Annotated in this window: 52 protein-coding genes and 1 tRNA gene (1 of these 53 running past the window's edge); 6 read left to right on the top strand and 47 right to left on the bottom strand. The window is 69.4% G+C overall.

Translation table 11 applies throughout. The features are described 5' to 3' along the window. The 6 genes from IT184_03095 to IT184_03070 form a co-directional block, all read right to left on the bottom strand. On the bottom strand, positions 1 to 330 hold the beginning of the coding sequence (locus IT184_03095) for a PQQ-binding-like beta-propeller repeat protein (GenBank protein MCC7007779.1). 2,049 nt of this gene lie to the left of the window's left edge; the window shows 330 of its 2,379 coding nt (coding positions 1-330); the start codon lies at positions 328 to 330; its stop codon lies off the left edge, out of view. Positions 331 to 502: 172 nt separating this feature from the next. Then, positions 503 to 1,732 (bottom strand): MFS transporter, encoded by a 1,230-nt coding sequence (locus IT184_03090; protein ID MCC7007778.1) that lies wholly within the window; start codon positions 1,730 to 1,732, stop codon positions 503 to 505. Positions 1,733 to 1,817: 85 nt separating this feature from the next. Then, entirely contained in the window at positions 1,818 to 2,921 is a 1,104-nt protein-coding gene (locus IT184_03085; GenBank protein ID MCC7007777.1) for a transaldolase family protein, read from the bottom strand. 110 nt (positions 2,922 to 3,031) lie between these two features. Next, on the bottom strand, positions 3,032 to 3,751 hold the full coding sequence (locus IT184_03080) for a cyclase family protein (protein MCC7007776.1): 720 nt from the start codon (positions 3,749 to 3,751) through the stop codon (positions 3,032 to 3,034). Positions 3,752 to 4,018: 267 nt separating this feature from the next. Then, positions 4,019 to 4,801 (bottom strand): SDR family oxidoreductase, encoded by a 783-nt coding sequence (locus IT184_03075; protein MCC7007775.1) that lies wholly within the window; start codon positions 4,799 to 4,801, stop codon positions 4,019 to 4,021. Positions 4,802 to 4,934: 133 nt separating this feature from the next. Continuing rightward, a complete protein-coding gene (locus IT184_03070) occupies positions 4,935 to 6,053 on the bottom strand; it encodes a fructose 1,6-bisphosphatase (GenBank protein ID MCC7007774.1) in 1,119 nt (372 codons plus the stop codon). A gap of 185 nt (positions 6,054 to 6,238) precedes the next feature. On the opposite strand from IT184_03070, the gene IT184_03065 reads away from it, so the two are divergent. After that, the gene (locus tag IT184_03065) at positions 6,239 to 7,639 is read left to right on the top strand and encodes an Nramp family divalent metal transporter (protein MCC7007773.1); all 1,401 of its coding nucleotides are present in this window, start codon (positions 6,239 to 6,241) and stop codon (positions 7,637 to 7,639) included. A 16-nt stretch (positions 7,640 to 7,655) separates the two neighbouring features. Here IT184_03065 and IT184_03060 read toward each other — a convergent pair whose 3' ends face one another. The 40 genes from IT184_03060 to IT184_02865 form a co-directional block, all read right to left on the bottom strand. Further along, entirely contained in the window at positions 7,656 to 8,426 is a 771-nt protein-coding gene (locus tag IT184_03060) for a hypothetical protein (GenBank protein MCC7007772.1), read from the bottom strand. A 214-nt stretch (positions 8,427 to 8,640) separates the two neighbouring features. After that, a tRNA-Pro gene (locus tag IT184_03055) sits at positions 8,641 to 8,717 on the bottom strand. Between the two features lie 14 nt (positions 8,718 to 8,731). Further along, positions 8,732 to 9,484: a 5'/3'-nucleotidase SurE gene (surE, locus tag IT184_03050; GenBank protein MCC7007771.1), complete on the bottom strand. Its 753-nt coding sequence runs from the start codon at positions 9,482 to 9,484 to the stop codon at positions 8,732 to 8,734. 157 nt (positions 9,485 to 9,641) lie between these two features. Next, complete coding sequence (locus tag IT184_03045) at positions 9,642 to 10,514, bottom strand: hypothetical protein (GenBank protein MCC7007770.1); 873 nt, start codon at positions 10,512 to 10,514, stop codon at positions 9,642 to 9,644. 15 nt (positions 10,515 to 10,529) lie between these two features. Next, positions 10,530 to 10,706, bottom strand: coding sequence for a hypothetical protein (locus tag IT184_03040; GenBank protein MCC7007769.1), 177 nt, complete (start codon positions 10,704 to 10,706; stop codon positions 10,530 to 10,532). Positions 10,707 to 10,832: 126 nt separating this feature from the next. Next, complete coding sequence (locus tag IT184_03035; GenBank protein MCC7007768.1) at positions 10,833 to 12,746, bottom strand: hypothetical protein; 1,914 nt, start codon at positions 12,744 to 12,746, stop codon at positions 10,833 to 10,835. Next, positions 12,722 to 13,012, bottom strand: coding sequence for a PqqD family protein (locus IT184_03030; protein MCC7007767.1), 291 nt, complete (start codon positions 13,010 to 13,012; stop codon positions 12,722 to 12,724). Before IT184_03030 ends, IT184_03035 begins: the two co-directional genes overlap by 25 nt. 5 nt (positions 13,013 to 13,017) lie before the next feature. Continuing rightward, a complete protein-coding gene (locus IT184_03025; GenBank protein MCC7007766.1) occupies positions 13,018 to 14,139 on the bottom strand; it encodes a class I SAM-dependent methyltransferase in 1,122 nt (373 codons plus the stop codon). After that, positions 14,136 to 14,618 (bottom strand): lasso peptide biosynthesis B2 protein, encoded by a 483-nt coding sequence (locus tag IT184_03020; protein ID MCC7007765.1) that lies wholly within the window; start codon positions 14,616 to 14,618, stop codon positions 14,136 to 14,138. Before IT184_03020 ends, IT184_03025 begins: the two co-directional genes overlap by 4 nt. After that, the gene (locus tag IT184_03015) at positions 14,611 to 14,901 is read right to left on the bottom strand and encodes a PqqD family protein (protein ID MCC7007764.1); all 291 of its coding nucleotides are present in this window, start codon (positions 14,899 to 14,901) and stop codon (positions 14,611 to 14,613) included. Before IT184_03015 ends, IT184_03020 begins: the two co-directional genes overlap by 8 nt. A gap of 88 nt (positions 14,902 to 14,989) precedes the next feature. After that, a complete protein-coding gene (locus IT184_03010; GenBank protein ID MCC7007763.1) occupies positions 14,990 to 15,712 on the bottom strand; it encodes a hypothetical protein in 723 nt (240 codons plus the stop codon). Positions 15,713 to 15,825: 113 nt separating this feature from the next. Then, entirely contained in the window at positions 15,826 to 16,281 is a 456-nt protein-coding gene (locus IT184_03005) for a hypothetical protein (protein ID MCC7007762.1), read from the bottom strand. A gap of 507 nt (positions 16,282 to 16,788) precedes the next feature. After that, positions 16,789 to 17,076, bottom strand: a complete 288-nt coding sequence (locus IT184_03000; GenBank protein ID MCC7007761.1) for a PilZ domain-containing protein — start codon at positions 17,074 to 17,076, stop codon at positions 16,789 to 16,791. 59 nt (positions 17,077 to 17,135) lie between these two features. Next, complete coding sequence (locus IT184_02995) at positions 17,136 to 17,819, bottom strand: sugar transferase (protein MCC7007760.1); 684 nt, start codon at positions 17,817 to 17,819, stop codon at positions 17,136 to 17,138. 2 nt (positions 17,820 to 17,821) lie between these two features. Continuing rightward, the gene (locus IT184_02990; GenBank protein MCC7007759.1) at positions 17,822 to 18,541 is read right to left on the bottom strand and encodes a hypothetical protein; all 720 of its coding nucleotides are present in this window, start codon (positions 18,539 to 18,541) and stop codon (positions 17,822 to 17,824) included. Further along, positions 18,525 to 19,922: an O-antigen ligase family protein gene (locus tag IT184_02985; GenBank protein ID MCC7007758.1), complete on the bottom strand. Its 1,398-nt coding sequence runs from the start codon at positions 19,920 to 19,922 to the stop codon at positions 18,525 to 18,527. The genes IT184_02990 and IT184_02985 overlap by 17 nt, the downstream gene beginning before the upstream one ends. A gap of 2 nt (positions 19,923 to 19,924) precedes the next feature. Further along, positions 19,925 to 21,028, bottom strand: a complete 1,104-nt coding sequence (locus IT184_02980) for a nucleotidyltransferase family protein (protein ID MCC7007757.1) — start codon at positions 21,026 to 21,028, stop codon at positions 19,925 to 19,927. 20 nt (positions 21,029 to 21,048) lie between these two features. Further along, a complete protein-coding gene (locus IT184_02975) occupies positions 21,049 to 22,224 on the bottom strand; it encodes an NAD(P)/FAD-dependent oxidoreductase (GenBank protein MCC7007756.1) in 1,176 nt (391 codons plus the stop codon). Between the two features lie 27 nt (positions 22,225 to 22,251). Beyond that, positions 22,252 to 23,514 (bottom strand): glycosyltransferase family 4 protein, encoded by a 1,263-nt coding sequence (locus IT184_02970; protein MCC7007755.1) that lies wholly within the window; start codon positions 23,512 to 23,514, stop codon positions 22,252 to 22,254. 3 nt (positions 23,515 to 23,517) lie between these two features. After that, the gene (locus IT184_02965) at positions 23,518 to 25,269 is read right to left on the bottom strand and encodes a carbamoyltransferase (GenBank protein ID MCC7007754.1); all 1,752 of its coding nucleotides are present in this window, start codon (positions 25,267 to 25,269) and stop codon (positions 23,518 to 23,520) included. Beyond that, positions 25,266 to 26,231, bottom strand: coding sequence for a glycosyltransferase family 2 protein (locus IT184_02960; protein ID MCC7007753.1), 966 nt, complete (start codon positions 26,229 to 26,231; stop codon positions 25,266 to 25,268). The genes IT184_02965 and IT184_02960 overlap by 4 nt, the downstream gene beginning before the upstream one ends. Then, the gene (locus tag IT184_02955) at positions 26,228 to 27,343 is read right to left on the bottom strand and encodes a glycosyltransferase family 4 protein (protein ID MCC7007752.1); all 1,116 of its coding nucleotides are present in this window, start codon (positions 27,341 to 27,343) and stop codon (positions 26,228 to 26,230) included. The genes IT184_02960 and IT184_02955 overlap by 4 nt, the downstream gene beginning before the upstream one ends. Before the next feature lie 16 nt (positions 27,344 to 27,359). After that, the gene (locus IT184_02950; protein MCC7007751.1) at positions 27,360 to 28,688 is read right to left on the bottom strand and encodes an ABC transporter ATP-binding protein; all 1,329 of its coding nucleotides are present in this window, start codon (positions 28,686 to 28,688) and stop codon (positions 27,360 to 27,362) included. Positions 28,689 to 28,703: 15 nt separating this feature from the next. Further along, positions 28,704 to 29,573 carry an ABC transporter permease gene (locus IT184_02945; protein MCC7007750.1) on the bottom strand — a complete coding sequence of 290 codons (870 nt, stop codon included), beginning with the start codon at positions 29,571 to 29,573 and terminating at the stop codon, positions 28,704 to 28,706. Beyond that, on the bottom strand, positions 29,570 to 30,382 hold the full coding sequence (locus tag IT184_02940; GenBank protein ID MCC7007749.1) for a glycosyltransferase family 2 protein: 813 nt from the start codon (positions 30,380 to 30,382) through the stop codon (positions 29,570 to 29,572). Before IT184_02940 ends, IT184_02945 begins: the two co-directional genes overlap by 4 nt. Before the next feature lie 7 nt (positions 30,383 to 30,389). After that, entirely contained in the window at positions 30,390 to 32,321 is a 1,932-nt protein-coding gene (gene asnB / locus IT184_02935) for an asparagine synthase (glutamine-hydrolyzing) (protein ID MCC7007748.1), read from the bottom strand. Continuing rightward, positions 32,321 to 33,541 carry a glycosyltransferase gene (locus IT184_02930; protein MCC7007747.1) on the bottom strand — a complete coding sequence of 407 codons (1,221 nt, stop codon included), beginning with the start codon at positions 33,539 to 33,541 and terminating at the stop codon, positions 32,321 to 32,323. Before IT184_02930 ends, asnB begins: the two co-directional genes overlap by 1 nt. Next, entirely contained in the window at positions 33,538 to 34,659 is a 1,122-nt protein-coding gene (locus IT184_02925) for a glycosyltransferase family 4 protein (protein ID MCC7007746.1), read from the bottom strand. The genes IT184_02930 and IT184_02925 overlap by 4 nt, the downstream gene beginning before the upstream one ends. Next, on the bottom strand, positions 34,656 to 36,011 hold the full coding sequence (locus tag IT184_02920) for a hypothetical protein (GenBank protein MCC7007745.1): 1,356 nt from the start codon (positions 36,009 to 36,011) through the stop codon (positions 34,656 to 34,658). The genes IT184_02925 and IT184_02920 overlap by 4 nt, the downstream gene beginning before the upstream one ends. After that, on the bottom strand, positions 36,008 to 37,276 hold the full coding sequence (locus IT184_02915; protein MCC7007744.1) for a glycosyltransferase family 4 protein: 1,269 nt from the start codon (positions 37,274 to 37,276) through the stop codon (positions 36,008 to 36,010). The genes IT184_02920 and IT184_02915 overlap by 4 nt, the downstream gene beginning before the upstream one ends. Continuing rightward, a complete protein-coding gene (locus tag IT184_02910; GenBank protein ID MCC7007743.1) occupies positions 37,273 to 38,601 on the bottom strand; it encodes a hypothetical protein in 1,329 nt (442 codons plus the stop codon). The genes IT184_02915 and IT184_02910 overlap by 4 nt, the downstream gene beginning before the upstream one ends. Then, positions 38,594 to 39,874 carry a glycosyltransferase gene (locus IT184_02905; GenBank protein MCC7007742.1) on the bottom strand — a complete coding sequence of 427 codons (1,281 nt, stop codon included), beginning with the start codon at positions 39,872 to 39,874 and terminating at the stop codon, positions 38,594 to 38,596. The genes IT184_02910 and IT184_02905 overlap by 8 nt, the downstream gene beginning before the upstream one ends. Positions 39,875 to 39,876: 2 nt before the next feature. Next, positions 39,877 to 41,181 carry a glycosyltransferase family 4 protein gene (locus tag IT184_02900; GenBank protein MCC7007741.1) on the bottom strand — a complete coding sequence of 435 codons (1,305 nt, stop codon included), beginning with the start codon at positions 41,179 to 41,181 and terminating at the stop codon, positions 39,877 to 39,879. 159 nt (positions 41,182 to 41,340) lie between these two features. Then, complete coding sequence (locus tag IT184_02895) at positions 41,341 to 43,542, bottom strand: polysaccharide biosynthesis tyrosine autokinase (protein MCC7007740.1); 2,202 nt, start codon at positions 43,540 to 43,542, stop codon at positions 41,341 to 41,343. Between the two features lie 3 nt (positions 43,543 to 43,545). Beyond that, a complete protein-coding gene (locus IT184_02890) occupies positions 43,546 to 44,364 on the bottom strand; it encodes a polysaccharide biosynthesis/export family protein (GenBank protein MCC7007739.1) in 819 nt (272 codons plus the stop codon). Beyond that, entirely contained in the window at positions 44,354 to 45,526 is a 1,173-nt protein-coding gene (locus tag IT184_02885) for an outer membrane beta-barrel protein (GenBank protein ID MCC7007738.1), read from the bottom strand. Before IT184_02885 ends, IT184_02890 begins: the two co-directional genes overlap by 11 nt. Positions 45,527 to 45,697: 171 nt before the next feature. Continuing rightward, the gene (locus IT184_02880; GenBank protein ID MCC7007737.1) at positions 45,698 to 46,138 is read right to left on the bottom strand and encodes a hypothetical protein; all 441 of its coding nucleotides are present in this window, start codon (positions 46,136 to 46,138) and stop codon (positions 45,698 to 45,700) included. A 136-nt stretch (positions 46,139 to 46,274) separates the two neighbouring features. After that, positions 46,275 to 47,711 (bottom strand): sigma-54-dependent Fis family transcriptional regulator, encoded by a 1,437-nt coding sequence (locus IT184_02875; GenBank protein ID MCC7007736.1) that lies wholly within the window; start codon positions 47,709 to 47,711, stop codon positions 46,275 to 46,277. Then, entirely contained in the window at positions 47,708 to 48,331 is a 624-nt protein-coding gene (locus IT184_02870) for a hypothetical protein (GenBank protein ID MCC7007735.1), read from the bottom strand. Before IT184_02870 ends, IT184_02875 begins: the two co-directional genes overlap by 4 nt. A 347-nt stretch (positions 48,332 to 48,678) precedes the next feature. Beyond that, entirely contained in the window at positions 48,679 to 49,239 is a 561-nt protein-coding gene (locus IT184_02865; protein MCC7007734.1) for a UpxY family transcription antiterminator, read from the bottom strand. Positions 49,240 to 49,419: 180 nt separating this feature from the next. Here IT184_02865 and IT184_02860 point away from each other — a divergent pair, with 180 nt between their 5' ends. Genes IT184_02860 through IT184_02840 form a run of 5 tightly spaced genes read left to right on the top strand, consistent with a single transcriptional unit; the run spans position 49,420 to position 56,812 of the window. Further along, positions 49,420 to 49,773 carry a MerR family transcriptional regulator gene (locus IT184_02860; GenBank protein MCC7007733.1) on the top strand — a complete coding sequence of 118 codons (354 nt, stop codon included), beginning with the start codon at positions 49,420 to 49,422 and terminating at the stop codon, positions 49,771 to 49,773. A gap of 22 nt (positions 49,774 to 49,795) precedes the next feature. Further along, positions 49,796 to 50,770, top strand: coding sequence for a DnaJ domain-containing protein (locus IT184_02855; GenBank protein ID MCC7007732.1), 975 nt, complete (start codon positions 49,796 to 49,798; stop codon positions 50,768 to 50,770). Between the two features lie 38 nt (positions 50,771 to 50,808). After that, entirely contained in the window at positions 50,809 to 53,412 is a 2,604-nt protein-coding gene (gene clpB / locus IT184_02850) for an ATP-dependent chaperone ClpB (protein ID MCC7007731.1), read from the top strand. Beyond that, positions 53,409 to 55,307 (top strand): ATP-dependent zinc metalloprotease FtsH, encoded by a 1,899-nt coding sequence (ftsH, locus tag IT184_02845; protein ID MCC7007730.1) that lies wholly within the window; start codon positions 53,409 to 53,411, stop codon positions 55,305 to 55,307. The genes clpB and ftsH overlap by 4 nt, the downstream gene beginning before the upstream one ends. Before the next feature lie 41 nt (positions 55,308 to 55,348). Further along, complete coding sequence (locus IT184_02840; GenBank protein ID MCC7007729.1) at positions 55,349 to 56,812, top strand: hypothetical protein; 1,464 nt, start codon at positions 55,349 to 55,351, stop codon at positions 56,810 to 56,812. Between the two features lie 7 nt (positions 56,813 to 56,819). Here the strand turns inward: IT184_02840 and rho are convergent. Continuing rightward, positions 56,820 to 57,671, bottom strand: an 852-nt coding sequence (gene rho / locus IT184_02835; protein ID MCC7007728.1) for a transcription termination factor Rho, incomplete at its 5' end; no start/stop codon positions are given.

Genomic DNA, 57,671 nt, shown 5'->3' with positions numbered 1-57,671 from the left:
GTCCAGTGCGACGAGCGCGTTGCCGCGGGCGGCCGTGTAGATGACGTTGTCCACGGCGATCGGGTTGAAACCCGAGGTGGCGTACGGGTAGAACCACGCCACCTCGAGCCGGCTCACGTTCGCCTTGGTGACCTGATCGGCGCCGACGAAGTTCGAGCTGTCGGGGCCGGCGAGGTTGTCCCACCACCACTTGTCGCTCCGTGCGGCCGAGCCGACGCTCACCGTGACGACGGCGATCAACGCCGCGGCCAGCACCGTGAACACGGCGTGCGCGCTGGCCCTCGCGCGTCCTCTGCCCGAGGACTGGTTCTGTCGATGACTCGATGCCATGGCTGCGTCTCCCACGAACGGATTCCCTGCCGGGCGTGGCCCGTCACCCCACGCCCCGCGCCGGCGGCCGGCTCGCCGCGGTTGCGCCGTCCTCCCCGCCATCGCGGGGCGGTACACACTTCTGATGTGCGCTGCGTAATACCTGTGCCGGCGGACCGGCGTTTACCGGCGCCTACGCGCCCGGAATCGTGGCCGGCTCGGTTTCCGGCAGCCCCTTCTCCTTCGCGCGAATCATCGACGTCGTCCGGAAGAAGAGCAGCACGAGCAGCATGATGGCGGCCGACATGATCGCCGAGCTGAGCCAGAACGACTGCCACGTCGGGAAGTAGTCGCGCGCCACGCCCGACAGCACCGAGCCGATGTACATCCCGATGCCGTAGGTGACGAACGTGATGAAGCCCTGGGCGCTGCTGCGCAGGTGGCCGGGCGCCTCCTGGTCCGTGTAGAGCTGTCCGGCGACGAAGAAGAAGTCGTAGCAGGCGCCGTGCAGCAGGATCGCGAGGTAGAACATCCAGATGCCGGCATCCGGGTTGCCGTAGGCGAGCAGCACGTACCGCAGCGCCCACGAGGCCAACCCGATCAGCAGCACGCCCCTGATGCTCACATAGCGGAACATCAGCGGCATCGCCAGCAGCATGACCAGCTCCGCCCACTGGCCGAGCGTCATCATGAAGCCGGCGTTGTTGACCTGCAGGTCGTTGAGGTAGGCATTCGCGAACGAGTAGTAGAACGTGAGCGGGATGCACGCCAGGATCGACGCCACGATGAAGACCGCGAAACTCGACTGCTTCATCATGCCGAGCGTGTCGAGACCGATCGCGCGCTGCCACGTCACCTGCTGGCCCCGCGCCGGCGGCGGCGTGTGCGGCAGCACCGCGATGCTGTAGATCGCCATGACGACGGCCGCGATGGCGGCCAGCGTGAACTGCATCGCGTCCGCTTCCCACTTGAACAGGCTCACCACGCTGACGACGACAATGAAGCCGAGCGTGCCCAGGGTCCGGATGGGAGGAAAGTCGCGGCCCGGATCCTTCAGCGACTGCATCGTGATCGAATTGGTCAGCGCGACCGTCGGGAAGTAGCAGAGGCAGAACGCCAGCATCAGCCCGAACACCGCCGGGAACGTCGTGACCTTGGTGACGCCGTAGACGAGCACCGCCGACAGCACGTAGAGGAACGCCATCACGCGCTCGGTCGCGAAGAACCGATCCGCCACCAGGCCGACGAAGAACGGCGAGACGAGCGAGGCAATCGAGACCGTCGAGAAGACGAGCCCCGCCTGCGTGCCGGTGAAGTGGAGCGTCTGGGTGAGGTAGGTCGTGATCGTGACGTACCACGCCCCCCAGATGACGTACTGGATGAACATCATCAGGGCGAGGCGGGTCTTCAGATATGTGGACATCGAAGCGCTCTCCGGCAGAAGCGGCGGGGCCGCGTCAGGTGCGCCTGGTCATCCGGAGCCGAGGTCGCTGTCCCATGAGCCCGGATTACTTCGGCGTCTTCAGGTCGTCGGGATTCGGGATCATGAACTCCCGAATCTGGGCGTTGAGGTCGTAACAGGCCGCCACGAACTGCCGGAGCGTACGGCGGGTGGGCCCGAACGTGTCGAACTCCTCCACCGTCATGCCGTGCTCGTCGTAGGCGCGCCGGAAGTCGTCGAACTTCATCAGGGCACTCATGATGGCGGGCGCGACCGGCACGTCGATCCGGCGCTCGACTTCCACGTCGCTCGCGTTGAAGCGGACCTGCCACTTGTGCGGCGGCGAGATCACGACGTCGCCGCCGATGAACTCGCTCCAGTGCATGTGGTTGCGGAAGGCGGCCGACAGCAGGCGCAGCCGATAGCCCCGCTCCTTGTAGAGGGCATAGGCTTTCTTGAACGCCGCGACGCCGGCCCACTCGAACGCGCCTGGATCGACGCTGATGTCGCGCTTGTCGGCGACGAGCTTCAACCAGTCGTCCAGCCGGCCGACCATGATCGTGCAAACCGATCCGAAGCTCGACACGTCGAGCCCCTCGCGCTCGCGGCGCCGGAGGCCGCGCTCGAACGCCTCGGCCACGGCGATCGCCTGCGGCACCGAGAACGAGACCGTCGCGTTGATGTTCACGCCGCGATACGTGGCCTCCTCGATGGCCGCGATGCCGGCGCTCACGACGGGAATCTTGACGATGATGTTGGGCGCCAGATGCGAGAAGCGCACGGCCTGCTCGACGATGGCCGCCGCGTCGCGATAGAGGCGCGGATCCGTCTGCACCGAGAGGCGCCCGTTGCGGCCGCCTTCACGCTCGAACACCGGCATCAGCAGCTCGGCCGCCCGCTGCGACATCTCCTCGACGAGCGTCCAGGCGATGGCGTCCTCGCTCGCAGTCGGCAGGTCTCGGACGAGGTCGGTGATCCGATCGCGCCAGAGGTGCATCTCCTTCTTCAGCACCTCCACGACGATGACCGGATTGCACGTGGCGCCGACGCCGCCGTGCTCGATCGAATACGCCAGCTCCTGCAGCGAGGCCGAGTCGTTCCACAGACACGTCGGCGTGGTCTGTGTCATCTGGTACAGACGGCTCTTGTAGATGGTGGTCGGGGCTGTCATTTTCGACGCCTGCATTATATGCGGTCCAGAATCCGGCTCAAGTCCCGCCCGCGGACCTGGATGGGCGGCACCGTTGGGACATCCGCGGCGGCTCCGACGCGGAAGCCCGCCTATTCCTCAATGATAGCCACGGCACGGACCGGCGCCGCGGTCGTGTTCACCCACTTCACCGGGAACAGGCTCAGCTTGAAGCCGTGCGACGGCAGCTTGTCGAGGTTCGTCATGTTCTCGAGGTGGTAGTACTCGCGCTCGAGCATCACCCGGTGCGCCTCCCAGAACTGCTTGCGCTCGAACATCGCCCAGACCGGAGGGTCGAAGGTGATGGCGTCGATTCCCGCAACCTTGACGCCCTGATCCAGCAGCCAGTGCGTGGCCTCGCCGGTCATCCCGACCTGATCGGTGACGTACGCGGGCGTGTCCTGAATCGCGCCGGCGCCCGTGTGGATGAGCACGATGTCGAGCGGCTTGATCGTGTAGCGGATCTTGTCGAGGGCCGCCTTCATGTCGTTGACGGTGATGCCGGCGCCCTTCGGCAGGTGCCGGAAATCGAGGCACACGCCGTCCCCGTAGCAGTAGTCCAGCGGAATCCCTTCCGGGCCAGGCGCATCGTCGCGCAGGTGCCGAAGCGAGTCGATGTGCGTGCCGATGTGATCGCCGAGGACGACGAGGTAGCTGGCGGTGAGCCAGTCGACGCCGTACTTCGCCGCGCCAATCCGCTCGGCGAACTCGCGCCACGATTCGTACATCGCCAGGGACGGCCGGACGACCCGCGGGAACGCGATCATGTCGTTGTGCACCGGCATGCTGAGGTCGATCAGTCTGCGAGCCATTCGGAAACAAACCCTTTCATCATCGGACCATCGGATTATCGGATTGTCGGGATATCGGATCGGGACATCGGGACATCAGAACATCGGCGCATCGGCACGTCGGCGCATCGCGACGTCGGGTTGCCGCGGCTCGACACATCAGGGCACCAGATCACCGGACTCGCCCTCGAAGCATCGATGTCTCGACAACCCGATGTCCCGATAGCCCGATGCATCCGATGCCGATGTCCCGATGCCCCGATGCCCCGATAATCCGATGTCCCGATGCTACTGGGTCGTCGTCACGCCGCCATCGAGAAACAGCGTGTGGCCGGTGACGAAATCGGAGGCCGGCGCCACGAGGAACAGCACGGCGCCGACCACGTCGTCGGTCTCCGCCACGCGGCCGAGCGGGATGCGCGCCACGAGATTGCGGTAGAAGTCCGGATCGTTCAGCCACTTCGCGACCTGTTCGGTGCGGACGAACGTCGGGGCCAGCACGTTGACGTTGACGCGATGGGGCGCCCAGTCCGACGCCAACTGGCGGCACATGATGGCGAGCCCGCCCTTGGCCGCACAGTAGGCGACGAACCCGCGGCCGCGCAACGCCAACTGGCTGCGGACCGACCCGAAGTGCACCTGCTTGCCGCCGCTGCCGCCCGTGATCATGTGACGGGCGGCCGCCTGCGCCTGAAAGGCCGCGCTCTTGAGATTGAGATCGATGACGTGATCGAAGTTCTCTTCGGTCAGATCGTCCGCGGTCTCCTCCCGCTGTCCGCCGACGGTGTTGACGAGGATGTCCAGCCGGCCGAAGCCGCTGGCGACCTCGTCCACCATCCGGCGCGTGTCGTCCCCGGACAGCGCGTTGAACGCCCACGCTCTCGCTTCGATGCCCTTCCCCTTCAACTCGTCGGCAAGCGCCGCCGCTTTCTCCCGGTTCACGTCGGCAACCGCCACCTTCGCACCCATGACGCCGAGCCCTTCACAGACCGCCGAACCGATGCCCCCCGATCCGCCGGTCACGAGCGCCACTTTGCCGTCGAGCCTGAAGAATCTGTCTGCTGAAATCATCGTCACTCCAGAGAGCCGAGGTCGCGCACGACCGCCCTGCTCCGATGCGGCCCCGGGCCGCGCGCGCCGGCGCCGTGCAGCCGTTCAAAGTATCACGGAACGGCGCGCACCGCGGCCGCGCGCGACCTCACGCTCACGCCGTCACGAGGCGCTCCTGGCGCACGATGAACCGCCCCTCGAGCTGCGCGAGCTTGTCGACGATGCCGGTGTACTCCAGCTCGAACATGGGAAGCATCGCGGTGCCCACGAAACCCTGTCGGCGCATCTCCATCGCCTTGCCCGCGACCCGGGCGCGCACCTCGTCCCAGAACGGATGGGCGAACGCGTCGAGCGGCTCGGTGAGCACGCCACCATGCTCCGCGAATGCCGCGCAACTGACGAGCGGCGGGCCGTCGAAGTAGCTCGTGCCCGTCGACAGCGGAACGGGCATGAGCGGCACCTGATGCGACCCGCGCATCCCACCCCCGACGAAGTGGCCGATCGCATAGGGCGCGAGCACCTCACCGGTCGCCGGGAAGTGCATCTGCACGCGCACCAACATCACTGGGTCGTCCTTGCCGGTGTACTTCCCGGCGATGTTGTGGAGACGCGACGTGGCGACCGCCACCGCCTGCTCCCCCGTCGCACGCGACCAGATCGACTCGACGACGTAGCGCTCCGGATCGCGCAGCAGAGCGGCGATGTCGTAGAGCTCCTCGGGCGCCACGAGCTCGATCACCCGGTCACCCTCCGTGTGATTGACGTCCATGATCACGAACCGGAAGCCCTTGGACATGCCAGGCGACAGGATGAGCCCGGGCGTGTTCATCGGGTCCGCGAAGGCGAGATAGAGCGGCAGGTTGAACGCGCCCGGATCGGTCTTGTCGGCCGCGAAGAACAGGAACGGCTCGTTCGCCCGCTCCTCGAACGTCATCTCGGCGACGGCGGGGCCCATCCCGTGGACGTTGCCGGAGAACGCGTCCTTGAGCAGATCCTGACCGGCGCCGTACAGCCCCTGCTCGCGCGCGGTCGCCGTGCCGGCGACGAAGGCGTCCCAGGCCAGGCGATGCACGTCGGCGTCGCCGACGCCCCGGGTGTGGGTCATCAGGATGGCGATGTCGTCGCCGGTGTACCCGATGTAGTGATCGAGGATCAATCCGCGCGCCCGGTCCCGCACGACGGCGCGCACGGTGTCGACGAGACGGCTGGACGGGGCGATGTGCCCGCCGATCGAGCCGATGTCCGCTTTGATGACGCTGAGCGTGAGTTTCATGACTGCCTCCCGGCGGGCGACGGGCCTCGCTGCCTGCCTCCTTGCGGAAACCATGCCGGCACGACGGCTGAGCGCCTCAGTGTCTCGGTTCGGACCGGAAGGTGTGCGCGCGGAATTTCTCCGATCAATTCGGGCATTTCCTCGAACCCACGCCTTGTCGCGTTTCGTGTATCGTGGACCCTCCCGTGGACGCGACACCGCTCGCCTCGCCGCGGACCGCTGCCCCGCCGGTCCGGCCCGATGACCCGTACGTCCTGAGCGCCGCGGGCACCGAAGAGCCGCCGACGTCGGTGGGCGCCTCGCTCCGGCGGATCGGCCCGGGCATGGTGCTCGCCGCGTCCATCGTCGGATCCGGCGAGCTCGTCGCGACCACGACCTTGGGCGCGCAGGTCGGATTCGCGGCCCTCTGGATGATCCTGCTGAGCTGCGCGATCAAGCCGGTCGTCCAGGCCGAGCTCGGGCGGTTCACGATCGCGTCCGGCCAGACGGGCCTGGAGGGGTTCAACCGGATGCCAGGCCCTCGGCTGGCGGTGACCTGGGTCGTCTGGGCGTGGGCCATCATGGTCACGCTCACGCTCCTGCAGATCGGCGGCATGTTCGGCGGCGTGGCGCAGGTACTGCACACGCTCGTGCCGGCGCTCGCGGTCAACACGTGGGTCGGCCTTTGCCTGGTGATGACGTTGGCCCTGTTGCTCGGCGGCGGCTACGACCGGATCGAGCGCTTCGCGATCCTCAAAGTCGGGCTGTTCACGCTGCTGACGGTCTGCGCCGCCGCGGTTCTCTTTCTCCGGCCGGGCGCGCTCACGTCCCATGACATCGGCACCGGGCTGAGCTTCGAGGTGCCAGCCGCCGGCCTCGCGACGGCCGTTGCCGTCTTCGGCATCACGGGCGTCGGCGCGACCGAGCTCGTCATGTATCCGTACTGGTGCGTCGAGAAGGGCTACGCGCGCTTCGTCGGACCGCGCGACGGGAGCGACGCCTGGCGGCGGCGCGCGCGCGGATGGATCCGCGTGATGCACCTCGACATCGCCTGTTCGCTCGTGATTTACACGCTCGCGACCGTCTCGTTCTACCTGCTCGGCGCCGCCGTGCTCGGCCGGCTGGGGCTCGTGCCCGCGGCGAGCGACATGATTCGCGTGCTGTCGAACATCTACACCGAGACGCTCGGCCCTTGGGCGCTGTGGGTCTTCTACGCCGGCGCGGTCATCACGCTCTACGGGACCGTGTTCGCGTCGACCGCGGCCCACTCACGGCTGTTCGCGGACCTGATGCGGCTGTTCGGCGCCTACGAACGCCACGACGGCGAGAGCCGCCGGCGCTGGCGCCGCCGGTTCGTCTGGCTGCTGACCGTGACGCCCGCGGTGTTCTACTGGCTCATCGAATCGCCCGTCCAGATGGTCGTGGCCGGCGGCGTCGCCCAGGCGTTGATGCTGCCGGTCATCGGCCTGGCCACGATCTATCTCCGGCACGCATGCCTGCCGAGCGACATCCGGCCCGGCTGGTTCACGACGATCGGCCTGTGGGTGTCGACGATCGTAATGGCGTCGGTCGCGGCCTACTACGTCTGGACGCAGCTCGCCGGCTGAGAGCGGGCCGCGCGATCTACTTGGGGTTGGCGAGCATCCCGAGCAACGCTTCGAGCCGCTGCCGGGCCACCGACAGCCGTTCCTTCAAGTCGTCGAAGACGAACTGGTGGCCGGCCTGCGTCGCCTCGATCAGCGGCACTTCCGCCTGCTGGTACGCCTGGTCGAGCTGAGTGCGCCTCGGCTGCACGGTGACGCGATTGATCATGGCGCGCGCCGTCTTCATCAGGTCGCGCGTCTCGTGCACCATCTCGTAGAGCGAGCGCGCCGCTTCGGCGCGTTCGGACCGCGGTGCGATCCCGTTCGGCCCATGACACTGCGCGCACTGCGTCTCGAGCGCGCGCGGCGAGGGACGGCGCTGGCCGGCGTTGCCGTGACAGGTCGAGCACACGGGCACCCGCAGATCGTTCTTCTGCAGCAGCGCGTAGTGCTGGCTCTTCTGGAACGCGACGAACGGCCCCGCGTGACACGTTCCGCACGTCGCCGAGAGATTGCGTCGATTGACAGGGCTGGCCGGATTGGCGCTGTTCAGCACGCCACGATGGGCCGCCAGCGATTCGAACGTCGTCGCATCTCCGCCGTGGCACTTCTCGCACCCGACGTTGTTGCGGCTGTGCGCGGAGCGGTCCCACTCGGAGAGGTGATCGGCGGCCGGAGCGTCCGGGCGCACGAAGTGGCAGTCCGCGCAGCGGCTCTGCTGCGCTCCAGCCGACGCGGCACCGACAAGGCAGAGGACTGCGAGCGCCACACCCGTCCAGAGCGTCATGAGCTGCGGGCTTCGAGTAGTCACGAGTGAGCAATATATCGCAGTGGCTGCAGCGCAGAGCGAACACCCGCCGAGGCGCGACCGAGCACGTCGCGTCGATGCGGATCGTGTGATGCGCCCCGACTCCGTCGATGCGAGCCTCCGAGGCCGGCGTGGCTGCCCGAAACGCGAACGGGCGTTCGGCTCTGCCGAACGCCCGTTTCAGCGCGATGAGCGCCGCGAATGCGTTTACGATTTCTGGTCGGGGCGAGTGGATTTGAACCACCGACCCCTCGGTCCCGAACCGAGTGCTCTACCAGGCTGAGCCACGCCCCGACAATCCGCCTATCTTACCCCAACCACCGCGCCGCCAGAGCCTCGACCATCGGCAGGGTCGTGAACCCGGTCAGATCGGGCTGCAGCGGCGTCAACGACGCGAACCCGTCCCGAATCGCCTGATAGTCTGACCGGTCGTGCGGCTGCCATTCGTCGAGCGCTTCCTCGATCCAGAAGTACGGCCGCCCGCGCGGATCCACACGGCGATCGATCTTGGTCAGATGATTGCGCACCGCCTGCACGGTCACGCGCAGACCTCGGGGCTCGCCCTGCGGCACGTTGAGATTGAGAAACGTCCGCGACGGCAACGGCGAGGCCAGCAACTCGCGCGCGACGCCGGCCGCCAGGCGCGCGGCGGGCGCGAAGTTCCACGGGCCAGCGGTGAACTCGAGCGATACGGCGAGCGCTTGATGGCCGAGCAGTGCGGCTTCCAGCGCACCCGCCACCGTGCCCGAATAGGTCACGTCGTCGCCGACGTTCAGCCCTTTGTTGATGCCGGACACGACGAGGTCGGGCGACGCGCCGAGCACCTCGTGGATGCCAAGGTTGACGCAATCGGTCGGCGTGCCGTCGACCGAGTAGACGCGTCCGCCCATGTCTTCGATGCGCAACGGCCGTCGCAGCGTGAGCGCGTGCCCGACCGCGCTGGCCTCGTTGTGCGGCGCCACGATCGTCACCTCGCCGAGCGTGGCGAGAGCCTCGGCGAGCGCGTGAATCCCCGGAGAGAAATAGCCGTCGTCGTTCGTCACAAGGATGCGTCGAGCCATCGTGGTGATCCTATGCCGGGAGACGCGCGGCTCGACGAATCCAGCGGCGCGAACGCGCTCGCGCCTCGATCCCCAGCTCGGCGCGATGTCACGTCAGGTCAGCGTCCATGCCGAGACCGGGGCCGCGTCTCGTGACGTGCTCGCAGGTATCTTGCGACTACCTCACGGCCCTCCGCGCCGCCTCTGCCCGGGCGACGACATCGAGCACGCGCTCGAGGTCCGCGAATCCGCGCCGATAGCGAAGGCGCGCGATCGGCACCGAAGCAGCCAGCGTGAGGTAATCGCGCATCAGCCGCTGATTCTGATCGGGAAGCTCGAGCGTGAACGCGTGGGCCTGACCGAGGAGCTGCGGATAACTCTCGCCCGCCCTGAGCGCATCACGCTCGGCGAGCGGACCGTCCGCTTCGTGTGGTTCCAGGAAGTAGACGCACGCGAGGGCGAGCGGCCCCTCGGGCCACGCAAGGACTCGGGAAGCGACGTCGTTTCGAACGCCGAAGTGCTCGGCGCTGGCCGGCCTGAGACGCACGTGATTGGGGAGCGGATGCAGATGGATCCGGCCGTCGATGACGGAGAACGCCAGGGTGTCGTCCGTCAACGGCCGCCATCCGGCCATCGTCCCCAACCCATAGGCCAACGTCGACTTGCCCGCGCCACTGGGCCCGGCAAACGCCACGACGTCGCCGGTCTCCACGTGCACCGCCGCGCTGGCGTGCAGCACCTGGCGTCCCCACACCTGGTACACGGCGGGCAGCCAACTGCGCGTCACGACATGTTCGAACCACGAGCGATCGACGTCAATCGACGGGAACGCCGAACACGAGGGATGATCGGGACTGAAGCGAAGACCTCCGAGAGCGGTCTGCCAGATCCAGAACTCCTGGCCGAGACGGAAGCAATCGGTCGGGCCGTCGTCGCTGGGTGCGGGCGGCCACCGGGCCAGCCGTTCGCCCGAGGCGGCCAGCGCACGGTGCTGCGCCTCTGAATCCGAGCGAGCCTGCCATTCGATGACTGGCTCGACCCACACTTCCATTCCGCAGCCCGGTGACTACATCATCGCTTCGTTGTTGCCGGACGTCATGCCGTCGGCTCCGGGACCGGACTTGCCGAATGCATTGCCTTCGCGCACGAAATCGCGAAGGCTGCCCAACTGCTCGAGCCGAGGGCTGTGCCACGCTCGCTTGCTCACCGGCGTCTCCGCCTTGTCGTCACGCTTCGCGTCCATTCGCGGACTCCTCCTCGGCCTCCACAGGGCAAGCCGGCACCGCAGTTGTACCACAGATACGTCGCGCGACAGGCCGCGAACACGACACGACGATGCGCCTGCCACGCGCGGCCGACCGACGTCGGATTACGAATTCGAGCGAGCCTGCAGCCACCGCTCGGCGCTCAGCAGGCCGTACATTCGGGCAAGCCCGTCGAAACCGGCGCGGTGAAACGCTCCGCGCTCGGCCGACAGGCGCGAAGCGTCGACGACCCCGAGCCCTGCGAGGATGTCAAATTGGTAATCAGGCCAGACCGCGGTGATTGACGACCGCAGCGCGGCGAGTTCCTCTGCGGCGTGATCCGCCGGATAGTCCTTCCGCTGGCGATCGAGGCCCAGGGATGGAAGGTGCCGTGCGACCACGGGTCGCAGCAATCCCTTGTACCGGGTGCCGTGCACGAGCGTCGCGGGTGCGATGCGATTGAAGAACGATACGAGGCGTTTGTCGTGATACGGGCTCAGCAGCCGCACGCCGCAGAGCGCGTCGACGTGAAACGCCGTCTCGTTCTCGTGGTGCATGTAGGGATTGGCGTAGGACCGCAGGGCGTGACGGTAGTGGCTCCGTGGCGCGCGTCCATCCGCCGCGAGCGCCGGCGTCCGGCGCGCGAGCAACCGCTCGATCACGTCCTCACGTAGCTCGCGATCCGGCGCCAGCCAGGCGGGCAACCGCTCCTCCCATCGACGACGGTGATAACGCCGCTTGCGCGCGGGAGCCAGCCTCGCCCACCACACGTCGACGTGCGGGCGGATGCCGAACGCCCACAGCCGGCGATAGAGCACCTCGTTCAGGGCCGCACCGCCCGTCGTCATGTCCGATCGCAGGAACCTGTACAACTGGACGCCACGGCCACGAGCGAGCAGATCCGCGGCGTGCGCGTCGCCAACGCTGAGCCAGTTGTCGCCTCCCGATCCGGTCAGGAGCACGCGGAGACCATCGGCGGCCGTCCGGCGGTAGAAGCCCGTGTACGTCCCCACCCAGTAGACGTTCGACGGCGAGGGCAGCTCCGGCGTGACGTCGAGCGAGAGCCGGACGTGATCGCGGCCCCGTCGCCACTCAGGCGTCGTGCTGATCACGTGAGGCATGCCGAGCGCCGCCGTCACGCGCGACTGCATCACCTCTTCCGACGACAACGGGCCGCCGGTGCGCCCCGACACGGCGACGAGCGGCGGCTGCCCATGCGCGCGGAGGTGCGCACAGGCCAGCGCGGCAATCGTCACCGAGTCGACGCCGCCGCTCAGCATGATGCCCTGTGGCGTCAGGCTCAGGCAGCGCTCGACGGCGCGGGTCAGCGCCGGCTCGAACTCGTCGAGCACCTGCGCTTCCGGCAACCACGGCTCGTCGTCAGCGGGCAGCGGATCCCAATGTCGATGCTCGGTCGGCGTTCCGCCGGCCGTCGCGACGAGGTAGTGCCCTGGCCGAACGCGGCGCACGGCCTGGAAGAACGTCTCGCCCGCCTCGGGCCAATAGCGAAGGCCGAGCAACGCCAGCGACACGCGGTTGGGCTCGACCGGCACCGCACCGCTCGCCGCCAGGCTCAGCACGTTCGACGACAGCCAGAGAGCGTCAGCGGTTCGGGCGTAGAACACGGGATGGCGTCCCAGTGCATCGTGCCCCGCGATCAGCCGTCCGGTCTCGCCGTCCCAGATCGCCGCGACGTAGCAGCCGTCGAGCGCGTCGAAGACGCCCGTGCCGTGCCGATCGAATGCGGCGGATACCAGCGTCGCGTTGGACGCCTGCTCTGCACATCCGAGCTCCCGTGCCGTCCGCTCGCGGTCGAAGAGATACCCGTCGAAGATCAGCGCGCGCGTGCCGTTCGCCCACAGCAGCGCTTCAGCCGTTTCCGGGCGATACACCGTGAACGGTCCGGCGTGGCGGCACGGCACGCCGGACATCGACGCATGCGCGCGGTCACGCACGTCGAACGAGACCCGGGCGTACCACTGCGGCAGAGACACCGGGGCCGCCGGCGCGGCGATCACGGGTCTTCCGACGGTCGCCATGTGATCAACTCACGCGCCGCGAGCGCGTCGAGCAAGGCGGTGACGTCGGGCGCAATCGCCTCGCGTGACAGCCCATATTCCTCGGCGAGCGCCGCGACGATGGCCTCCGCACGACTGTGGCGCCCGATGAGCTCGGCCACGCGCGCCCCGGTCGCATTGAGCGAGAACACCACCTCGGTATCGAGCTTCAAGAGCAGCGCATCCTCGCCGATGAGCTGGAAGACGACGTCGGGAGCGAATGCGAGACGATCGCGCGGACGCGTCATGAGGGTCAGGACGCGAAGCTCTTGATCGCGCGTTGCACGAACGCGATCGCGTCCGCCACGTCCCATCGGCCCGGCTGTGCCGCCCGGAGCGCCGACGCCAGCGCCGCGACATCCGACCTGCCGTCACACGCCGTGAGGACGCCGAGCAGCGCGCGGCCGTCGGCGTTCAGCGATGGACGGTAGTGCACCGAGGCGCGCCGAAGGGTCGCCGAGGTCATGGGCGTTCCGAGCAGCGTCGAATGCCGCTGTGTTTCAGTGGACGTGCTCGTCACCCAGGTCCAGTCTCCGCGCGGAGCTCGAGCAAGCTCCAGCGTGAGCCGATCGCCCGCGGCCACCGTCAGCGGCGGATCGAGCGGAAGAAACGCCGCGGCCCAATGGACGGCCGGGGCGAACGGTGACGTCGACAGCCAGTCATCGCCGATCGCCAGGCACGTCCAGCCGGCCCAGCCATGGCAGACGCCGGGCCGCTCGATCTCGTACTCGACGGCCGCGTGCACGGGCGTGTAGTCGTCGCGCCCGAAGTCGATCGTCTTCAGCCGCTGTGGCGGCGAAAGCCAGTCCGCCTGCCGGAGTGCGTCTCGTTCGAAGTACAGCGTGTTGGTCGCATATGGCCGTACGGCGCCCAGATCCACGCCGCACTGAGGAACGGACCAGGCCGCCACGTGCTTGTCGTGCAGCGCCGGGACCGAGACCGGCGCAACCTCCAGCGCGGCGGCGCCGGGAATCAACACGCCGCCCGGCGCGAGCATCGCGTCGCGCGCGTGAAGCAACGCTGGCAAGAGATCTTCCGTGACGACGAGGTTGCCCGTCATCACGGACACGATGACGTCCGCGCGCTCGGGGAGCGTCACGTCCTCGATCCGCGCGTGCAGGCAGGTCACCCGATCCTGCAGCCCATTGGCGGCCACCACCTCCTCGGCGACCTGCAGGATGTCTTCCGGCTCCACCAGGAAGACGCGCCGCGCACCGAGCCGGGCTGCAATCAGCCCCAGCACGCCCGTGCCGGCGCCGAGGTCGAGCACCACGCTGTCGGGGGTCACGACGCGCGCGAGCGCCCGCTCGTACGCGCCGTTGCGGACGGCGTCGAGCGCCATCGGCCGGTGGCTGGACACGTCCGCGTAGCTCATCGCCGCCGGTCCGCCGGCAGCCACGGCATCGGCAGGTACTCGTCCACCGCGCGGCGATCGCTGTCGCCGAGCGGCCGGCCCTCGAGTTCCACCCAGGCGTGCGCATGGAACCCGGCGTCGCTCCTTCGAGCCCCGACGCGAATGACTCCAGGCATGCCGCGACGCTGGAGCAGCCACCAGAGAACCAGCGACCGCTGTAGGCAGGCGCCGCCGAACGGTACGTGGCGCGACGCCATGTCGACGATTCGGGCCAGCCGCTCCGCGCCGTGGGCGTCAGCGGTGGCTGCCCGCGGCGATTGCGCCGGCCGGAACCGTGCGAGGCGTTCGTGTACGCGGTTGAACGTCGCGATCTTCAGCACCGCGCTCGCGGCGAGCATCAGCAGCCCGGCATGGAGCAGCAACGCGCGATCGGCCCACGTCATCGCTCGCCAGGTCGAGGCCGGTCCGCGCCGCTGCGCGGCCGACTGAGCATCAGGCACCGACACGCTCCAGCAGTCCCTCCACGACGAGCCGGTCGACGAGGGCGTCGAGATCGCGGCGCAGATCGTCCGGCGCGACGTCGTACTCCCGCAGGAGCGCGTCGTACGCTTCACCGAGCGACGGCGATACCACCAGCAGGTTCCACGCGCTCGTCCCGACGTCGTCGAGCGTGAAGTAGCGGCCGGTCCGGCTGTTCAGCAGCACGGTCGTGTCGCGCATGATCCGGACGACGACGTGCGCCGGCACCGTCACGCGCGCGCCGACGTGCGGTTCTGTGGTCACGGCAGCGTAGGTTACCAAATCGCCGAAGCGGCCAAGCGGGCGCGGCATGTCGGGCCGGCGAGCCGGCGCGGCGCCCGGAACGCGCGGCTCACTCCGGCCGCGCGTCGGATGCGTGCAACGTGCGCCGCCGCTGGCGGCGCGCATACGCGAACGACACACCGAAGATCACGAAGATCACCGCGAACGACAGGACCTTGGGAATCTCCCAGTGGATCAGGCCGACCTGATGGCCGTACTCGACCACGAGCTTCACGGCAACCCAGGCGATGATCACGAATGCCCCGTCGACGAGCGCGGGATAGCGTTCGATCAACGCGATGAGCTGGCCGACGACGAGCCGCATCGCGATGATGCCCAGGATCCCGCCGCTGATGACCACCCAGATCTTTGGCGACATCGCGACCGCGACCAGGATCGAATCGACCGAGAACGCCAGGTTCACGAGCTCGACCCGCACGATCGTCGCCCAGAAGGCCGACATCCCGAAGGCCGGCCTGGCCTTGGGCGGCTCGTGCCGGCCTTGGCCCTCGCTCCTCTGCGTGAAATGCGCCCACGCCAGATAGAAGAGGTACAACCCGCCGAGTAGCTTCACCCATGCGACGCGAATGAGGTACGTCGCGAGGATCGTCGCGATGATGCGGAACGCGAAGCCGCCCACCAGACCGTATCGCAGCGCCTTCTGGTGCTGCTCGCGCGGCAGGCCCAGCACCATGATCGCCATGACGAGCGCGTTGTCCGCGCTGAGCAATCCTTCGAGGACGATGAGCAGGGCGATGGTGACGAGATCGCTGGCGGCAAAATCGAAAGGCACGGCGGGTGACGGTCAGTCATCTTCGCCGAAAACTCGGCGCGCTGTCATCCGAAACGCCAAGGGCCGGCCCGAAGGCCGGCCCTTGGACCGCGCGCGGGGGTCAGACGCGCGCGTCAGCGCCGCGCGATCCGGTAGTTGTTCGCCACGATCATCGCGTAGGCGGAGTTCATCGCCACCATGGTCGCGATGGCCCCCACGCGGTTGTTGCGCGCGAGGCGCTTCGCGGCGTAGATCGTCAGCGCCGCGACGCTGGCTTTCGCGGCCACGAAGGCGACGCGATGCTGCACCAGGCCGGTCATGAGCGGATTGGCTTCCACCCCGCCGCGATCCAGGGCCTTGACCGTCGAATGCACGTCGAGCATCTGCATGGCCGCGGTCGCCATGTACATCGATCGCAGGGTCAGCGCCCCGCGCCGAGGCGTCTCGAACGTGCCCGCCGACGGGCGCAGCAGGATCGGCGCGGCGACCTGATCTTCGGCCGCGCGCGCATTGACGAACGCGCTCGCCAGCGTCGACGCGATGGACGGCACACTGTGCGCGAGGTCCTGCGCATGAACGGTCGATGGCATGCTCACGACAGCGACGAGAGCGGCTCCGGCGAGTACACGCGCGACCATGACAGCGTTCCGCTTTCCGGCCCTGCGGGCCTGAGGGCTGTCGAGTCACGGCGCACCCTGCGTGCGTTGTAATCGCAGCCGCTGCAGGGCAAGGGCACGGCGCATGCCAATCGAACGAAGTCTCGCATCTCCCTGAACACGCCCGATCGCACGCTCCTCCCGCAGCGGCGACGACGCGGCCGCGCGCGATGCGCGCGCGACGTTTCGAATTCGTGCCCGCACCAGACGGATTCGTCGGCGCGCATCCGCGCGGGCACGCGGCGCCGGCGCATCGGACGACCACGCCACTATCGCGTCCGCGATCGGACGCGATCTCGAATTCGTGGCGAGCATCTCCGTTTTGTGCGCGTGTGCGCATGGATCGGGTGGAAGGCCGAGCGTGAGCGCTCTCGGCAGCGGTGTGCCGCTGGCGCGAGCAGCGTGCGGGAAGGGACTGGCTGGAAGCGCGGGAGCGGCCGATCAGGCGAGCCGGTCGATCAGGCCGCCGACCGAGTCGTCATCGTCGCCGACGAACTGGATGCCGGAGACGAAGCGTGGCGCCGCGCCGTCCGGGGACACGTCCGAGGACCGCAACACCCTGCCGCGAAGCAGCACGGTGGACCCGTCGCCGAGCGTCAAACGGAATTCGTGCACACTGCCGATCGCGAGCGCGACCGGTGTCTCGAGGCTCATGCCGCCGAGGCTCAGTTCGCGGACCATGAGCGGCATGTCCCGTTCGGCCACGTGGCCGTGCAGGCGGTCGAGCATCGCGATGCGCGGCGACTGCCGCCGATCCTGGAATGTCATGACCTCACCCGAAGACGCGATCAGAACTTCCGGCCACGGCGCTCCCAGGCACCGCGCGCGCTGATCCAGAAGGACACGGCCACCAGACGCACGTCGAGAGCGAACGACTGCCGCCGGATGTACACACGGTCGTATCGGAACTTGTGACGTCTCGGAAGATCCCGCGGCGCGAAGATCTGGGCAAGACCAGTGAGTCCAGGGCGAACCTGGCACCGGACCGCGAAGCCCGGCACGTCTTCGAGCGCCACGTGCTCGCCAGCCGATCCGACTTCGATTTCTCCCGGCCGCAGCGCCCGAGGCCCGACGAAGCTCATGTCTCCGGTGAAGATGCTGAGCAACTGAGGCAGCTCGTCGATGGCCGTCGCCCGCATCAGACGGCCGATCCTCGTCACGCGCGGATCACCCGCCGACGCCTGGAGGGCGCCCACGCGCGCTTCCGCGTCCGGGATCATGGAGCGGAACTTCAGGACGCGAAACACTCGGCCATGGAGGCCGACCCGCGGCTGCGCGTAGAAGACCGGCCCGCCGTCCTCGAGCTTGATCGCGATCGCGGCGAGGATCCAGACGGGCCAGGATGCGATCAGTCCGAGGCCGGAGAGTGCGACGTCGAATGCCCGCTTGAGCGCCCGGTCCCAGGGACGCGCACCGGCGGAGAGCGCCGTGGCGATCAGCCGTTCGTGCCCGACGTCGCTCGTCGCCGCCATGGTCAGGGCCTCGCCGTCTTGAGGCCGAGCAGCCGCCGCAGCCGCGCCATCAACCCGTCGTCGGCCGTCTCGTCGTCTGCGCGCACGAGCACGTCGAGGCACGTAGCCACGGATGGCACGACGCCGATGCCGAGCCGCTTCGCCGAGCCCGGCACGGTCGACGGCTCACCGCGCCACACGAGGATGCCGCGCGCCTTGGACTCGAGCACGACGTCGAGACAGCCTTCGGGACGGTCGTCCACGACGACGTCCAGCTCGAGCGCATCGGCGATTCTGCCCCGTGCCTGCTGGACGATGAAGACGCTCGGGAGCCGGAACCCGCAGCGCTCGAGCCAGCGCTGCGTCTGCCGCTGCAGCGTGTCACCGGGCGCGAACGGCCGGCTGGTCAGGAAGATCACTTCCCAGCGCCGCGCGGCGGAAAGCTCGTAGAGCCGGGCCACCGCGCCTGGCTCGATCTCGTCGAGCGTCTCCCAGAAGTTCGGCTGCGCGCACATGTGTTTCCAGACGAGGTGCGATTGCTGGCGCGTCAGCGCCGGCCGGCTGTCGACTTCGACCTCAGGTGCTTCCTTCGGCGTGTCGCGCTCGTCCGGGGGCGGGGACGCTCCCGTGCTCGGCGACGCCAACGCCGCCGGGTCGAGATCCGGGTACAAGGCCCGCGCGGCCCGGGCGTAGGCGCCGTGCAGATCGGCGAGCACGCCGTCTAGATCAAACGCGAGCCGCATGAGCAGACGGTCGGTGAAGCGCGATGGACACGAGCACGACGAAGAGCACGGCGTTTCCCGCGAGCTGCAGGCTGAAATCCATGAGGGACTGCGATGCGATGCCAGCGAGGCCAGCGATGGCACCGGCCCGAATCCAATAGACGTCGGCGCGGTCGCCGCGACCGGCGATCCGTGCGCGGATCCGGCCGACGAGCGCCACCAGGCACGCGGCGGCCGGCGCGCCGACGAGCAGGCCACCTTCCGCCGCCAGTTGGAGGTAATCGTTGTGCGCCTGCGCGTAGAACGTGTCGCGGCCGGCGGTCTGATAGACGAGCATGGCTCGGCCATACCCACCGATGCCGGTGCCCGACAGCGGGAAGTCGCGGACGATGCGCAGCGTGTCGCGCCAGGCGGCCAACCGTCCGGCAGCGTCGGTCGAGGCGAGCGAGAAGCGATGCGCCGCTTGACCGGCGCCAGCCCAGGCGATGGCGCCGACGAGGAGGATCATCAGGTACGCGACCGCCACCGTGCGTAAACGGCGCCGTCCCAAACGCATCGCGACGAAAGCGGCCAGGACGGCGACCGCCACCGCGAAGCTGGCCATGCCCGACCGCGATCCGCTCGCGGTGAGCGCCGCTCCCATCGCCAGGACCGCGAGCGCCAACGTCATGAACCGGCTCGCCGCAGGGCGCATCGTCCATCGCAGCCAGCGTCGCCAGCCGTCGTGCGCCGAAAGGCCGGCCGACTCGAGGACGGCGCACGAATAGCCGAGCGCCAGCGGTACAGCCATGAGCATCCAGCCGGCGAAATGATTGCGGTTGATGAACGGCCCGAACACGTCGCCCGCCTGCTCCGGTTTCCAGAATCCATAGACGAGCTTCCACTGCTGAACGTCGTCGCTGCGCACGTCCGCCGCGCGCTGCATCACGGCGAACACGGCGAGCGCCGCGCCGAGCGCCGTGATGCCGACCACGAGCCGGTCCAGATCGACCCGCGCCATCGCATGCGTCAGCGCGACCATCAAGAGCGAGAGCGCGACGAAGACCGCGAGGGCCGTGGCGGTGGACGCGGGCGCCACCGACAGCGGGTGCCAGGGCGGCGGCTGGATGAGGTATTGGACGTCCAGCTCGCGCAGGATCGCGTCCGCCGCCGGGCTGATCGCGAGGAACACGCTCCGAGGCAGCGGCACGATCTGCAGGAGCATCGTCGCGGCGACGATGGCCAGGCTCGCGGCCATCAGGCGGACGGCCTGGTCCTGCCACGCCCGTGTCGCCATGATGATCCACACGGCGAGCGCCGCGGCCCAGAGCGAGATCGACCAGTAGCCCCAGGCGTACACGCCGCCGAACGAGAGGGCGGCCCACGCGAGCAACGCGACGAGCCAGCGATCGAGGCGCCCCACGATCAGCTCCGGGCCATCCATCTGCGCGCGCCGCGCCAGGCGCGTTGGGCGTACAGCCAGCCGAGCGGCGCCCTGCTCGCCGGCGCGTACACGCGCTTCATGTAGTCCGGAGGCGGAAACAGGTGCTCCCGCACGAGGTGCGCGCGATCGCGCCAGCGAGTCAGCGCGGCCACGTCGGACAAGAAGATCCGCCACTGCCCTTTCGTGGTCGTCAGGAACCCGGCGCTCGACTCATTCAGATGGGTCGCGGGATCCAGGCGCGGATCGGCCCAGACGTGCGCAGGTACCGGCGTCTCGAACAACGCCGCGGCTCGCTCGAGGCTCCGTCGGCAAATCAGCGAGACGCCGCGCGCATCCGCCAGCACGGCGAGCGCGCGCCAGCCGGAGTCGGTCAAGCGCGATGCGATGAGGTGCACGTCGTAGATCCAAATCAAGCGGTCGGACGCCGCATGGTGCGCGACGCGATGGACGCAGGCGAGCAGCAGCGCATGCACGTCGCCGAGCGCGCGGGCGGACGGCCCCAGGGCCGCCACCGGCACGGCGTTCGCCGCCACGTCGTCGAACGTGAGCACGCCGGCGAACACGCGCGGATTGGCGATCTGCCAGTGGAGGTCCACCGTGTGGACGCTGACGCCGTCTTCCTCGCGGCTGAACGCCGCCTGGGACGTGACGAGGTCACCCGACACCTGGGCCACGGCGCGGTAGCCCTGCTCGCGCAAGGCGGCCTCGGCGCGTGAGCGGTCCGCCGGACGGACCAGCACGTCGGTATCGATTCGCGGCCGCAGATCCGGGCGCGGGTAGTGCGTATAGGCCAGCGCCGCACCTTTCATCAAGAGCGCCGGCGCACCGGCGGAGTCGAAGGCCGCGAGCAGCTCGCGGAGCCGCTGCTCGCGCGTCATGTCGAGGCAGGCATGCGGACGATCGGCTTCGTCCAGCGCCCGCCGCATCGACGCCATCTCCGAGTCCGCGAGCGCGTCGGCGAGCAGAGGCAAGACACCGTGCGCCCTCGCCGTCACGCAGACCTCCGCAGCGTCGAGCGGCGCCAGAGCCAACGCACCGGACGGATCGCCTCGCAGCACGGCCGCGATCGGATCGAGCATCTGCACGAAGATTGTGGACGGACGATTCAGCCCAAGCTGACCGATTCCCGCCAGGACTTCAGCACGATCCTGCGGACGGCCGGATGTTTCAGAAGCGCCACGGCCGCCTTGCGGTGCCAGTTGAACGACGCGGTCTTCTGGAGCAGCGGCACGACGCCATCCACGCGGCTCAGCTCGATGAGGGCGTCGATCGACTCGTCGCTCAGGCCCGAGACGATGCGGCGGAACGCGAGCCCGGCGCGGATTTCCCGGCCCAGCTCGCGACGCCAGCTCGATTCGTACGCGCGCAGCGCGCCGGCGTCCAGGCGGTCACGGCCGAGCGCGACGGACAACACGTCCGCCGCAAGCGCTCCGCTGACCATGGCGTAGAAGATGCCGCCGCCGGTCGTGGGCTTCACGAGACCGGCCGCGTCACCGACCGCCAGCACGCGATCCGCGTAGGTGCGCGAGATCGGCGCGAGCGGCAGCATCTTCATTCGCGGCTCCGGCATGTCCGCCGGATCCAGCCCGGCCCGCTCGCACAGCGCGCCAACGAGCGCAGCGAAGCGCTCACGGCTGCGAGTCTGGCTCATGAGGCCGATCCGCGCGTGCCAGCGACCAGCCCGCTGGAGTGGAACCAGCCAGCCGAAACCTGCGGGCGCCAGATTCCGGCCGAACCGCACCTCGACGCTGCCAGCCTCCGGAAACGGCGTCTCGAGCTGCACGCTCTGCAGGAAGACCGGCGGAACGCCGAGCTGCAGCGCCTTGTGGAACCGATAGTTCGCGCCGCACGCCAGAACGGCGACGCGCGCGGTGACGGCGTGCCCGTCGCGAATGGCGACGGTGACGGATCGAGGGCCCACGTCGATCCGGTCGGCCCGGGCGCTCGTCCGAATCTCGACGCCGGCTCGCCCGGCCCGCTCGGCCAGATCGCGGTCGAGCGCGACGCGATCGATCACCGCCGCGCGCACGCGATCGCTGCGCACGAGCACCGAGTGTCCTGCAGTGCCCCAGAATCGCGCCGACGTCGCTTCGCCGAGAATCACGTCGCGCGGCAGCGCGAACGCGTCGAACGCGTCGAAGCCGAGCAACCCCGTGCAGTGCGATGGCAGCCCCGGCGTCCCGTGCTCTTCGAGCATGAGCACGTGATGACCGGCTTCGGCGAGTCGGCGAGCCGTGACCGAGCCCGCGGGGCCCGCGCCCACCACCACCACATCGTGCACGTGTCGTCTCCTGACCTCCAGTCCTCCTTATTCGGTCTGGGAAGTCGCCGCTATCTTACCCGGAATCGACAGTCCGTCCGGACGGGCCAGCGACGTGAAGAGCGACATGTACTTCGCCACCTGCGCGGTACGATCGAACTCGAGGCTCGCCGCTCGCGCGCTCGCCCCCGCGCGCTCGAGCCGCTCGCGGTCGCGGTACAGGTCCAGGATCTTCGCCGCGAGGTCACGAGCGTCGCCTGGCCTCGCCATCACGCCGCACCCGTGTCGTCTCGTGATCGCCGCGACCTCACAAGCCTCGTCGACCGCCGCCACGTACGGCCGCCCGGCGGCGAGAATGCCGTACAGCTTGCTCGGCACGATGTAGCCGGCGAGGCCGGCTTGGAGAGAGACGACGAACAGATCGGCGGCCGCGAACGACTCGCCGAGCGTCTCCTTCGGCTGAAACGGCAGGAACAACACGTTGGTCAGCCCGAGTGCGCGCGCTCTGGCCTCGAGCTCGGGCTTCATCACGCCGTCACCCTGGAACACGATGCGGATGTCCGGCACGTCGCAGAGACACGCCGCCGCGTCGACCAGCGTCTCGAGGCTCTGCGACAACCCGAGGTTGCCCGAGTGCATCACGACGAAGCTGCCGGTCAGGTCGTGGCGGGCGGCGAACGCGTTCTGCTTCGGACCCGGCACGATCGCCTTCGTGTCCGCTCCGCTGGGAATGATCACGGTTCGCTCGGGCGGCGCGCCCTTGTTCTCGATCAGCCGCGCACGCATCGTCTCGCCAAGCGCGACGATGCGCGTGGCGCGCTGGCAGAGAAACCGGTTGACCGTCTGGAGCATCGCGTTGACGGCGGGACTCTGGAAGTCCTTCAGGAGGATCGTGACCTCCGGAAAGAGATCCTGATAGGACATGACGAACGGCGCGCGAGCCCGCGCCGCGGCGAACCATCCCGCCAGCCCGATGATCGGCGGATCGGTGAGCGCGACGACGACATCCGGCCGATCGAGCCACAGGCCGGCCCAGCACGCGGAGAGGAAGTAGGTGACGTAGTTGGTGGCCCGTCCGATGAAGCGTCGCTTCGACCATGCGGTGCCGCGAACGCGCCGGATGTCGATGCCGCGATAGCGCTCTCGTGCCGGCGCCCGTCCCGCATCGCGCGCCGGCAGCAACGGAACGCCTGTCACGACGGTCACCCGGCAGCCGTGCAGAGCGACCAGGTCTTCGCAGAGATCCGTGAGAATCTGACCGGTCGCCGCCGTATCCGGGTAGAACGATCGGTTGAAGAAGACGACGTGCATCGGTCAGCCCTTGGTGACGACGCGATCGTTCAGCACGAGAACGTCCATGCGCGTGCGCAGGAAGCAATCGAGCGCCTCCGCCGGCTGGTGGACGATGGGCTCGTTCTCGTTGAACGACGTGTTGAGGACGATGGGCACGCCCGTGCGCCGCTCGAATGCCCGGATCAATCGCCAGTAGCGCGGGTTCGTCGCCTCGCTGACCGTTTGCAGCCGGCCGCTGCCGTCCACGTGGGTCACCGCCGGCACGACCGCGCGCTTCTCGGGGCGAATGGGATACACCTGCAGCATGAACGGGTCGGGCACGGCGCCGACGAAGTAGTCCCGATGAGCTTCGATCGCCACCGACGGCGCGAACGGCCGGAACTTCTCGCGAAACTTGATCTTCGTGTTGATGATCTCGCGCATGTCTGCCCGCCGCGGATCGGCAAGGATGCTGCGATTGCCGAGCGCGCGCGCGCCCCACTCCATCCCACCCTGGAACCAGCCGATCACCAGGCCGTCGGCGATACGGTCGGCGGTGAACGCGCAGAGGTCGTCTTCGCGGCCGATGACCTGGATCGTGCAGCGCTGCGCGTCGAGATCCGCGCGCCTCGCGGCGAGGGCGGCGTCGACGGCCGCGGCATCGAACGACGGCCCCCAGTAGCCGTCTGTCATGACGAACGAACGTGGCTGGCCGAGCACCTGATGCCAGACCCAGTACGCCGCGCCGAGCGCCGTGCCGTTGTCGCCGGACGCCGGTTGGATGTAGACCTCGCGAAACGGCGTGCGCTCGCGAATCCGGCCGTTGGCCACGCTGTTCATCGCACAGCCGCCCGCCAGACAGAGGCGCGTCAGCCCGGTGTCGGCGTGCACGGCGTCGAGCACGTGGAAGACGGCGTCCTCGAAGACGACCTGCAACGAGGCCGCGATGGCCTCGTGCCGCGGCGTCACCGGTTCGGCCGCGCTGCGGGCCGGGCCGAGCAGCGCCTCGAGCCGCTCGGTGAACACTCGCCCGATGACCGGCTCGCCCTCGTCCCACGTCATCGCCGCCTCGCCGGTCCAGTGCTGGAAGTAGGAGAGGTCGAGCTCGAACCGTCCGCGGGGCTGCAGGCGAATCAGCTCGCGAATCTCGCGGGTGAAATCAGGGGCGCCGTACGGCGCGAGGCCCATGACCTTGAACTCGTCGCCGTACTTCGTGAATCCCAGGTACTGCGTGATGGCGAGGTAGAGCAACCCCAGCGAGTGCGGAAAGCAGACGCGGTGGCGAACGTCGAGCCTGGCGCCACGGCCGACCGCCCACGACGTGCTGACGAAGTCGCCGAAGCCGTCGATCGCGCACACCGCGGCCTCGTCGAACGGCGAGACGAAGAAGGTGCTGGCGAGGTGCGACGGATGGTGCTCGACCCAGTGCACGGCGGGCCGGCAGTCGCCAGGCTGCAGGTGCAGGGCTTCGGCCACGGCCTCGGGAATGCGCGCGACGCGCTGGTAGTTCGCGGCGCGGTCCTTCACCAGCGCACCGCCGGGGCGCTGCGTGAGCGCAAACCAGCCCTTGCGGATGAGGTTGGCCTTCGGGTTGCGCGACACGGCGACGTGCGCGACGTCGCGTCCCGTGATGCCGCCCATCGCCAGACACGACCGAATCGCCTCGGCCGGAAAGCCTGCCACGTGCTTGATGCGGCGAAAGCGCTCCTCCTCGACCGCCGCAACGAGTTGCCCATCGCGCACGAGCACGGCTGACACATCGCCGTGGTAGGCGTTGATCCCGAGGATGTTCATGCCGGTGGCGCCTCCCGCCGGCGGGCCGCGTTCAGCACGGTCCGGGCCACGCTGGCGCCGAACCACCCGCTCAGCGCCGCCGCTGCCCTACCGAACCGCGAGCGGTGATGGTCGGCGAACCGCCGCAGCGCCGCGCAGCTCTGAGCGAACAGCTCCTGATCCGCGGCGACCGACGTCCGCGCGCACAACGCGTAGGCGTCGGCGAGCGCCCGGCGATGAGGCGCATCCAGCTCGTTCGTTTCACGCCACATGGTCTCGACCTCGAGCGCGTTCCGATAGACGTCGCCCCAGAATCGCGACGCGCTCGCCGACGAGAGGCTTCCCGCGCCGTGCTGCCGGTAATCGGCGCCCACGCCGTGGACGTGCACGGGCCGCGCTCCGTGCCGCACCGCATCGAAGAGAAACCGCGCGTCCTGGATCACCGGCAGCCCGTCGTGCCACTGCCCCACGGCCTCGAAGACGCTCCGCCGGTACAGGATCGCGGCGGGGGGAGCCCAGAACCCTTCGAACACCCGCAGATCCCACGGCGGCGCCAGGCTCGCGAGGTCGCCCACTTCGGTCTTCGACGCACACCATCCACGCTCGCTCGGCACGAGCCGCCGCCAGTCGCTGATCGCCACGGCCGCGCCGGTCGCCTCGAGCGCGCTCACGCGGGCCTCGAGCGCGTGCGGGTGCAGGAGATCATCGGCATCGACGTACTGGAAGTACGCGCCGCGCGCGAGCCTGGAGGCACACGTGCGGGCCGCGCTGGCGCCGCGACCGGCGGTGTTGGAGACCACCGACACGCGCGGCGCGAAGCGCACTGCCACCTCTCTCGATCCGTCCGTCGATCCATCGTCGACCACGATGACCTCGAGCGGCGGCAGCGTCTGTGCCAGCGCGGCCTCGATCGTCTCGGCGAGAAACGGCTCGCCGTTGCGAACCGGGATCAGCACCGACACCTCGCGACGCACGGCCGTCACGCCGCCACCATGCGGCTGAATGCCTGGAGGTACGCGTCGCCGCACGCCGAGAACCCGAATCGACGGACGACGTCCTCGTGCACACGCTGTGCGGCGGCCTCGCGCCGCTCGCGTTCGGCCAGCCAGTACAGCAGGCAGGTGCTCACGTCGTCGACGTCGCCCGCCCGGGTCACGGCACAGGGCCCGACGGCACGCACGAAGTCCGGCAGGCGCCCGCGATCGCTCACGATCGCCAGCGTCCCGCACGCCGCGCTTTCGAGCGGCGCGAGACCGAACGGCTCGTCCCACTCCGACGGCACGACCACGAGGTCGGCGGCCCGATAGAGATCCTCGGGCGTCGACAGCGGAGGCCAGACGGCCAACACGTCATCCGCCATGCCGGCCTGATGGGCGAACGCCGCAAGCTGCATCGCTTCGTCGCCTGGCGCCGCCCCTGCGAAGACCAGCCGCGCGCTGCCTCCGCGGCGCCGATACGCGGCGAATGCTTCGGCCAGCGTGAAGACGCCCTTGGCGGCCGTGAGCCTGCCCACGTACGCGACGAGCGGCACCGCCGGCGGCAGCCCCAGCCGCCGCCGAGCCGCGTCGCGCCCGTCGCCTGGCGAGAACGTCATGATGTCCACCCCGTTCTCGATCACCTGCAACGTGCCGGCCGGCCAGCCGCGGGCGCGCCATCCTTCAGCCGTGTGATCGGACGGCGCGATACCCAGGTCGATCGCCCGCATCCCTCGCTGGAAGATCGGCGACGGAAAGTCGTACACGAGCCCGAGGTGCACGACCGTCCGCGCGCGAGTGCCGAACACGGCGGCCGCCAAGGCCGGCACGAGCGGCACCTGCGACGTGAAGACCAGGTCGATCTGCTCACGCCGCACGAGCCGCCGCAGGCTGCGCACAGCACGCCACGCCGCGCCGGGCCGGCGCGCCGCCAGCGGCCGGATCGGCATCGCCATCGTCCGGATGCCGGCCTGCTCGTAGGCGGCGAGCATGTCGCCCGGCTGCTCGTACGCCAGCCAGATCTCGCAGCCGTGTGCACGAGCATGCCGCCCGAGCGACAGGCTCATGCGTTCGGAGCCGCCGGCGAACCGCGGCCACTGCTCGGCGATGAGAAGACGCACGATCGTCGACAAACCTTCAGGCAGACGCCATCATGTCGAGCGCCGCCACCCGGTCGGCGCTGTCGCTGGTCACCGAGAACGTCGCCGGGCAGTAGACGACACCCGCGTCGCGCGGCGCGATCTTGCCGGTGCCGAAGACGTCGGCCTCGAGCACGTCGAAGCTGATGGCGCTCTCGATCCAGTCGAAGTCCGCGTACGCGTCGCCGAAGAACAAATCGACGAGATAGGAGCCGGGCATCAACGGAAGCCGCTCGAACGTGGCGGTGACGACCCCACGATCCCGCGGCGCCACCGGGCCCCCTGTACTGACGATCCGGCTGTTGACGCTGAAGACCGCCATGCCGCCGCTCGTGCGGACGACGAGGCTCAGCACGGGAGCGATCGCCTCGTCATGCGCGAAGCGCACGGCGATCGAGCAGCGATCGCCCATGCGGATGGCGCGCGACGGTTCCGCCGCCTCGTTGCAGATCGTCACCGAGCGCATCGCCGGCCTCGAGTCGGCAATCCGGCCGGGATGGCCGGCGAGCACGACTTCTTCGCCCGACATCACGGTCTCCTGGGCCAGGTAGCGCTGCACGGCGGTCGCCGCCGCACCGGCATAGGTCAACCGTCCCTTGTCGATCACGAGACACGACGCGCACAGCGACTCGATCGCCGCCAGGCTGTGGCTGACGAGCAGGATCGTCCGGCCGCCGCGGGCGACGTCTCCCATCCGCGTCATGCACTTCTTCTGGAAGGCGACGTCGCCGACGGCCAACACCTCGTCGACGATGAGGATCTCGGGCTCGAGGTGCGCCGCGACGGCGAAGGCGAGCCGCAGATACATGCCGCTGCTGTAGCGCTTCACGGGCGTGTCCAGGAAACGCTCGATTTCGGCGAAGGCGACGATCTCGTCGAAGCGCTGCTGAATCTCCCGGCGCGACATGCCGAGGATCGTCCCGTTGAGAAAGATGTTCTCGCGTCCGGTCAGCTCCGGGTGGAATCCCGTGCCGACCTCCAGCAGGCTCGCCACACGCCCTCGGATCCGGGCGCGCCCCTCGGTGGGCTCCGTGATGCGGCTGAGCAGCTTGAGCAGCGTGGACTTGCCCGCGCCGTTTCGGCCGACGATGCCCATGACCTCGCCGCGCCGGACGTCGAACGACACGTCGCGCAGCGCCCAGAAGTCCTCGACGGCGGGCATGCCGATCGTGCCCTCACGTCCGGCGTCCTTCGTCGATCTCAGCCACCTGAGAGGCGCGGTGGCGACCGTCTGCACCTTGTGCCGGAAGCCTTCGCTGCGCTCCGCGTTGTGGCGGATGCGGTAGCGTTTGCCCAACCGCTCGGCGCTGATGACGATGTCAGCCATGGAGGATCGCGACGGTCACACGAGGTCGGCGAACGTGCGCTCGGTCGTCCGGAAGTAGCGAAGCCCGGCGACGAACATCACGACGGCGCACAGGCTCGAGATCAGGAACCCGGGCCAGAAGATCGCGCCCTGCCCTACCAGGGCCCAGCGGAACCCGTCGATGACGCCGACCATGGGATTGACGGCGTACAGGAGGAACAGCGGCTCGCCGATGCGCTCGCGGACGACGGCGCTGCTGTAGGCGACCGGGCTGATGTACAGACCGAACTGCATCAGGAACGGAATCACGAAGCGGAAATCGCGGTACTTCACGGTCATCGCACAGATGAGCAGCGCGGGGCCGAATGCGGCGACGATCGCGAGCCCGACGAACGCCGGCAGCGTGACGACGCGCCAGGTCGGCCAGAACTGGAACCAGACCATCATGGCCACCAGCACGACGGCCGAGACCGCGAAGTCAATCAACGAGACGAGCACCGGGCTCGCGGGCACGATGAGCCGCGGGAAGTACACCTTCGACACGAGGTTCGCGTTGCTCGCCAGGCTCTGGCTCGAGGCGAGGAGCGCATTCGAGAAGAACTGCCACGGCAGCATGCCGGCGAACACGAGCAGCGGGTACGGCGCACGGCCCTCTGACGGCAGCCCCGCGATCTTGCCGAAGATCACGCTCATGATGACCATGCTCACGAAGGGCTGCACGACCGCCCATCCGGCGCCGGCGACGGTCTGCTTGTAGCGCACCGCCACGTCGCGCCACGAGAGGATGTAGAAGAGCTCGCGGTAGTGCCAGAGATCGCGCCAGTAGTGACGGATCGCGCCTCCCGGCTCGATGACGATCTCCGCATCGCGCTCGAGCGGCTCCGCGATCCCGGTCGCTGACGTCATCGTGTCCTCCCGTATCGATCGCCGGGCGTCTCAACGGCCGCACTCGATGGACGCAGCCGCCGGTCGACCAGTTGGGCGAGCAGCAGCAGTTCCGCGAGCATCCGCTGCGCGAGGTAGTAGCACCCGGCCCACCCATCGAACGCCAGACCGCGCCAGATCAGGCCGTACGCCAGCACGACGGCCGGCGCGAACGGTGTTCGCCGGCGGATCCGATCGATCGTCGTCAGCGCCGGCGCCGGCGAGTCGAGGAGGTGCTGGGCCTCCTGCGAGGCGTACCGCCATTGGTCGGCCCACCAGCGTTCGAGCGGCTTGCGGTCGTCGTGCCGCACGCCGGCGCGCAGCCACCCTGATGCGCCGGTGAACTCGAGCCGCTCACTGTGGCCGTCGGGGACGTACCGCGCGCGATCCCGGCGGAACAGCACGATGCGCGGCGGATAGAGCGAACCGCGCAGCGGACGGCCGAACACGCAGTACGTCATCCTCGCGTGGTAGGCCGTCGTGCGCTCGTCGGGCAAGAGCGTCCTCAGTTCCTCGATCGCTTCCGGCGTCAAGACGTAGTCGGCGTCGAGCGACAGCACCCAGGCCGTGCGCACCTGGTCCAGCCCGAAATTGCGCTGCGCGGCGAACCCGTCGAACGCTCGCGCGAACACGTCGACCGCCGGATAGCGGCGGCAGATCTCGAGCGTCCCGTCCGCGCTGCCGCTGTCGACCACCACGATCCGGGCCGCCCACTGGAGCATCGCGAGCGTGCGATCGAGATTGGGCGCCTCGTTGTAGGTCAACACGAGCGGCGTGACCTGAGCCAGCAGCCCCGTGTCAGGCCTCGATGCCACAGGCCTCCATCCAGGCGTTCAGCGCGACCAGCGCCCACGGGCGCGACCAGCTCGTCGACCGATCCCGTGCGAGAAACCGCTGCCAGACGTCCTCGATGGCGCCGGCGACCAGCGCCTCGCGGCCGCCGAGGCCGCCGCGCCCGAGATGGTGCTCGCACAGGCTCCGCAGATCGGTGCGCATCCAGTCCGCGAACGGCAGCACGAAACCCTGCTTGGGCCGTTCGGTGATCTCGGGCGGCAGCAGACCATCGAGCGCGTCGACGAGCAGCGGCTTCGACCGTCCCGCGACGAGCTTCACCGACGCCGGCAGGCCGACCACGTGCTCGACGAGGGGATGATCGAGCAACGGCACCCTGACCTCCACGCCGTGCGCCATGCTCATCTGATCGGCGTCTCGGAGCAGCACGTCGTGCATGTACGTCCGGCACTCGGCGTACGACACGAGGCTCATCGCCTCGACGTCGCGACAACGCGACGCCGCCTCCTCGAGCAAGGCGACATACGGATCGTCGGCGTCGGGCCGGCTCCGTCCGAGCAACCGAGCACGGGTGGCCTCGTCGAACACCTGACGCGTGATCGGAAACGCGCGCGGCAGGCTCGCGTCGGTCTCGAGCACCGCGGCGGCTTTCGTCGACGGCACCGACTCACCACCAATCGCGCGCACGGCCGCGGCCGCGAGCCGGCGCAGCGGCGGCGGCGAGTGCTTCCACAGCGGCCCCAGTGCGGCGAGGCGGCGCATGCGGGCGAACGACGGGTAGCCGCCGAACACCTCGTCGCCTCCCAGGCCCGACAGTGCCACCGTCACGCCCGCCGTGCGCACCGCGCGCGCGACGACAAACGTGTTGATCCCGTCGCCGCTCGGGTGGTCCACGCTCGCGAGCGCCTCGGGGATTTGCCGGCGAACGTCCTGCCCCGACAGCGAGATCTCTTCGTGCACCGCGCCGAACCGGCGAGCGACCACCCTCGCGTGCCGGCTCTCGTCCTCGGCACTGCCCGGCAGGATGACGGAGAACGTGTGCGGGACGCGGCCGGCCTCGCGGGTCAGGGCGACGAGCGCGCTCGAATCAATCCCTCCCGACAGGAACACGCCGACCGGCACGTCGCTCACGAGGTGCAGCGCGGCCGCTTCCGCCAGGCGCCGGCGAACCTCGCGACGGGCGCGCCCCACGTCGCCATCGTGCTGCGGTGACGTCACCGCTCCATCGAGCAGGTCCCAGTACTGACGCTCGACCACCTGCCCCGCGCCGTCCACGCGAAGCAGCGTGCCGGGCGGCAGCATCTCGACGCCCTCGACGAGCGTGCGCGGCGGCGGCACCGACTGGTACGCCAGGAAGGTCGCGAGCGCCGTGCGGTCGAGCTGGCGGGCCACGTGTCCGCTCGCGAGCAACGCGCGAATCTCCGACGCGAACAGCAGGCAACGATCGCCACGATGGAAGTACAGCGGTTTGATGCCCAGCCGATCTCGCGCCACGAGCAGCGTCCGCCGTTCGCCGTTCCAGATCGCGAAGGCGAACATCCCTCGCAGCCGCAAGACCACGTCCTCACCCCAGCGCTCGTAGCCGCGCAGGAGCACCTCGGTGTCGGTGCGGCTCTGGAAGCGCGCGCCGTCCCGCTCGAGCTCGGCGCGCAAGTCGGCGAAGTTGTAGATCTCGCCGTTGAACGTGATCCAGACGTCGCGGTCGGCGCTCCGCATCGGCTGTGCGCCACGCTCCGACAGATCGAGGATGGCGAGCCGCGTGTGCCCGAACACGACCTGCGGACCGGGCCCACGGTGATCGAGATCGCCCGCGCATACAGCGACGCCACGGCCGTCAGGTCCTCGATGTCCGAGAGAGGCCACCATGCGCTCGACGGTGCCGATGGACGCCGGATTCGGCGGTTCACCCCAGCACATGACGCCCGCGATCCCGCACATCAGCTCAGCCCGTGCGCCGGTGTTTCGGCGTGCGATTGCACGACCCCGGCCGCCGATCGCGTGGGTGTGTCCGGCGACGCCGCGGTGACATACGCGTCTACCAGCGCGGCCGCGACCGCCGGCCACCGAAACGCCTCGGCCATGCGGCGTCCGCGCGCCCCGCGGCGCCGGCGTTCCTCGCCGCCTCGCATCGCGAGGCTGAGCACATCGGCCAGCGCCTCCGTGGTCTCGCCGGCCGTCCACCCGGCACCGGCCGCGCGAACGTCGTGCGCGAGGTTCACGCCGGCCGACAGCACGACCGGCAGGCCGGCGGCGAGCGCTTCAGCGGCCGCAATCCCGAAATTCTCCTGCCGCGACGCCAGGACGAACAGTGCCGACGCCGCGAGCAACGCGCGTTTGTCCCGGCCGTGAACCCACCCCGGAAAGTCGATGCGGCCGCGTCCGGCGCCGTCGCGCGCAAGCGCCCGCAGCGTCGAGACGTACGACGGCTCGCCGTCGCCGGCGATCGTCAAGCGCCAGGCCCGCGCGTGCGGCTCGTCGGCGATGGAATGGAACGCGGCGATCAGCCGGTCGATGCCCTTCTTCGGATCCAGCCGCGACATCGAGAGGAGCCGCGGCGTGACGTTCGCGCCGGCCGGACCGACCTGGAACCACTCGTCGTCCACGCCGTTCGGCACGACGATCGGCCGCGGCAGCCCGCGCAGCGCCGTTTCGGCGAGTCGTCCTTCTTCATCGGTCGTGTAGTGCATCGCGGCCGCGCCGCGGAGCAGACGCCGGCCCGCGCCTGCCATGAGCAGACGTTTTCGCCAGGCCTTGCGACCGAGGCTCCAGGGATCCAGCGTGCCGAGCGGACGCACCAGGTACGGCACGGCGGCCGCCTGACAGGCACGGCCGGCAGCCATCGACGAGTGCGAGAACACCGCGTGGACGTGCACCACGTCGTAGTCGGTCACGTGCTGCCTCAGCCACTGCGCCAACGCCGGAGACCACTTGAATCCGACACCAAGTGCCCGCGCGAAGAAGATCGTCGGCACGCCGTGATGGTCGACCGTGCGGCCGAGGTCCACCGGCAGGCGCGTGCGACCGTCCGCGTCCGTCGTGGCGATCTGCGCGTCCCAGCCCAGAGTCCGGAGCGCGCGGCCCATGCCGAGCACCGCAGCGCTCGGCCCGCCGTCGCGGGGAGCGACCGACGGGATGACGTGCAGCACGGTCCGCCTCACCGCGTCGTCTCCCGGCATGGCGCGTCGCTGGCGACGAAGGAGCGTGTGCCGGCAGAAGCGCCAAACGCCTCGTCGACCAGCGACATCAAACGTGATTCGAAGCGTGCGCGGCTGAAGCGCTCCTGGACTCGACGCCGGCCCGCGCGCCCCATCGACGCTCGCAGCGCGTCGTCTCCGAGCAGGCGGATCACGTGCGCAGCCAGGGTGGAGACGTCGCCCTGGTCGACGAGCACGCCGGTCACGTCCGGATCGATGACCTCGCGAGCCGCGTCGTGAATCGCCCCAATGCACGGCAGGCCGTGCCGCATGGCTTCGAGATAGACGAGGCCGAAGCCCTCGCACCGGCTGGGCATCGCGAAGATCCACGCTTGACGGTACAGCTCGCGAAGCTCCGCCGCGCCCACGAATCCCGTGAACACGATGGCGCCTGACGAGACCGTCGTCGCCGCCGCCTTGGCCTGCAGCCGCGGCCGATCGTCGCCGTCGCCGACGACCACAAGCCGCGCGTCGGGACAGGCTCGCCGAACGGCTGGCCAGGCTTCGATGAGCTGATCGTGGCCCTTGTACCGCTCGGCCGACGACATGCGTCCGACGATCAGCACCGACGGCACTGCAGATGCTTCGCGCGACGTCTGGAGCTGCGCATCGCTCGCCGTCTCCGGCAGCGCGAGCCCCGACACCGCTACAGGACCGAGCCACGGGTGCATCTCCGACGCGCGGCCGGCCGTGTAGGCGGAGTTCGCCACCAGCAATCGCGCGCCTTCGAGCGCGGCTCGCTGGCGGCGTTGAAGCGGACGCCACAGCTCGATGCCGTGCAGGAACACCGCGTACGGGCGCTGCATGCTGCCAGGGACGAAGTCCTGGACCTGCGCGAGCGACAAGTGCGTGTAGAGAATCCAGTCGGTCGCGTGACGGGCTTGAGCCGCCATCAGCTTCGCGCCGAACGAGACGCGCGACGCCAGGCCGGGCGTCGCGCCGCCGGCGCGCGGATCCAAAAGGACGAGGGTCGCATCGCTCCCCCATCGGGATTCGAACGCGCCCCAGATCAGCCTGGCGGCCGCCGCGACGCCGCCGCCCGTCTCCGCCAGGGTGATGGCCGCGCAGGCCGCCCGGCTCATTGCGCGCCCCGCACGGGTTCTGGCGCGCCCGCCTCGCCGAGCATCGGCCGAGGCACGTACAACCGCACGGTCAAGCCGCCGACGAGCGCGGCCATGACCAGTCCGGCGGCGGCCGTCGAGGTCGCCTCGACGAACGACCCGCCGACGTTGAGCAGCGCAATGGCCGGGACGTACCACATCGTGAACCGGCGGATGTCGCCGCCGGCCAGCGCGCGCAACGCGCGGCCGTCGGCGGCCGCCGTCAAGGCGCCGAGGATCATGAACGACACGAGCACGCCCGCCGTGCCGAAGTTGACGTAGCACTCGAGCACCTGGCCCACGCCCACGCTCGTGTCGGCCGAGAACCGGAATCCCGTGTAGGTCGAGACGAGATCGCCGCTGCCGGCCACGATCGCCTTCTCGGGCCAGAGCGCGCGCGGCAGGAGCGCATAGACCGCCTCGATCATCGTCGCGCCGTGCGCCAGCGTGGCCTGCTGCGCGTCGACGCGTGCGACCGCCGATCCCACCAGGAAGTTCTGATCCAGCCGGATGCCGACGCGGGCCAGATGTCGCGGGTCCTGAATCTGGAACCACTCGAACTGCGACACCGAGTCGACGACGCTGGCCAGCCGATCGTCGAGGCTGCTGCCGCTCCAGACCACCGACCGGATGTACGCGCGATCCCGCATGTAGGTGACGTAGACCGACAACCCGGTGTAGGCGAACAGCACCGCGATCGCCAGGAGCTTCAGCCGCGGTCCGTAGAACGCCGCGAGGAACACGAGCACCATCAGCATTCCCGCGAGTCCGTACCCCAGGTAGCCTTGCGTCGCCACCGTGAAGAACGGCAGCAGGGCGCTGACGAAGAGCCAGCCGAGCATGGCGAGCGAGCGGCGCTCGTGCCAGGCGTTCCAGCACTTGAGGCCCAGGGCGGTGACCATGAGCGTGGATCCGGTCGACACGAGTGCCGTCACGCTCGGCAGTCCGCGGGCGATCGGCAGCAGCACGACGTGCAGCGCGACGCCTGCGACGAGGTAGAAGTTCACCGCGCCATGGTTGATGGCGATGCCCTCGTCGCTCGTGACGTTCGCGGAGCCGGTCCGCGCGCGTCGAAGCTGCAGCACGATCTCCGCGCCGGCGGCGAACATCACCATCGCGAGCGCGCTCTCGCGCATGCCGAGGGTCACGAGGTCCTCCGCGCGATGGCGATTCCAGGGCAGCAGGTTGAACGACGAGGCGAGCCAGTGCAGCGCCCCGAAGCTCACGACGTAGCCGAGCACGAGGCCGACGCCGCGGTGGACCCGCCAGTGCCGCAGGACGACGAAGGCGGCGGCCGCGAGCCAGATGGCGACCCAGTACGCCAGATCGGTCACCGCGAGCTCCTGCCTCGCGCCGCCTGGTGCGCCGTCACCTCGGCCCCCGACGAGCGCGACGCCTCACCGGCGCGCCGCGCGCGTACGACGCGGACGGCCTGCACCGTGCCGGCGGCGGCGATCGAGACGTCCCATCGCGCGATGTGCGCGCGAGCCTGTCGCCCCAACCGATCGCGGTACGACGCGTCGAGCACGATGGGCTCGAGGCGTCTGGTCAAGTCCGACACGGACCCGAAGCGGAACACCGCGCCCGTCTCGTCCGCACGCACCAGATCCGCCGCGCACCCCACGCGATCGCTCACGACCGCGGGCAGCCCGCACGCCATCGCTTCGTTGACGACGAGGCCCCAGGTCTCGCGGCCGTCGGACGGCAGCACCAGCACATCGGCCGCCGCGTAGGCGCGCGCCATCTCGGTTTGGTTCAGGAACCCCGCAACGCGTATCGGCAACGCTTCGCGGGCGACGCGTGCTTCGAGCGCCGCCCGCAGCGGGCCATCGCCCGCCACGAGCGCCGCCACGCCGCGGTGGCGCGCCGTCAGACCGGCGACGGCCTCGACGAACGTCATCGGCTGCTTCATGTCGACCAGCCGGCCGGCGAACAGCAGGACGACACCGTCTTCCGGCAACCCGAAGGCGCGGCGGAGGCCGGCGCGATCCTCACGAAGCCGGTCGGCACGCTCGGCGAAGAACGCGTTGTCCACCGCGTGCGGCGCATCGAAGCACCGATCGTCACGCGCCCCGTAGTGCGTGAGGTACTCCTTCGCGCGCGCCCCGACGACGAGGTAGGCGTCGAAGCGGGGAATGAACAGCCGAAAAGCAGGCGCCTTCAGCGCCCGCCACCATCCGGGACGCGGCATCGCCAGCGTGGAATCGCCGCGGACGATGAGCGGCGTGCCGGTGCGCCAGCAGGCGATCATCGCCTGCCAGTAGCTCAACGTCGCCCAGCCATGGACGATGACGGCATCGAATCGCCGCGCCGCGATGATCCGGCCGACGTCCGGCGTGTTGCAGCCCCAGAAGGCCCCCACGTCAGGACGGCGCGCGACGTTGCGCAGGAACGTGTGTCGGTAGCCGTCGAGCACCGGGACATCCCAGTCGAACTCGACGCCGAAACCGGCGCGGGCCTGGCCTTCGGGTGTCTGGCGGTGACTGAACAGCACCTCGAGATCCAGCAACCGATCGAGGGCTCGGTACCACGGCGCGTAGTACTGGATCGGATGCGTCGCGAGGATGCCGACGCGAAGGGGCGCGGCGATCGCCGTCACGCCGCCCTCGCGTCGACGACCCGATCGAGCACGCGCGCCAGGCGGCCGGCGAGCGCTTCGGCCCAGTAGTCGCCCAGCCCCGAGAGATCCATGCGCGCAGGTCCCGGCGACGCGGCCTCGTCCAGCACCTCGAGCAGCCGGTCGTAGATCGCCCCGATGCGCGCCGCCGCGCGCACGTCATCGCCATACGTGACGAGCGCCACGGCGCGCGATGGGCCGATCGCGCCGAGCACGTCGGCCACCGTGCTGGCCTCGTGATAGACGGCGAGCAGGGGCCGCCGCGCCAGCAGCAACGGAAAAATCTTGCTCGCGGTGTAGTGCGGCTCGCTGCTGCCGAGCGCCAGCAGCGCACCGGCATGCTGCTGCACCTGCACGATGGCCGAGTACGGCAGGCGCGCGGGCTGTTCGTCGACCACGTCGGCGACGCCCAGTTCGCGCGCGATCGGCAGCACGCGATACGTCTCGGCCGCGACGCTCTGGTTGCTCGTCCCGATGAAGTGCAGCCGCAGGCGCGTGTAGAGCGCCGGCCGTTCGTCGCGCACGCGCGCGACGGCAGCCAGCACGGCCCGCAACGTTTCACGGCCGAGCGGCAGCATCGTGCCCGTATAACAGACATGGAGCTGCCCATCGGCCGGATCGAAGGGCAACGCCACACGCGGGGACCATTCCTGGCAAAAGTCCTGCGGCTCGGCGCCGAGCGGGATCGCCTCGGTGATCGGCTGGATGTCGGGGTTGCGGCGCAGCACCGGCTCGAACGTGCCGGCTGACACGGCCGTGATCGCGGCCGCGGCCTTCACCACGCGAGGTTCGAGCCATCCCGCCAACGTCCGGCTGAGCCGGCTCTTCACGTCGACGCCGCCGTCGGGACGCCCACCCACCTCCGCGCCCCAGGCGCTCACCCAGGGATCCTGATAGTCGAGGATGAACGGGACGCGGAACCGGCGCGTGAGCCACGGTCCGAGCAGCGCGGTGTAGCTCGGAAAGATCGTGATGAACGCCGCATCGAACGGCTCGCTCGCGCACAGCGCCGACGCCGCGCGCCGCAGCCCGGCGAAACTGCGCAGCCCCAGGTCGCCGATGCCGACCGAGCGGGTCAATCGCACCGGCCACGCCGGCGCGCGCACGACGCGCAGCGACGCCGGGACGAACGCCGCGAGCGCCGGATCGAGGGCGCCTTCGTACGCGTCCTCACGACAAGTGAGGACCGTGGGCTGCCACCCGTACTTCGGCAGGTACGGCGCGAGCAGGCGCACGCGATGCGCGGCGGCCGACGCATCCGGCGGAAAGTGCGGCGTGATCAGCAGGACGTTGCGCACGTCAGGCATGAACGGCCGCCGGTACGCCGGGCGTGAAGCACTGCCCGACGGCCCGGACGAGCGACTCCGCTTCGGCTTCCATGTTCCACCGCGTGCGCGCCGCGTCGAGCGCCGCACGCGTTGCCGCGGACAACCGATCCGGATCGGACGCCCAGCCGTCCAGCAACTGACCGAGCGCGCCGATGTCGCCTGCGCTGTACGTCGCGACGGCAGCCGGAACGGTGTCGGCAACGCCCTGCTGGCCCGGAACGTCCGTGGCCGCCACGGCGAGCCCCGCCGTGAGATACAGAAACAGCTTGTTCGACACCGTCAATCGTTTGTTCAGACTGTCGCCCACTTCGAGGGCGAGCCCGACGTCGTGTTCGGCGGCACGCGACAGAAGATCGCGCGGTGCACACGGCGGATGGAAATGGACTCGCGCGCCGACTCCCGCGGCGCTCGCCACCTCGAGCAGCGTCCGTCGCACCCCGTCGTCAATCGAGCCGCGAAGGTGGATCTGCACGAGGCGACGAACCCGACCCATGGCACGGATGGCATCCTGGATGCCACGATCCTGCCCGATCGTCTGCGAGAACCAGAACAGCGACAACTCGGCCCCCGTGCGATCGATCACGCGGCCGTCCATCGCGGCGCGTTCCGCCCAGGGATGACAGTTGTGGACCACGACGGGCCGCGCCGTTCCGTAGCGTGCCGCGAACGCGTCCGCCATCGGCCCTGACGCGGCGGTCAAGTGCACGCACGCCGGCACGTAGCGACGCTCCACCGTGAGGATCCGCGCGCGGGGTCGTTGCCATTCCGGCGCATCCGGCACGATGTCGGCGTGCAAATCCTCGACGTCGTATCCGAGCCGTGCGGCGTGCCGGCGAGCGGCCCAGGCCGCCGCCGCCAGACCGGCGGGATAGTGCCCGATGAACAAATCGGCAGGTTCACGCGCGGCCAGCCGCGCCAACTCGGGGTAGATGCGCCCTTCCCCGCGCTCCGCGAGTCCGGGCAGGTCGAAGGGGCCGGGCGACAGGCAGCGTGCAACGCGGTGACGAACGCCCGTCAACTGAAAGGCTCGCCGCTCGGCGGCTCGATCCGCGGACCACTTGAACGCGTCGGCACGCCACGCCCTCTCCGCGATGAGCGCGTCGTCGAACGCCCGGAGCCGTTCGATCGGTCCCTGCGTGAAGACAACGCGCACGCGGTATCCGGCGGCCGCCAAAGCATCGGCTTCTCGGACGACGCGCGGCGTCGACGCGAGGTACGCGGGAGTCACGATGCAGACGCGGCGACTCGTCATGGTCAGGCCGAGGCCCTGATACGCGCGGCCTGGACCGTGCACGAGGAGTTGTCGATGGCCGGCGAGACGGTGCGCCAGAAGTCCGCGCGGAAGTCCGCCCATGTCCGGCGCGCGGCGGACGCCAGCGCGAAGCGGCGCATGGCGAACAGCTCGTCGGGATGGTCGGCGCTCCAACGCAGGGCCTCGGCGAGCGCCTCGACGTCCGCCGCGGGAATCACGAACCCGTTCTGCCCCTCGACGATCAGGTCGGCAGCGCCCGCGTTGGCCGTCGTGATCACCGGCAGCCCGTTGGCGAGCGCCTCCGCCACGACCAGCCCGAACCCATCGCAGAGCGTGGGAAAGACCAGCACGCTCGCCTCACGATAGATCGCCGGCAGCGTCGCAGCAGGTACCGCACCGTGCGCCACGATCGCGTCGCCCCCAGGCGCCGCCTTCGCCTTCGCGAGCACGGCGGCTGGCAACGTCGTCTGCCCGTAGAGATGCAACTCGAGGCCCGGACGAGCCACCTGTCGCCATGCCTTCAGGAGCAGGTGCGTCCCTTTGTGCACGGCGGCGTTGCCGACGTGCAGGAACCGGCATGTCCGCGGAGGCGACGCCGGCAGGGCCGACGGATCGATCGGCTCGGGGCCGCCGGGCGCGACGACGAGCAGCTTTTCGGCCGGCACGCCGGCAGCGACGAGCGTCCGCGCCGTGAAGGCCGATCCGGCGACGATCCAGGCGGCCGCCGCAGCCTCGGCATCGCGGATGGCGTCACGACGGGCGTTGCGCGCGGCGAGCACCGCATCGACTGGCGTTCGCAGCAACGGGTCGTGCGCGTATTCGGGTTCGACCCACTGTTCTCTCGCGCAGCGATGCGGGCTGAGGAACGCGACGATGCCCGGCTTGCGGGCACGGGCAGCAGCTTCCAGGGTGGCGAGCGCGCCATGTTCCACGCCGAGGAATGCGCCGGCGTCGGACGAGACGAGGCGCGCCGCGCAGTACCGATCGAGCGCCCGCTCGCTCCGCTCCCACCACCAGTCCTCGAGCCGCCGCGCCCCGAGCCGGCGGACCGCCACGCGCGGCAGCTCCCAACGCCAACGCGTGCGCACCGCCGCGCAGGGCACGAGCGGCGTGCGGCGCTCCAACTCGCGGCTCACCCCCGGCGCGGCCGCGCTGAGCGCGCGCCGCGCCAGCCGGGCCGGGCCTCGATCGAAGCAATCCAACCCGCTCGTCACGTACTCCAGCAGGCGCCCGTGCTCGTGCAGGCTGAGCGCCATGTGTTGGACGTGCGCGTTGTATGCCGACGTCCCCACGAGCACGCGCGTCATGGTGTGGGGAAGCCGCGCGCCGCGCGGCTCTCGCGCCGTGGATCGTGACGATGAGTGATGGACACGAAAGAGAACGAGCCGGCCTTGCCGGCCGGCTCGTGACCTCACACGGTGGGACGATACCGAGGCGGTGCGGCGTCAGCGCGCGACGCACGCGCCTCAGTGCGTCTGCACGTACGACTGCTTGTAGTCCTTCCGGTAGTACGTCGAGTAGTAGTAGCCGTGCCGCTGCACGTCGGCACGATTGAGGACGGCACCGATGAAGTAGGCGCGCGCCGCCGCGAGCTGCTCGATCGCGACCGCCGCGTGCCGCCGGGACGTCATCTCCGCGCCGACCACGAACACGACGCCCCACGCCGCGTTCGCGACGACGACGGCGTCGGTCACGGCCATCACGGGCGGCGCATCCACGATGATCCAGTCGAACTGCCCGCGCAGTTCCTCGATGATCTCGTGGAATCTGGCGGACCCGAGCAGCTCGGCCGGGTTGGGCGGAATGTGCCCCGCGGAGAGCACGAACAGGTTGGGCACCGACGTGCGGCAGGTCGCGACGCGCAGATCCGTGGTGCCGACGAGCACGTTCGACAGCCCCGGTTCCTGCAGGCAGTCGAACACCTCGTGGATGCGCGGCCGGCGCATGTCGCCGTCGATGACGAGCGTCCGCTGCCCCGCCTGCGCGAGCGCCACGGCCAGGTTCGACGAGACGCAGGTCTTGCCTTCGCCTGGCGCGGTGCTCGTCACCACGACCGTGCGCGCGCCTTCCTCCGCCGACGAGAAGACGACCGCGGTCCGCACGGCCCGCACGGCTTCGGCGAAGCTCGGCGGCGCGTTGTCGGAGAGCAGCGGCGCCATGCCGTCCGCGGCCGGCATGGCCGGCACCAGTCCCAGGAACGGCAGGCCGAGGTGCTCCTTGATCTCGTCGGGCGTGCGAATGCGGCTGTCGAGGTACTCGAACCCGAACGCCAGCCCGGCGGCGAGCCCGAGGCCCATGAGCACGGCCACGATGAGATCGCGCTTCGTGTTCGGCAGCACGGGCGTGCGCGGCACTTCGGCGCGGTCGACGACCCTGATGTTCGTGCCCTTGAACTCGCCCGACACGCCGGTCTCGTTCGCCTTCTGGAGGAGCGTCTCGTACAACCGCCGCGCGCTCGCCGCTTCGTCCTTCAGCGCGGCGTATTCGGCGCCCTTCCGGTTCAGTTGCACGGCCTCGGCCGTCTGCGAGGCCAGCGCCTGGCCGAACTGCTGCTCGCGGCCCTGCGCGGCGAGATAGTCGTTCTTGACCGACTGCACGACCTTCTCGATCTCCAGCCGGATCTTGGCCTCGATCGATTGGATCTGCCCGTCGATCTGCACCATCTGCGGTGCGCCCTCGCGGTAGCGGGCCGCGAGCTGGCCCTTCTGCTGCCGCGCCTGATCGAGCTGCTTCTTCAGCGTCTGGACGAACTCGTTGTTCATCACCGGCGGGAACGTCTCGAGGGCGGCCCAGTCGCCCTGCAGCGTTGAGAGCTGCTTGTAGAGCTGTTCCTTCTCGATGCGCTCCACGCGAGCCTTCGTCAGCTCGGCGTTGAGATTCGCCTGCCGCTGCACGATGACGTTCTGGCGATCGTCGACGCCCACGGCGTTGTGCTGTTCCTGATAGTCCTGCAGCGCCCGCTCGCTCTCGGCCACTCGCTTCCGCTGCTCCTCGAGCTGTCCCGTCAGGTAGTCGGCCGCTTCCTTCGACGCGGCGAACCTGGCCTCGAGCGTCTGCTGGATGTATTGATCGGCGATCTCGTTCGCCGCGCGGGCGGCGAACTCGGGATCGGCGGATCGATACTTCAGATCCACGAGGTGGGTGTTCCGGACGGGCGCGACCGTCAGCCCGCCGAGCAGCGCGCTCGTCGCCCCGGACAGCGCCGTGTTCTCATCGGGCGGCGGAGGCGGAATCTTCTTCGGTGCGCCAATCCAGCCGCGTACGCGCTCGATCAGCCCTGGCGCGTCGCCGACCGGCACCTGCGCCGCGGGCGTGAGGCCAAGCTCTGGGACGGCGCGCGCCGCCAGCGCCCGGCTCTGCAGGACGCGATACTGCGTCTGGTAGAAGTCCTCGTCATAGTAGGACGTCGTCTGCTCGAGCACCGAGTCGATCGAGGTCGCGCGGCGCGTGTCTTTCTCGATCAGCAACTGGACCGTGGCTTCGTAGATCGGCGTCTTCTTCAACGTGCTGAACGCGCCGTACACGAACACCGCGAGGAAGGCCAGCCCCGCCGTCCAGCGGCGCCGATGCAGCACGCGCAGGTAGTCGGCGATCTGGAACGTGCCGCGCGCGCGCGGCGTCGTGGCCGAAGAGCGGGGTCGCGAGGAGGTCGCAGGTCTTGTCGGCATGACTCAGAAGATCCGGGCCGGCACGACGAGCGTGTCGCCGGGCCGAACGACGTCGGCGTTGATGTCCTTCACGGGAATGTCCTTCTTCTTGCCGTCCACGAGGCGCTGAATCCTGATGCCGCGCGTCGTGCCGCGGTCGGTGAGCCCGCCGGCCATCGAGAGCGCCTGCAAGACGGTCGTGTCGCGCTTCACGCGGATCGGCCCCTGCGTGTGCACGAACCCGGTGACGAACACCGGGTCCGACTTCGGCACGACGACGATGTCGCCGTCGCGCAGGACCAAGTTGTTCTTCATCGATCGGCCGCTCAACAGGTCCGCGAGATCGACGCGCAGAGATTCGGGATCGCCGGTCGCCGGCGCCGCGCGGTGCACGACCGCTTCCTCGGCGGCGTCCTCCGTGAGCGACCCGGCGCGCGTCAGCACCTCGAACAGCGTCATGTCGCCGCCGAACTGGTACGCGCCCGGCGACCGCACTTCGCCGTTGATCACGACCTTCTTGGTGGTGGACTGCTCCAGCTCGATCGTGACCTGCGGACCGACCAGGTACTTCTCCAGGCGGGTCTTGAGGTCGGCCTCGAGTTGGCGCGGCGTCAGGCCGGCGGCTTTGAGCCGGCCCAGCGTCGGATATTCGAACGCGCCGTCGGCGTCCACCGGGAACGTGCCCGAGTAGAGATCCTCGGCGGCGCCGCCGTTCCACACGCTGATCTTCAGTTGATCGCGCGGCGCGATGGTGAACGCCGCCTGCTGTGCGGTGACGGCGGCGGCCAGCCAGAGGCCGAGCGCGCTCGTCAGCACGAGACGGCGGCAACGATCAGTACCCATACGTCACTGTTCCCCCAGCTCGATACCCGTGATACTGCCGAGAAGCGACCGGCGATACCCGCCGTTCGTAGGCGATCTCGACACCGACTCGCGCCGACGTCCCGAGGCGGACGCCCGTGCCGGCTCCGTAGAGAACGTGCCGGTCGAGACGGCTCCCTTGCCGCACCGCGACATCGGCGACCTCCAGTGCGCGATAGCGCAGGGTGTGCCGCCCCGCCCGTGCGAGCACATCCCACCGGCGGAGCGCCTGCCGGATCGTCACCGTCCCGCCGGTCGAGACGTAGTACGGCTCCTCGCTCTGGATGGAGTACTCGACGCCGCGCCCGGCCGTCACCGCGACCAGCGTCGTCTCCCGCAAGACATAGGAAGCGTTGACGTTCGCAACGACGCCCGCGAAGTCGGGCATCAGCGCATCTCGGGCCTCGACGCGCCGATAGCCAACCATCGCGACGCCGCTGATGAGCGCGAACGGCTTCAACTCGAAGCCCGCCAGCATCGCCGTGCTGTCGCTGTCGCGCACGGCGGCTCGGTCGAACCGATCCTGCTGCGACTCTCCCCGAATGACGAGCGACGTCAGCGGCGTCACATCCACGTTCATCGCCGCAGCCGTGCGCGTGATCCGACGATCGAGGAGCGCGCCGAACGTGTCGTCGACACCGTCGTCGAAACGCACGTGCTGGCGTTCGTGGACGAGCGTGAGGGCCGTGCGCGCGCTGAGACGGACGCGGGCGCCGCCGCCGAGCGACTCACGCGTCTGCTCGACGCGTTGATCGATCTCGAGCGTTGGGCGCTGGTGCGTCACGACCCGGCCGGCCGTCGCGAACGGCGTGAGGCGCGCCAGCAGCACGTCGACCCGTCCTTCCTGGCTGACGGCGAACGAGCGTTGGGTCCGAAACCGCTGGAAGTAGACCATCTCCGCCGATGTCGTGCCGGTCGTCACGGTGCGGCCGACGCGCAGCGACGTCTCGAGCGAGGGAACGAGCGTTGCGGTCGTGTCGCGCGCCGGCGCCGCCGCGGCCGCGCTGTTGAGGACGTTGGTGTCCACGCCGAGGTTGGTGAGCCGAATCCTCGGCTGCAGCGACAGCGGCCCCCAGCGGACGAGCGCCTCGGACGGCGCGGAGGAGGCGGCAGGCGGTTCTGCGACCTGCGCGGTCGCAGGCATAGACACCACGGCTACAACCGCAAGCGGCACGCCAACACGGACGAGGGCGCGAATCACGAGATGTCTTTCGAGGTCACCGCCGGATTCGAGGTCCGGCACGGCGGAACGTGGCAGGGCGAACGACACCAGCCGCGGGCCGTGGGCCCGCGGCTGCCGTGCACGAGAACCTGTCTACTGGCTCGAGCTCTGGACCGTTGCCGCCAACAACGCCGCGCCGGCGGCACTGGCCAGCAGCCACGCCATCGGGTTCTTGCCGCAGTCGATGTTGACGTCGGTCCGGCTGGTCGCCTGCGCCGTCAGCGCGAACGGCCCCTCGGTGCAGATCACCTTGTTGGCCTTGGCGTCGAACAGCTCGACCAAGTAGGGCTGCGAGAGCGCAAGACCGCTGAAACTGAATTGCCCCTGCGCGTCGAGCGCGCCGGTCCTGAGAATGGCGCGGGAATCCGCGCTGCGCAGGCGGACGCTGTAGTCCGAGTACGGCGCCTTCGCCTTGTCGGTGGCGGTGCCGCCGATCACACCCGCGTTCTGGGCCGACTGCGCCACGAGCGGGCCGGCAGCCCCGGCCGCGAGGGCAACGGCCAGCATCAACGTCAACGTTCGTTTGATCGCCATGTGTCCTGTCGTTTCCGGTCGTCCCGCAGGAACGATCCGCAAGGCCATCATCGAGGACCGCACGAGTGGAGTCAAGCGCGCGCGCGGCGCGCGCCGCAAATTACTGTGGCGCGGGTGATACACGACGCCGCGCTGGTCACAGACTTGTCTTCCGCGGCGCCAGCAGCGTCCTCGCGACCTTGAGCTGGCGTACCTTTCTGTAAAGATTCGTCCGCTGGATCCCGAGGGCCCGCGCGGCCTCGCCCACCCTGCCGTGGTGCTTGATCAGCACCGAGCTGATCCACTCGCGTTCGAAGCGCTGCCGCGCGTCCCGAAGCGTGCCACCGGTCTCGACGCGCGCCGTGAGCCCGTCGAGGCGCACGTGCTCCAGCAGATCCTCGAGCTGGATCACCGGCTTGGCGAGCGAGGCGACGACAGCCGACAGCAGCGCCATGAGCTCGGGACCGTTGCCGGGCCATGGAAGCGCCGCCAGCGTCACGAGCGCCGCGCGGCTGAACGCCTTCGGCGCGACGCCCTGGCGCTCACACAGCTCGTGCAGCATCCACGTCGCGACGAGCGGGACGTCCTCGCGCCGGCGGCGGAACGGCGGCACCTCGATCTGCGTCTGCGCAAGCCGTTCGAACAGGTCGCGGCGCACGCGCTCGTCGGCCTCGCGATCGGGCCCGGCGTCCATCGACGCCATGGGGCGAAGGTCAATCTCGACGAGCGTGCGCTCGTCGTGCAGCGTCGCTTCCCGATCGCGCAGAAGTCGCGCGAGCCTGGCTTGGACGCGGGACGGCGCCTCGACGACGTGCTGCAGGAACAGCGTGCCGCTGCTGGCCCGATAGACGGCGCCGGTCTTGCTGATGCGCTCCGTCGCGCGGCGCTCCGGCCCGGAGGGTCGCCGATCGGCGAGGCCGAAGAGCCTCATCTCCAGTTCGGCGAGCGACCCGGCACGGCAGTCGACGGCCACGAAGGGCTGCCCAGCCCGCTCGCTGCGGTTGTGGAGGACGCGGGCCACGAGGGATCGGCCCGTGCCGGGCTCGCCGAGAATCACGACGCCGCGCGCGCCCGGAGCGGACGCGCGAACCTGCTCGACGGTCGCGCGCATCGCCGAGGAGTTCGCGACCACCACGTCTCTGGCCGGAGGAATCGGCGGATCGCCCGTCGAAAGGCCGACGCTCGCGCGGTCGAGCGCGTTGGCCACGACGGCCCCGAGATCGTGCGCATCGAGCGGCAACGCGAGCAGGTCGCTCACGCCGGCACGAACGGCGTCGGCCGCCACGAGCGGCCGCGCCGGATCCATCAGCGCCGCGATCGGCAGGTGCGGTACCTGCGCACGCAGCGCCCTGATGACGCCGATGCCGTGGCGTTCGTCCGCGAGGTGGACGATCGCGACCACGATGTCCGGACGGCGGATGGCACGAACGGCCGCGCCGGGATCCATGACGATCTCGATCGGCAACCCGCAGGTGCCGAGCAGCTCGCCCAACGCTCCCGACTCGTGGGGCGCCTGCACGTAGAGCACGGTGCCGCTGCCGCCCGCGCGCCGCGCTCCCATGTCCGTCGTCGTCGTGGTCGTCGCCAGACTCACGGGCGAGGCTCCTCCATGGGCTCGAAATGCCCGTCACCGCGACGGTCGCGCTCGATCCGGATGACGTCGCCGGTCGGCCCATAGATGAGCCTGCGGTCGGCAACGCCCTTGCCCGAAAGGTCGAGTTCCACGCGGCTCAGATCGCCCCGCGTGTAGAACTCCCACTTGTCCATGCGTCCGTCGAGGTCGGTGTCCTCTTCGACCCGCTGCAGGATGCCGCGATCGTAGTGCTCGCGCCGGGTGCGCGGAGCATCGGGCCGGGACGCTTCCTCGGCGCGAAGGATCACCGCCCACCGATCGAACTTGTTGGCCGCGGCACCCGCGCCGGATGTCCCTGGGCCGTAGTACTCCCACCGGTCCGGCAGGCCATCGCCGTCGCGATCGATCTCGATGTCTTTCAGCGCGGTGCCGTCGAGGTGCGCGGTCGCGTCGAGCGTGCCGTTTCCGTCGGTGTCGGCCTTGAGCTGCTCGAGCCGGCCCGTCTGGCGGTTGTACACGGACTCCGTCTTGATCGCGTCGTTCGCGGCAGCCGACGGAGACTGACAGCCCGCCGCGCCCACACCGAGGCAAAGCAGGCCGGCGAACGAGGCCGGAGCCAGGCAGCCGTGAATCGAACGCATGATCTCGTTGCTCAGTTGATGTTGCGCAGTTGCTCAGGAGCCTGGCCGGAGGCCTGAACGCGTCCGGCTCGTCGCGGCGGTTGGCAAGCGCGGGCGTCGGGCCGGCCTCAGATACAGCTTCGCCCCGTCACTTACAGCGAGGTGAAGGAGAAGGCGATCGCCCTACGACACGATGACCGTCGCTCGGCGATGAGCGACCGAGTGCAGTCCGGATGCCAGGAGATGGTCCTCCGGCCCTGAAGGAACGTCAGGGTATCGGGGAGGCCCATCGGTGTCAATAGCCATACAGCCGTGACGGATCCGATACGGACTCGACAGTCTCGGAATCGGCCGATGGAGAGGATTCTTCAGGCCGCGCGCACGTCGGCCGCATCCACCTCGACGCTGACCGCCTGCCCCACGAGGTCGACGTTCAGCACGAGGCGGGCGCGCGCACCCTTGCGGTCGAGCCGGCCAGTGACGCCACGCAACGGCCCGCTGACGACCTCGACGACGTCGCCTTCGTGGATGAGGGGACAGGGATCGTACTTGAGGTCGCTCGTGACGAGCGATCGGATGCTCTCGACCTGGGCCGCGGGCACCGGGGCCGGCCGGCCCTCGAACGACACCAGCCTCACGACGCCGGCACACTTCAGCACCGGCAGGGTGTGGCGAGGGTCGACCCGCACGAAGCAGTAGCCGGGAAACAGCGGAAAATCGATCCGCTTCTTGCGATCCTTCCAGCGGCTCCAGCGGGCAATCGTGGGCAGGAACGCCTCGAGGCCTTTCCGCTCGAGCTGGATCAGGACTCGCGCTTCGTGCCGCGAGCGGGTCCACACTGCAAACCAGGGCACGTCGTCGTCCGGCGGGAGCGGCCGGGGCGATGCGAGCGCCAGGGGTCGTGAATCGAGCAGTACCGGGGGAGCCATGAGAATCCGAGGCGCAACGCCTGTATCAATTTATCGACGCTCCCAACGGTAGCGTTAAGCCGGGCTGGGGCGAAGACAAATCGGAAGCCAGGCACAGTTGCCATGACCCGTATCAATGTCTACACTTGAGTTGTGGCACGGGGAAAACGAGCACGTCCGCCGGCCGACACGCCGATCGAGATGTACTTGATCAGCAGCGCCGCCGAACTGCTGCAGATGCACCCGCAGACGCTTCGCAAGTACGAACGCCTGGGCCTGGTGCAGCCGCTCCGCACGCTGGGGAGCATGCGGGTCTACCGCCGCGACGAGCTGGAACGGCTGCGGCTGATCAAGGCGCTCGTGGACGACGCGGGCGTCAACCTGGCTGGCGTGCGGCGCCTGCTCTCGATTGCCGACGTGGCGCACCGGCTCCGTCCGCTCGTCGCCGAAACGCGGCAGGACTCGCTGCGCGATCTGCACGACCGGCTCGCACGCGAGCTCGACGAGCTGTTTCGCATCCTGGGGCTGGAGGACGCGTCGAGTTCCACGCCGTAGAACACGGCCGCGACGACACACTATGGAGTTCAGGGATTACTACGCGACGCTCGGCGTCGGCAAGACCGCCTCGGATGCGGAAATCAAGCGGGCGTACCGCAAGCTGGCCCGCAAGTACCATCCGGACTTGAATCCCGGCGACAAGGTCGCCGAGGCGAAGTTCAAGGAGGTCAACGAAGCCAACGAAGTGCTCGGCGATCCGGAGAAGCGCCGCAAGTACGACGAGCTCGGCGCGAACTGGCGCGCCTACGAGCAAGCGCCGCCGCCGCCGAACGCCGGCGGCTGGTCCGGCCCGTTCGGCGGCGGCGACCACGGAGCGGGCGCGAGCTATCGCACCATGACGCCGGAAGAGATGGCCGAGCTCTTCGGCAACCAGGATCCGTTCTCGGATTTCTTTCACACGTTCTTCGGCGGCGCTCAGGCCGGGCAGGCCGAACCGGGCCGGCGCGGCCGCGGTGCGCGATCGGCGCGCGGGCGTGACGTCGAGTCCACGGTCGACCTGACGCTCGAGGAGGCCTTCAGCGGTGCGACGCGGCGGATCTCCATCCGCCAGGACGGTCACTCGCGGACGGTGGACGTGCGCATCCCCGCCGGGGCGAAGGACGGCGCGCGCGTCCGGGCGGCGGGCGAAGGCGGCGCCGCACCGCCCGGCGGCGCGGCGGGCGATCTATTCCTGACGGTACGCGTGCTTCCCCACCCGCGGTTCGAACGGCGGGGCCAGGATCTCTACACGCGCATCCCGGTGCCGATCACGACGGCCGCGCTCGGCGGCGAGGTCGAGGTGCCGACGATCGCGAGCAGCACGCTGCGGCTCAAAGTGCCCGAACTGACCGGATCCGGCCGGGTGTTCCGCCTACGCGGCCACGGCATGCCGACCGTCGGCAGCCCGGCCGAGCGCGGCGATCTCTACGCCACCGTCGACGTCGTCGTTCCGACGCGGCTCACGAACGAGCAGCGCCGCCACTACGAGGCGCTGCGCAAGCTGGAACAGGGCTGAGCGGCTCGATCGCCCTCCGGGCTGAGGACCTAGTCGTCATGAATCTGAATCGGTACACGGAAAAAGCACAGGAAGCCATTTCGGCCGGGCAGCAGCTCGCGGACCGCGCAGGGCACCCGGAACTTCTGCCGGAGCACATTCTGCTCGCGTTGCTGCAGCAGCGCGAAGGCGTCGTTCCGGCCGTGCTCGGCAAGATGAACGTCAACGTGGCGGGGCTCACGGCGGCCGTGCAGGGGCTGCTCGATCGGATGCCGCGCGTGCAGGGCGGCGCACAGCCCGCGTTGTCGAGCCGGCTTCGACAAGTGCTGACCGCGGCGGAACAGGAAGCCGAGCGTCTCAAAGACGAGTACACGAGCACGGAGCACGTGTTTCTCGCCCTCGCGGCCGAAGGCGGGCGCGCGCCGGCGGCTGCGGCGCTCAAGGACGCGGGCGTCACGAAGGACGCGATCTTCACGGCGCTCACGGCCGTGCGCGGCTCGCAGCGCGTGACGGATCAGAATCCGGAAGGCAAGTACCAGGCCCTCGAGCGCTACGGACGCGACCTGACCGACGTCGCGCGCAAGGGCAAGCTCGATCCGGTGGTGGGCCGCGACGACGAGATCCGCCGCGTGATTCAGGTGCTCGCGCGCCGGACGAAGAACAACCCCGTCCTCATCGGCGAACCGGGCGTCGGCAAGACGGCCATCGTCGAAGGGCTGGCCCAGCGGATCGTGCGCGGCGACGTCCCCGAGGGGCTGCGCAACAAGCGCATCGTGGCGCTCGACATGGGGGCGCTCGTCGCCGGCGCGAAGTACCGTGGCGAGTTCGAGGAGCGGCTCAAGGCCGTGCTCAAGGAGATTGCGGACGCGCAGGGCCAGGTCGTCCTCTTCATCGACGAGCTGCACACGGTCGTCGGCGCTGGCGCGGCGGAAGGCTCGATCGACGCCTCCAACCTGCTGAAGCCGATGCTCGCCCGCGGCGAGCTGCACACGATCGGCGCGACGACGCTCGACGAGTACCGGAAGTACATCGAGAAGGACGCCGCGCTCGAACGCCGGTTCCAGCCCGTGCTCGTGAGCGAGCCGAGCGTGGAGGACACGATCAGCATCCTGCGCGGCCTGCGCGAGCGGTACGAGATCCACCACGGGGTGAAGATCAAGGACGCGGCCCTCGTGGCCGCGGCCGTCCTGTCGAACCGCTACATCGCCGACCGGTTCCTGCCCGACAAGGCGATCGATCTCGTGGACGAGGCCGCGTCGCGGCTGCGCATGGAGATCGACTCGATGCCCGCCGAGCTCGACGAGGTCGAGCGGCGCATCATGCAGCTCGAGATCGAACGCGAGGCGCTGCGCAAGGAGTCGGACGCCGCGTCCAAGGAGCGCCTGGCGCGGCTCGAGAAGGAGCTGGCGGAGTTCAAGGAAACACGGGGCCGTCTCGCCGCGCAGTGGCAGCACGAGAAGGCGTCCATTCAGGGGGTGCGCACGCAGAAGGAAGAGCTCGACCAGTTGCGGCTGGAGGTCGAACGCGCGCAGCGCGCCGGCGACTACGCCAAAGCCTCGGAGCTCCAGTACGGGCGCATCCCGCAGCTCGAACGGCAGATCGCCGAGCACGAGCAGGCGGCAGCCACCGGCGCCGCTGGCGCGCCGCGGATGCTCAAGGAGCAGGTGGACGAGGAGGACATCGCCGAGGTCGTGTCACGCTGGACGCACATTCCCGTGAGCCGGCTGATGGAAGGCGAGGTGCAGAAGCTGCTCCACATGGAGGAGCGGCTGCACCAGCGTGTGATCGGGCAGGACGTCGCGGTCACGGCGATCGCCAACGCCATCCGTCGCGCCCGCGCCGGCCTGCAGGATCCGAACCGCCCGCTCGGCAGCTTCATCTTCCTCGGGCCGACCGGCGTCGGCAAGACGGAGCTCGCGCGCGCGCTCGCGGCATTCCTGTTCGACGACGAACAGGCGCTGATCCGGATCGACATGTCGGAGTACCAGGAGAAGCACACGGTGTCGCGCCTGATCGGCGCGCCGCCCGGTTACGTCGGCTACGAGGAAGCCGGACAGCTCACCGAAGCCGTCCGCCGGCGGCCGTATGCCGTCGTGCTCTTCGACGAGATCGAGAAGGCGCATCCCGAAGTGCTCAACGTGATGCTCCAACTGCTCGACGACGGCCGCCTGACCGACGGCAAGGGCCGGACGGTGGACTTCAAGAACACGGTCGTGATCATGACGTCCAACGTCGGCAGCCATCTCATCGCGGAGCGCGCGCTCCGTGGCGACGGCGAGGTCGACGAGGGCACGCGGCAGCAACTGCTCGACGCGCTGCGCCAGCACTTCCGGCCGGAGTTCCTGAACCGGATCGACGACGTGATCTTCTTCCATGCGCTGCGGAAGGCGGACATCCGCCGGATCATCGACGTCCAACTCTCGTCGCTGATGAAGCGGCTGGAGGATCGCAAGCTCCGGCTCGAGCTGAGCGACGCCGCGCGCGATCTCATCATCGAGGAGGGCTACGATCCCGTCTACGGCGCGCGCCCGTTGAAGCGGACGCTGCAGCGGCGGCTGCTCGATCCGCTGGCGTTGCGCGTCCTGCAGGGCGATTTCCGGGAGGGTGATCTCGTGCGCGCCGACGCGCGGAACGGCGAGATAATACTGGAAGCCGCGTCATGACGTCCAAGAACCCCGCCAAGCCCCCGCGACGAGGACCGTTCGGCCGGCCGCTGTCGCCGATCTGGTTCGGCGCGGCGTTCGTCGCCGTGCTGCTGATCGCGAACCTGGCGACCACGCTGCTGCGCCGCGGAGAAACGCTGGAGTACTACCAGTTCAAGACGCTGCTCGAGGAAGGCCGGCTCGCCGACGTCCGCATCACCAAGGACGCGATTCGCGGCACCTACCAGAATCCGGACGGCACGCAGACGTCGTTCACGACCGTCCGCGTCGAGGATCCGAATCTGACCGAGCAGCTCCAGGAGAGGCGGGTGCGATACTCGGGCGAGGTGCAGAGCGAATGGGTCGCCGAGCTGCTGAGCTGGCTCTTCCCCATCCTGCTGGTCGTCGCGCTCTGGACGTTCTTCTTCCGGCGCATGGGCGGTGCCGAGGGGGGCATCATGTCGTTCGCGCGGAGCCGCGCGAAGGTCTACGTGGACGACGACGTGAAGGTGAGCTTCTCCGATGTGGCGGGCGTCGACGAAGCCGCCCAAGAGCTGCGCGAGATCGTCGAGTTCCTGAAGAACCCGAGCAAATACACGGCCATCGGCGGCCGGATCCCGAAGGGCGTCCTGCTCGTCGGCCCGCCAGGCACCGGCAAGACGCTGCTCGCGCGCGCGGTCGCCGGCGAAGCGAAGGTGCCGTTCTTCATCCTGAGCGGCTCGGAATTCGTGGAGATGTTCGTCGGCGTCGGCGCCGCGCGCGTCCGCGATCTCTTCCGCCAGGCCGATCAGAAAGCTCCCTGCATCGTCTTCATCGACGAGCTGGACGCGCTCGGCAAGGTGCGGCAGCAGTCCCCGATGGGCGGACACGAAGAGCGCGAGCAGACGCTCAACCAGTTGCTGGCCGAGATGGACGGCTTCGATTCGAAGAAGGGCGTCATCATCATGGCGGCGACCAATCGCCCCGAGGTGCTCGACCCGGCGCTGCTCCGCCCAGGCCGCTTCGATCGGCAGGTGCTCGTCGACAAGCCGGACATCAAGGGGCGCGAAGCGATCCTCCGCATCCACGCGCGGGAGGTGAAGCTCGCCGAGTCGGTGGATTTCGGCCACATCGCCATCCGCACGGCCGGCTTCTCGGGCGCCGACCTCGCCAACCTGGTGAACGAAGCCGCGCTGCTCGCCGCGCGCCGCGACAAGACGGCCGTCGACCGCCATGACTTCGACGAGGCGATCGAGCGCGTCGTCGCGGGGCTCGAGAAGAAGCGGGCGATGAGCCCGCGGATGCGGCGCATCATCGCCTATCACGAGGTGGGACACGCGCTCGTCGGCACGCTGCTGCCGGGCATGGATCCGGTGCACAAGGTGTCGATCGTCGGCCGCGGATTCGGCGCGCTCGGCTACACGATGCACCTGCCGACCGAAGACCGCTACCTTCGCACCAAGGCCGAGCTGCGGAACGAGCTGGCCGTCCTGCTCGGCGGCCGCACGGCCGAGATCATCATCTTCGGCGAAGTGTCGACCGGCGATCAGAACGATCTGCTCCGTGCCACCGACATCGCGCGCGCGATGGTGACCGAGCTCGGCATGAGCGACGCGGTCGGCCCGGTGAACCACGAGGGCCGTCGCCGGAGCAGCTTCCTGGAAACGCCCTTCATGCCGGAGCGCGGCGTGTACGCCGAAGACACGGCGCGCGTGATCGACGCCGAGGTGAAGCGGTTGATTACCGAAGCCGAGCAAACGGCCCACCGGCTGCTGACAACGCACCGAACGTCGCTCGACGCCGTCGCCGAACGGTTGCTCGACAAAGAAGTCATCGAAGGCGACGAACTGCGCGCGCTGCTCGAGAGCGCGGCGGTCGTGCCGCCGGCCGGCGAGCCCGCCCAGACGGCCGACTACGCGGAAGGCCACGTGAGTTGAGCTTCCGCGTCCTCGACCGATGACCTCGACACCGGCCTGACGTGCCGCCGCGGGGCGCCGCTCTGATCGGACGCGATGCGCGGCCCTGGCGGGCGTCGTTCGCGCTCGGCGTCGCACTCTGTGCGGCGTATTGCGCGCTCGCGGCAGCCAGCACGTGGCCGCTCATCGATGGCGACGGCCCGGCGTACTTTCCGGCAGCGGTCGAGTGGAGCCGAGGACGCGGCCTGATCAACCCGGTCTGGCTTCCGCCGCTCAACGATACGATCGACGGTCCTGGCGGACGCCGACTCATCTACCACGGCTTCACCTATGCGCTCGTCGCCGGCACCGTGGGCCGCTGGCTCGGCGGCGGCCCGATCGCGACCGTCTGGGCCGCGTACCTGATTCACCTGCTCGCCGCCGTCGTCGGCGCGCTCGCCCTGCTCATGGCCGCGGACATCCGTCCCGCCACGGCGCGCATCCTCGGGCTGGCGGCGCCGATCGCGATGCTCGCCTGCTCGCTGGCGACACACGGCCGCCCCGAACCGCTCGCGCTGGTGCTCGTCAGCGCCGCGGTGCTCGTGTGGCGCATACGCCCCGGCCCCACCGGCGCCGCGGCGGCTGGTGCGGCCGCCGCCCTCCTGCTCGTCACCAGCCCGGCGTGCGGTGCCCTCGCCCTGCCGCTGCTCGTCGCGGCCGTCCTGACATCGCGCCGCACGGGATCGATCGCGCGCGACGGTGCCGCAGCAGCTCTCGGATGGGCCGCCGGCGCCGCAATCGCCGTGATCGCATATCCCTATCCGATCGCGGATTGGATCGCAGGAGTCAGGCGCCATGCCGCCATCAACTTCAGCTTGCCGCTCGGTCAGGGCATCCTGACGACGTGGGTGACGGCGGCCGAATTGCCGCTGCTGGGGTTGACGATGGTGCTGCTGGCCGGCGGCGCGCTGAACATCGTGGTTCAGCGTCTCGCCTCGCTGTCGATGTCGCGGCGCGTCGTTGCAGCCGCGAGCGTCACGCTGTTCGCCGCTGGCCTGGCGCGGACCGCGCTCCTGAAATCCGAGGCCTCCTACAACGCGATCGTCTGGATGCCGCTGCTCGCCGCGCTCGCGCTCTCGGCGCCGCGACGCCGCGTCGGGGAACTGGTGCTCCTGCTGGCGCTCATGCCGCCGGTCGCGGGCGCCGTCCGGACCGCGGCACTGCTGGCCGGCCAGTACAGATCGACGGCCGTGACGTACGACGACGTCCGTCGCAGGCTGCGGGCGCTTCCAGCCGACGAGCTGTCCATCTCGGGAGGGCTGTGGCTCGCCGCGGACGACTCGGCCGCCGTCGGGATCATCGGGAGAGATCCGCTCCGGCGGTTCGTGGTGCAGCAGCAGGCCAAGACCGGCCAGCAGCAGCCTGGAGCCCTGGCCGGCTACGCGCTGCAGGAGGATCGGTTCGGGCCAGGCAGCTCGCTCTGGAGACTCCCGGTCGCGAGGACGCCCGGCGGCTGGGAATTCGCGCTCTACCTGCGAGTCCCCTGATCCCCCGCTATCCCATCTTCTGCATCGCCGCGAGGAACTCGCTGTTGCTCTTCGTCTTGCTCATCTTGTCGAGCAGCAGCTCCATCGCCTCGACCGGCGACAGCGGCGTGAGCACCTTGCGGAGCACCCAGATGCGGTTGAGGTCGTCCTTCGGGATGAGCAGCTCTTCCTTGCGGGTGCCGCTCTTGATGATGTCGATGGCCGGGAACACGCGCTTGTCCACCAGCTTGCGATCGAGGTGGATCTCCATGTTGCCCGTGCCCTTGAACTCTTCGAAGATCACGTCGTCCATGCGCGAGCCGGTGTCGATGAGCGCCGTCGCCATGATGGTCACCGAACCGCCCTCTTCGATGTTGCGGGCCGCGCCGAAGAAGCGCTTCGGCTTCTGAAGGGCGTTCGAATCGAGACCGCCTGACAGGACCTTGCCCGACGGCGGCGCCACGGTGTTGTAGGCACGAGCAAGACGCGTGATCGAGTCCAGAAGAATCACGACATCCTTCTTGTGCTCGACGAGGCGCTTCGCCTTCTCGATAACCATCTCGGCCACCTGCACGTGACGCTGCGCCGGCTCGTCGAACGTGGACGAGATGACCTCGCCGCGCACCGACCGCTGCATGTCCGTCACTTCTTCAGGGCGCTCGTCGATCAGGAGGACGATGAGATACACCTCCGGGTGATTGGTCGTGATCGACTGCGCGATGCTCTGCAGAAGCATCGTCTTGCCCGTCCGCGGCGGCGCCACGATGAGGCCGCGCTGCCCCTTGCCGATGGGCGTCAGCAGGTCCATGGCGCGCGTGGTCAGCGGTTCGCGGTCGGTGTCCAGGATGATCGGGTCGTGGGGATCGATGGGAGTGAGAGC

The organism is Acidobacteriota bacterium, assembly GCA_020853395.1.
Taxonomy (GTDB): Bacteria; Acidobacteriota; Vicinamibacteria; order Vicinamibacterales; family SCN-69-37; genus JADYYY01.
Note: the sequence above shows the minus strand (reverse complement) of the source record. Positions and strands in the feature narration are given on the sequence as shown.

Excerpts from the sequence above, each read along its gene's own strand:
- IT184_03090 (MCC7007778.1), bottom strand. The coding sequence starts at position 1,732 with ATGTCCACATATCTGAAGACCCGCCTCGCCCTGATGATGTTCATCCAG.
- IT184_03085 (MCC7007777.1), bottom strand. The coding sequence starts at position 2,921 with ATGACAGCCCCGACCACCATCTACAAGAGCCGTCTGTACCAGATGACA.
- IT184_03080 (MCC7007776.1), bottom strand. The coding sequence starts at position 3,751 with ATGGCTCGCAGACTGATCGACCTCAGCATGCCGGTGCACAACGACATG.
- IT184_03075 (MCC7007775.1), bottom strand. The coding sequence starts at position 4,801 with ATGATTTCAGCAGACAGATTCTTCAGGCTCGACGGCAAAGTGGCGCTC.
- IT184_03070 (MCC7007774.1), bottom strand. The coding sequence starts at position 6,053 with ATGAAACTCACGCTCAGCGTCATCAAAGCGGACATCGGCTCGATCGGC.
- surE (MCC7007771.1), bottom strand. The coding sequence starts at position 9,484 with ATGGCTCGACGCATCCTTGTGACGAACGACGACGGCTATTTCTCTCCG.
- IT184_03045 (MCC7007770.1), bottom strand. The coding sequence starts at position 10,514 with ATGGAAGTGTGGGTCGAGCCAGTCATCGAATGGCAGGCTCGCTCGGAT.
- IT184_03040 (MCC7007769.1), bottom strand. The coding sequence starts at position 10,706 with ATGGACGCGAAGCGTGACGACAAGGCGGAGACGCCGGTGAGCAAGCGA.
- IT184_03035 (MCC7007768.1), bottom strand. The coding sequence starts at position 12,746 with ATGGCGACCGTCGGAAGACCCGTGATCGCCGCGCCGGCGGCCCCGGTG.
- IT184_03030 (MCC7007767.1), bottom strand. The coding sequence starts at position 13,012 with ATGACGCGTCCGCGCGATCGTCTCGCATTCGCTCCCGACGTCGTCTTC.
- IT184_03025 (MCC7007766.1), bottom strand. The coding sequence starts at position 14,139 with ATGAGCTACGCGGACGTGTCCAGCCACCGGCCGATGGCGCTCGACGCC.
- IT184_03005 (MCC7007762.1), bottom strand. The coding sequence starts at position 16,281 with ATGCCATCGACCGTTCATGCGCAGGACCTCGCGCACAGTGTGCCGTCC.
- IT184_03000 (MCC7007761.1), bottom strand. The coding sequence starts at position 17,076 with ATGCTCGACCGCCTGCACGGCCACGTGGCCGAACGGGACATGCCGCTC.
- IT184_02995 (MCC7007760.1), bottom strand. The coding sequence starts at position 17,819 with ATGGCGGCGACGAGCGACGTCGGGCACGAACGGCTGATCGCCACGGCG.
- IT184_02990 (MCC7007759.1), bottom strand. The coding sequence starts at position 18,541 with ATGCGGCTCGCGTTTGATCTAGACGGCGTGCTCGCCGATCTGCACGGC.
- IT184_02970 (MCC7007755.1), bottom strand. The coding sequence starts at position 23,514 with ATGCACGTCGTCTTCTTCAACCGATCGTTCTACCCGGATACGGCGGCG.
- IT184_02965 (MCC7007754.1), bottom strand. The coding sequence starts at position 25,269 with ATGAACATCCTCGGGATCAACGCCTACCACGGCGATGTGTCAGCCGTG.
- IT184_02950 (MCC7007751.1), bottom strand. The coding sequence starts at position 28,688 with ATGGCTGACATCGTCATCAGCGCCGAGCGGTTGGGCAAACGCTACCGC.
- IT184_02945 (MCC7007750.1), bottom strand. The coding sequence starts at position 29,573 with ATGACGTCAGCGACCGGGATCGCGGAGCCGCTCGAGCGCGATGCGGAG.
- asnB (MCC7007748.1), bottom strand. The coding sequence starts at position 32,321 with ATGTGCGGGATCGCGGGCGTCATGTGCTGGGGTGAACCGCCGAATCCG.
- IT184_02925 (MCC7007746.1), bottom strand. The coding sequence starts at position 34,659 with ATGAGCCGGGCGGCCTGCGCGGCCATCACCCTGGCGGAGACGGGCGGC.
- IT184_02910 (MCC7007743.1), bottom strand. The coding sequence starts at position 38,601 with ATGCCTGACGTGCGCAACGTCCTGCTGATCACGCCGCACTTTCCGCCG.
- IT184_02905 (MCC7007742.1), bottom strand. The coding sequence starts at position 39,874 with ATGACGAGTCGCCGCGTCTGCATCGTGACTCCCGCGTACCTCGCGTCG.
- IT184_02900 (MCC7007741.1), bottom strand. The coding sequence starts at position 41,181 with ATGACGCGCGTGCTCGTGGGGACGTCGGCATACAACGCGCACGTCCAA.
- IT184_02895 (MCC7007740.1), bottom strand. The coding sequence starts at position 43,542 with ATGCCGACAAGACCTGCGACCTCCTCGCGACCCCGCTCTTCGGCCACG.
- IT184_02890 (MCC7007739.1), bottom strand. The coding sequence starts at position 44,364 with ATGGGTACTGATCGTTGCCGCCGTCTCGTGCTGACGAGCGCGCTCGGC.
- IT184_02885 (MCC7007738.1), bottom strand. The coding sequence starts at position 45,526 with ATGCCTGCGACCGCGCAGGTCGCAGAACCGCCTGCCGCCTCCTCCGCG.
- IT184_02880 (MCC7007737.1), bottom strand. The coding sequence starts at position 46,138 with ATGGCGATCAAACGAACGTTGACGTTGATGCTGGCCGTTGCCCTCGCG.
- IT184_02870 (MCC7007735.1), bottom strand. The coding sequence starts at position 48,331 with ATGCGTTCGATTCACGGCTGCCTGGCTCCGGCCTCGTTCGCCGGCCTG.
- IT184_02865 (MCC7007734.1), bottom strand. The coding sequence starts at position 49,239 with ATGGCTCCCCCGGTACTGCTCGATTCACGACCCCTGGCGCTCGCATCG.
- IT184_02860 (MCC7007733.1), top strand. The coding sequence starts at position 49,420 with ATGTACTTGATCAGCAGCGCCGCCGAACTGCTGCAGATGCACCCGCAG.
- IT184_02855 (MCC7007732.1), top strand. The coding sequence starts at position 49,796 with ATGGAGTTCAGGGATTACTACGCGACGCTCGGCGTCGGCAAGACCGCC.
- clpB (MCC7007731.1), top strand. The coding sequence starts at position 50,809 with ATGAATCTGAATCGGTACACGGAAAAAGCACAGGAAGCCATTTCGGCC.
- ftsH (MCC7007730.1), top strand. The coding sequence starts at position 53,409 with ATGACGTCCAAGAACCCCGCCAAGCCCCCGCGACGAGGACCGTTCGGC.